This window comes from Microbacterium sp. bgisy203, assembly GCF_057706945.1.
On sequence record NZ_JBYIPF010000003.1, the window covers coordinates 1 to 54292 of the forward strand.

The 54292-nt window shown below is 69.3% G+C and carries 58 protein-coding genes and 7 pseudogenes (1 of these 65 cut by a window edge); 35 read left to right on the plus strand and 30 right to left on the minus strand.

Annotation, left to right across the window (positions count from 1 at the left end; genetic code table 11):
- Nucleotides 1-46: 46 nt before the first annotated feature.
- Both AC3ENQ_RS05770 and AC3ENQ_RS05775 read left to right on the plus strand, forming a co-directional pair.
- Nucleotides 47-655 carry an RNA polymerase sigma factor gene (locus tag AC3ENQ_RS05770; protein ID WP_431802620.1) on the plus strand — a complete coding sequence of 203 codons (609 nt, stop codon included), beginning with the start codon at nucleotides 47-49 and terminating at the stop codon, nucleotides 653-655.
- Nucleotides 621-1712 (plus strand): CU044_5270 family protein, encoded by a 1092-nt coding sequence (locus AC3ENQ_RS05775; protein ID WP_431802622.1) that lies wholly within the window; start codon nucleotides 621-623, stop codon nucleotides 1710-1712. The genes AC3ENQ_RS05770 and AC3ENQ_RS05775 overlap by 35 nt, the downstream gene beginning before the upstream one ends.
- 173 nt (nucleotides 1713-1885) lie before the next feature.
- On the opposite strand, the gene AC3ENQ_RS05780 is transcribed toward AC3ENQ_RS05775, so the two are convergent.
- On the minus strand, nucleotides 1886-2878 hold the full coding sequence (locus AC3ENQ_RS05780; RefSeq protein WP_431802624.1) for a Fic family protein: 993 nt from the start codon (nucleotides 2876-2878) through the stop codon (nucleotides 1886-1888).
- Nucleotides 2879-3391: 513 nt separating this feature from the next.
- Nucleotides 3392-3529, minus strand: a complete 138-nt coding sequence (locus tag AC3ENQ_RS05785; protein WP_431802626.1) for a hypothetical protein — start codon at nucleotides 3527-3529, stop codon at nucleotides 3392-3394.
- A gap of 83 nt (nucleotides 3530-3612) precedes the next feature.
- Between AC3ENQ_RS05785 and AC3ENQ_RS05790 the strand changes: the two genes are divergently transcribed.
- On the plus strand, nucleotides 3613-3825 hold the full coding sequence (locus AC3ENQ_RS05790) for a hypothetical protein (protein ID WP_431802627.1): 213 nt from the start codon (nucleotides 3613-3615) through the stop codon (nucleotides 3823-3825).
- Between the two features lie 200 nt (nucleotides 3826-4025).
- On the opposite strand, the gene AC3ENQ_RS05795 is transcribed toward AC3ENQ_RS05790, so the two are convergent.
- From AC3ENQ_RS05795 to AC3ENQ_RS05810, 4 genes are all read right to left on the minus strand, one after another.
- Nucleotides 4026-5255: a Dyp-type peroxidase gene (locus AC3ENQ_RS05795; protein WP_431802629.1), complete on the minus strand. Its 1230-nt coding sequence runs from the start codon at nucleotides 5253-5255 to the stop codon at nucleotides 4026-4028.
- A complete protein-coding gene (locus tag AC3ENQ_RS05800) occupies nucleotides 5255-5794 on the minus strand; it encodes a copper chaperone PCu(A)C (RefSeq protein WP_247961560.1) in 540 nt (179 codons plus the stop codon). The genes AC3ENQ_RS05795 and AC3ENQ_RS05800 overlap by 1 nt, the downstream gene beginning before the upstream one ends.
- Before the next feature lie 41 nt (nucleotides 5795-5835).
- Entirely contained in the window at nucleotides 5836-6441 is a 606-nt protein-coding gene (locus AC3ENQ_RS05805; RefSeq protein ID WP_431802631.1) for a copper resistance CopC family protein, read from the minus strand.
- 167 nt (nucleotides 6442-6608) lie between these two features.
- On the minus strand, nucleotides 6609-7310 hold the full coding sequence (locus AC3ENQ_RS05810; RefSeq protein ID WP_431802633.1) for a hypothetical protein: 702 nt from the start codon (nucleotides 7308-7310) through the stop codon (nucleotides 6609-6611).
- Between the two features lie 105 nt (nucleotides 7311-7415).
- On the opposite strand from AC3ENQ_RS05810, the gene AC3ENQ_RS05815 reads away from it, so the two are divergent.
- The 12 genes from AC3ENQ_RS05815 to AC3ENQ_RS05870 all read left to right on the plus strand — a co-directional run bounded on the left by AC3ENQ_RS05815 (nucleotide 7416) and on the right by AC3ENQ_RS05870 (nucleotide 14540).
- A complete protein-coding gene (locus AC3ENQ_RS05815; RefSeq protein WP_431802635.1) occupies nucleotides 7416-8699 on the plus strand; it encodes an MFS transporter in 1284 nt (427 codons plus the stop codon).
- Nucleotides 8696-8920: a YgaP-like transmembrane domain gene (locus tag AC3ENQ_RS05820; RefSeq protein WP_247961556.1), complete on the plus strand. Its 225-nt coding sequence runs from the start codon at nucleotides 8696-8698 to the stop codon at nucleotides 8918-8920. Before AC3ENQ_RS05815 ends, AC3ENQ_RS05820 begins: the two co-directional genes overlap by 4 nt.
- Before the next feature lie 26 nt (nucleotides 8921-8946).
- Nucleotides 8947-9309: a rhodanese-like domain-containing protein gene (locus AC3ENQ_RS05825; protein WP_247961555.1), complete on the plus strand. Its 363-nt coding sequence runs from the start codon at nucleotides 8947-8949 to the stop codon at nucleotides 9307-9309.
- A gap of 61 nt (nucleotides 9310-9370) precedes the next feature.
- A complete protein-coding gene (locus AC3ENQ_RS05830; RefSeq protein ID WP_247961554.1) occupies nucleotides 9371-9757 on the plus strand; it encodes a thioredoxin family protein in 387 nt (128 codons plus the stop codon).
- Nucleotides 9754-11445 carry an FAD-dependent oxidoreductase gene (locus tag AC3ENQ_RS05835; RefSeq protein WP_431802638.1) on the plus strand — a complete coding sequence of 564 codons (1692 nt, stop codon included), beginning with the start codon at nucleotides 9754-9756 and terminating at the stop codon, nucleotides 11443-11445. Before AC3ENQ_RS05830 ends, AC3ENQ_RS05835 begins: the two co-directional genes overlap by 4 nt.
- Nucleotides 11438-11710, plus strand: a complete 273-nt coding sequence (locus AC3ENQ_RS05840; protein WP_247961552.1) for a YgaP family membrane protein — start codon at nucleotides 11438-11440, stop codon at nucleotides 11708-11710. The genes AC3ENQ_RS05835 and AC3ENQ_RS05840 overlap by 8 nt, the downstream gene beginning before the upstream one ends.
- Nucleotides 11711-11734: 24 nt before the next feature.
- Nucleotides 11735-12010 carry a metal-sensitive transcriptional regulator gene (locus AC3ENQ_RS05845; protein ID WP_247961551.1) on the plus strand — a complete coding sequence of 92 codons (276 nt, stop codon included), beginning with the start codon at nucleotides 11735-11737 and terminating at the stop codon, nucleotides 12008-12010.
- A 39-nt stretch (nucleotides 12011-12049) separates the two neighbouring features.
- Nucleotides 12050-12172, plus strand: a complete 123-nt coding sequence (locus AC3ENQ_RS05850; RefSeq protein ID WP_488185848.1) for a hypothetical protein — start codon at nucleotides 12050-12052, stop codon at nucleotides 12170-12172.
- Between the two features lie 2 nt (nucleotides 12173-12174).
- Complete coding sequence (locus tag AC3ENQ_RS05855; RefSeq protein WP_247961550.1) at nucleotides 12175-12360, plus strand: hypothetical protein; 186 nt, start codon at nucleotides 12175-12177, stop codon at nucleotides 12358-12360.
- Nucleotides 12361-12779: 419 nt separating this feature from the next.
- Nucleotides 12780-13160 (plus strand): hypothetical protein, encoded by a 381-nt coding sequence (locus AC3ENQ_RS05860; RefSeq protein ID WP_431802641.1) that lies wholly within the window; start codon nucleotides 12780-12782, stop codon nucleotides 13158-13160.
- Between the two features lie 245 nt (nucleotides 13161-13405).
- Nucleotides 13406-13930: a helix-turn-helix domain-containing protein gene (locus AC3ENQ_RS05865; protein WP_431802643.1), complete on the plus strand. Its 525-nt coding sequence runs from the start codon at nucleotides 13406-13408 to the stop codon at nucleotides 13928-13930.
- Between the two features lie 25 nt (nucleotides 13931-13955).
- Nucleotides 13956-14540: a PIN domain-containing protein gene (locus tag AC3ENQ_RS05870; RefSeq protein WP_431802644.1), complete on the plus strand. Its 585-nt coding sequence runs from the start codon at nucleotides 13956-13958 to the stop codon at nucleotides 14538-14540.
- Nucleotides 14541-14714: 174 nt separating this feature from the next.
- Here the strand turns inward: AC3ENQ_RS05870 and AC3ENQ_RS05875 are convergent, their stop codons facing one another.
- From AC3ENQ_RS05875 to AC3ENQ_RS05900, 6 genes are all read right to left on the minus strand, one after another.
- Nucleotides 14715-15815 (minus strand): tyrosine-type recombinase/integrase, encoded by a 1101-nt coding sequence (locus AC3ENQ_RS05875; protein ID WP_431802646.1) that lies wholly within the window; start codon nucleotides 15813-15815, stop codon nucleotides 14715-14717.
- A 61-nt stretch (nucleotides 15816-15876) separates the two neighbouring features.
- Entirely contained in the window at nucleotides 15877-16071 is a 195-nt protein-coding gene (locus AC3ENQ_RS05880; protein WP_431802648.1) for a helix-turn-helix transcriptional regulator, read from the minus strand.
- A gap of 152 nt (nucleotides 16072-16223) precedes the next feature.
- Nucleotides 16224-17045 carry an FtsK/SpoIIIE domain-containing protein gene (locus AC3ENQ_RS05885; protein ID WP_431802650.1) on the minus strand — a complete coding sequence of 274 codons (822 nt, stop codon included), beginning with the start codon at nucleotides 17043-17045 and terminating at the stop codon, nucleotides 16224-16226.
- A 103-nt stretch (nucleotides 17046-17148) separates the two neighbouring features.
- Nucleotides 17149-17805, minus strand: coding sequence for a hypothetical protein (locus tag AC3ENQ_RS05890; protein ID WP_431802652.1), 657 nt, complete (start codon nucleotides 17803-17805; stop codon nucleotides 17149-17151).
- Nucleotides 17802-18368, minus strand: a complete 567-nt coding sequence (locus tag AC3ENQ_RS05895; RefSeq protein WP_431802654.1) for a hypothetical protein — start codon at nucleotides 18366-18368, stop codon at nucleotides 17802-17804. The genes AC3ENQ_RS05890 and AC3ENQ_RS05895 overlap by 4 nt, the downstream gene beginning before the upstream one ends.
- Nucleotide 18369: 1 nt before the next feature.
- Nucleotides 18370-18768, minus strand: a complete 399-nt coding sequence (locus AC3ENQ_RS05900; protein WP_431802655.1) for a hypothetical protein — start codon at nucleotides 18766-18768, stop codon at nucleotides 18370-18372.
- Between the two features lie 108 nt (nucleotides 18769-18876).
- Here AC3ENQ_RS05900 and AC3ENQ_RS05905 point away from each other — a divergent pair, with 108 nt between their 5' ends.
- The 3 genes from AC3ENQ_RS05905 to AC3ENQ_RS05915 all read left to right on the plus strand — a co-directional run bounded on the left by AC3ENQ_RS05905 (nucleotide 18877) and on the right by AC3ENQ_RS05915 (nucleotide 20992).
- Nucleotides 18877-19281 carry a hypothetical protein gene (locus AC3ENQ_RS05905; protein ID WP_431802657.1) on the plus strand — a complete coding sequence of 135 codons (405 nt, stop codon included), beginning with the start codon at nucleotides 18877-18879 and terminating at the stop codon, nucleotides 19279-19281.
- A gap of 182 nt (nucleotides 19282-19463) precedes the next feature.
- Entirely contained in the window at nucleotides 19464-20384 is a 921-nt protein-coding gene (locus AC3ENQ_RS05910; RefSeq protein WP_431802659.1) for a hypothetical protein, read from the plus strand.
- Between the two features lie 209 nt (nucleotides 20385-20593).
- Nucleotides 20594-20992: a hypothetical protein gene (locus AC3ENQ_RS05915; RefSeq protein WP_431802660.1), complete on the plus strand. Its 399-nt coding sequence runs from the start codon at nucleotides 20594-20596 to the stop codon at nucleotides 20990-20992.
- A 10-nt stretch (nucleotides 20993-21002) separates the two neighbouring features.
- Here AC3ENQ_RS05915 and AC3ENQ_RS05920 read toward each other — a convergent pair whose 3' ends face one another.
- A complete protein-coding gene (locus AC3ENQ_RS05920) occupies nucleotides 21003-22322 on the minus strand; it encodes a protein rep (protein ID WP_431802662.1) in 1320 nt (439 codons plus the stop codon).
- 243 nt (nucleotides 22323-22565) lie between these two features.
- Nucleotides 22566-23207, minus strand: a complete 642-nt coding sequence (locus AC3ENQ_RS05925) for a TetR/AcrR family transcriptional regulator (RefSeq protein ID WP_431802664.1) — start codon at nucleotides 23205-23207, stop codon at nucleotides 22566-22568.
- A gap of 128 nt (nucleotides 23208-23335) precedes the next feature.
- Here AC3ENQ_RS05925 and AC3ENQ_RS05930 point away from each other — a divergent pair.
- A pseudogene (locus tag AC3ENQ_RS05930) lies at nucleotides 23336-23626 on the plus strand (beta-galactosidase); the annotation flags it as partial.
- 60 nt (nucleotides 23627-23686) lie between these two features.
- Here the strand turns inward: AC3ENQ_RS05930 and AC3ENQ_RS05935 are convergent.
- Nucleotides 23687-23857, minus strand: a pseudogene (locus AC3ENQ_RS05935) (hypothetical protein); the annotation flags it as partial.
- On the opposite strand from AC3ENQ_RS05935, the gene AC3ENQ_RS05940 reads away from it, so the two are divergent.
- On the plus strand, nucleotides 23850-24848 hold the full coding sequence (locus tag AC3ENQ_RS05940; RefSeq protein WP_431802666.1) for a LacI family DNA-binding transcriptional regulator: 999 nt from the start codon (nucleotides 23850-23852) through the stop codon (nucleotides 24846-24848). The pseudogene AC3ENQ_RS05935 and the gene AC3ENQ_RS05940 sit on opposite strands and share 8 nt — an antisense overlap.
- Here the strand turns inward: AC3ENQ_RS05940 and AC3ENQ_RS05945 are convergent.
- Entirely contained in the window at nucleotides 24797-26527 is a 1731-nt protein-coding gene (locus tag AC3ENQ_RS05945; protein WP_431802668.1) for a beta-galactosidase, read from the minus strand. The two genes, AC3ENQ_RS05940 and AC3ENQ_RS05945, sit on opposite strands and share 52 nt — an antisense overlap.
- Nucleotides 26528-26652: 125 nt before the next feature.
- Here AC3ENQ_RS05945 and AC3ENQ_RS05950 point away from each other — a divergent pair.
- The 6 genes and pseudogenes from AC3ENQ_RS05950 to AC3ENQ_RS05975 form a co-directional block, all read left to right on the plus strand.
- Nucleotides 26653-27576, plus strand: a pseudogene (locus AC3ENQ_RS05950) (FGGY-family carbohydrate kinase); the annotation flags it as partial.
- A 71-nt stretch (nucleotides 27577-27647) separates the two neighbouring features.
- Nucleotides 27648-29150: pseudogene (gene araA, locus AC3ENQ_RS05955) on the plus strand (L-arabinose isomerase).
- 137 nt (nucleotides 29151-29287) lie between these two features.
- Nucleotides 29288-29857, plus strand: a pseudogene (locus AC3ENQ_RS05960) (fatty acid desaturase); the annotation flags it as partial.
- Nucleotides 29858-30046: 189 nt separating this feature from the next.
- Nucleotides 30047-30589, plus strand: coding sequence for a Dps family protein (locus AC3ENQ_RS05965; protein WP_431802670.1), 543 nt, complete (start codon nucleotides 30047-30049; stop codon nucleotides 30587-30589).
- Nucleotides 30586-31476, plus strand: a complete 891-nt coding sequence (locus AC3ENQ_RS05970) for an SDR family oxidoreductase (protein ID WP_431802672.1) — start codon at nucleotides 30586-30588, stop codon at nucleotides 31474-31476. Before AC3ENQ_RS05965 ends, AC3ENQ_RS05970 begins: the two co-directional genes overlap by 4 nt.
- A gap of 15 nt (nucleotides 31477-31491) precedes the next feature.
- Nucleotides 31492-33336, plus strand: coding sequence for a glycoside hydrolase family 15 protein (locus tag AC3ENQ_RS05975; RefSeq protein WP_431802674.1), 1845 nt, complete (start codon nucleotides 31492-31494; stop codon nucleotides 33334-33336).
- A gap of 194 nt (nucleotides 33337-33530) precedes the next feature.
- On the opposite strand, the gene AC3ENQ_RS05980 is transcribed toward AC3ENQ_RS05975, so the two are convergent.
- Genes AC3ENQ_RS05980 through AC3ENQ_RS05995 form a run of 4 tightly spaced genes read right to left on the minus strand, consistent with a single transcriptional unit; the run spans nucleotide 33531 to nucleotide 38630 of the window.
- The gene (locus AC3ENQ_RS05980) at nucleotides 33531-35093 is read right to left on the minus strand and encodes a GMC family oxidoreductase (protein WP_431802676.1); all 1563 of its coding nucleotides are present in this window, start codon (nucleotides 35091-35093) and stop codon (nucleotides 33531-33533) included.
- Nucleotides 35090-36451 (minus strand): alpha/beta fold hydrolase, encoded by a 1362-nt coding sequence (locus AC3ENQ_RS05985; RefSeq protein ID WP_431802678.1) that lies wholly within the window; start codon nucleotides 36449-36451, stop codon nucleotides 35090-35092. Before AC3ENQ_RS05985 ends, AC3ENQ_RS05980 begins: the two co-directional genes overlap by 4 nt.
- Entirely contained in the window at nucleotides 36448-37347 is a 900-nt protein-coding gene (locus AC3ENQ_RS05990; protein WP_431802680.1) for an SDR family oxidoreductase, read from the minus strand. Before AC3ENQ_RS05990 ends, AC3ENQ_RS05985 begins: the two co-directional genes overlap by 4 nt.
- Nucleotides 37344-38630 carry an NAD(P)/FAD-dependent oxidoreductase gene (locus tag AC3ENQ_RS05995; RefSeq protein ID WP_431802682.1) on the minus strand — a complete coding sequence of 429 codons (1287 nt, stop codon included), beginning with the start codon at nucleotides 38628-38630 and terminating at the stop codon, nucleotides 37344-37346. Before AC3ENQ_RS05995 ends, AC3ENQ_RS05990 begins: the two co-directional genes overlap by 4 nt.
- Nucleotides 38631-38835: 205 nt before the next feature.
- Between AC3ENQ_RS05995 and AC3ENQ_RS06000 the strand changes: the two genes are divergently transcribed.
- Nucleotides 38836-39156: a hypothetical protein gene (locus tag AC3ENQ_RS06000; RefSeq protein WP_431802684.1), complete on the plus strand. Its 321-nt coding sequence runs from the start codon at nucleotides 38836-38838 to the stop codon at nucleotides 39154-39156.
- A gap of 89 nt (nucleotides 39157-39245) precedes the next feature.
- Here the strand turns inward: AC3ENQ_RS06000 and AC3ENQ_RS06005 are convergent, their stop codons facing one another.
- The 6 genes and pseudogenes from AC3ENQ_RS06005 to AC3ENQ_RS06030 all read right to left on the minus strand — a co-directional run bounded on the left by AC3ENQ_RS06005 (nucleotide 39246) and on the right by AC3ENQ_RS06030 (nucleotide 44134).
- Nucleotides 39246-40049: an HpcH/HpaI aldolase family protein gene (locus tag AC3ENQ_RS06005; RefSeq protein WP_431802686.1), complete on the minus strand. Its 804-nt coding sequence runs from the start codon at nucleotides 40047-40049 to the stop codon at nucleotides 39246-39248.
- Nucleotides 40034-40819 (minus strand): 2-keto-4-pentenoate hydratase, encoded by a 786-nt coding sequence (locus AC3ENQ_RS06010; RefSeq protein ID WP_431802687.1) that lies wholly within the window; start codon nucleotides 40817-40819, stop codon nucleotides 40034-40036. Before AC3ENQ_RS06010 ends, AC3ENQ_RS06005 begins: the two co-directional genes overlap by 16 nt.
- Before the next feature lie 68 nt (nucleotides 40820-40887).
- The gene (hpaD, locus tag AC3ENQ_RS06015) at nucleotides 40888-42054 is read right to left on the minus strand and encodes a 3,4-dihydroxyphenylacetate 2,3-dioxygenase (RefSeq protein ID WP_431802689.1); all 1167 of its coding nucleotides are present in this window, start codon (nucleotides 42052-42054) and stop codon (nucleotides 40888-40890) included.
- Nucleotides 42055-42165: 111 nt separating this feature from the next.
- Nucleotides 42166-43509: pseudogene (locus AC3ENQ_RS06020) on the minus strand (aldehyde dehydrogenase family protein); the annotation flags it as partial.
- 20 nt (nucleotides 43510-43529) lie between these two features.
- Nucleotides 43530-43829, minus strand: a pseudogene (locus tag AC3ENQ_RS06025) (thiamine pyrophosphate-binding protein); the annotation flags it as partial.
- A gap of 149 nt (nucleotides 43830-43978) precedes the next feature.
- Entirely contained in the window at nucleotides 43979-44134 is a 156-nt protein-coding gene (locus AC3ENQ_RS06030; RefSeq protein ID WP_431802691.1) for a hypothetical protein, read from the minus strand.
- A gap of 142 nt (nucleotides 44135-44276) precedes the next feature.
- Between AC3ENQ_RS06030 and AC3ENQ_RS06035 the strand changes: the two genes are divergently transcribed.
- Nucleotides 44277-44552 (plus strand): hypothetical protein, encoded by a 276-nt coding sequence (locus AC3ENQ_RS06035; protein ID WP_431802692.1) that lies wholly within the window; start codon nucleotides 44277-44279, stop codon nucleotides 44550-44552.
- Nucleotides 44553-44556: 4 nt separating this feature from the next.
- Nucleotides 44557-44883, plus strand: coding sequence for a DUF7882 family protein (locus AC3ENQ_RS06040; protein WP_431802694.1), 327 nt, complete (start codon nucleotides 44557-44559; stop codon nucleotides 44881-44883).
- Between the two features lie 6 nt (nucleotides 44884-44889).
- Here AC3ENQ_RS06040 and AC3ENQ_RS06045 read toward each other — a convergent pair whose 3' ends face one another.
- The 3 genes from AC3ENQ_RS06045 to AC3ENQ_RS06055 form a co-directional block, all read right to left on the minus strand.
- Entirely contained in the window at nucleotides 44890-45240 is a 351-nt protein-coding gene (locus tag AC3ENQ_RS06045) for a DUF7882 family protein (protein WP_431802696.1), read from the minus strand.
- 40 nt (nucleotides 45241-45280) lie between these two features.
- Nucleotides 45281-46663 carry an aspartate aminotransferase family protein gene (locus AC3ENQ_RS06050; protein ID WP_431802698.1) on the minus strand — a complete coding sequence of 461 codons (1383 nt, stop codon included), beginning with the start codon at nucleotides 46661-46663 and terminating at the stop codon, nucleotides 45281-45283.
- A gap of 71 nt (nucleotides 46664-46734) precedes the next feature.
- The gene (locus tag AC3ENQ_RS06055; protein WP_431802700.1) at nucleotides 46735-47343 is read right to left on the minus strand and encodes a flavin reductase family protein; all 609 of its coding nucleotides are present in this window, start codon (nucleotides 47341-47343) and stop codon (nucleotides 46735-46737) included.
- A gap of 142 nt (nucleotides 47344-47485) precedes the next feature.
- Between AC3ENQ_RS06055 and AC3ENQ_RS06060 the strand changes: the two genes are divergently transcribed.
- From AC3ENQ_RS06060 to AC3ENQ_RS06085, 6 genes are all read left to right on the plus strand, one after another.
- Nucleotides 47486-48349, plus strand: a complete 864-nt coding sequence (locus AC3ENQ_RS06060) for a sulfurtransferase (RefSeq protein WP_431802702.1) — start codon at nucleotides 47486-47488, stop codon at nucleotides 48347-48349.
- 145 nt (nucleotides 48350-48494) lie between these two features.
- On the plus strand, nucleotides 48495-49862 hold the full coding sequence (locus AC3ENQ_RS06065) for an LLM class flavin-dependent oxidoreductase (protein ID WP_431802704.1): 1368 nt from the start codon (nucleotides 48495-48497) through the stop codon (nucleotides 49860-49862).
- 15 nt (nucleotides 49863-49877) lie between these two features.
- The gene (locus AC3ENQ_RS06070) at nucleotides 49878-50843 is read left to right on the plus strand and encodes an ABC transporter permease (RefSeq protein ID WP_431802706.1); all 966 of its coding nucleotides are present in this window, start codon (nucleotides 49878-49880) and stop codon (nucleotides 50841-50843) included.
- Nucleotides 50844-50849: 6 nt separating this feature from the next.
- Nucleotides 50850-51761, plus strand: coding sequence for an ABC transporter permease (locus tag AC3ENQ_RS06075; RefSeq protein ID WP_431802708.1), 912 nt, complete (start codon nucleotides 50850-50852; stop codon nucleotides 51759-51761).
- Nucleotides 51758-52618, plus strand: a complete 861-nt coding sequence (locus AC3ENQ_RS06080; protein WP_431802710.1) for an ABC transporter ATP-binding protein — start codon at nucleotides 51758-51760, stop codon at nucleotides 52616-52618. The genes AC3ENQ_RS06075 and AC3ENQ_RS06080 overlap by 4 nt, the downstream gene beginning before the upstream one ends.
- 88 nt (nucleotides 52619-52706) lie before the next feature.
- Nucleotides 52707-53453, plus strand: a complete 747-nt coding sequence (locus tag AC3ENQ_RS06085) for an ABC transporter ATP-binding protein (protein WP_431802713.1) — start codon at nucleotides 52707-52709, stop codon at nucleotides 53451-53453.
- Nucleotides 53454-53651: 198 nt separating this feature from the next.
- Here AC3ENQ_RS06085 and AC3ENQ_RS06090 read toward each other — a convergent pair whose 3' ends face one another.
- A protein-coding gene (locus AC3ENQ_RS06090) for an ABC transporter substrate-binding protein (RefSeq protein WP_431802715.1) crosses the window boundary here: on the minus strand, nucleotides 53652-54292 show its 3' portion. Its footprint extends 907 nt past the window's final position; the window shows 641 of its 1548 coding nt (coding positions 908-1548); its start codon lies off the right edge, out of view; the stop codon is at nucleotides 53652-53654.

Below are 54292 nucleotides of genomic sequence, written 5' to 3' on the forward strand. Positions count from 1 at the left end.
GCCGGCGGATCTCCGCCCAATCTTCCACTGAAATCACCCTCCAAGAGTGTCGGAGGGGTCAAGACTCAAACGTCGCCTCGGGGTCAGTCTTCACCCGTCGTCGACAGGTGCGTTCGCGTTGCTCTTCGATCGACATGCGCCGGCGATCTACCGCTACGCGGCGCAGCGGCTGGGAGAGGGCAGCGCCGAGGACGTGATGTCGGAGACGTTCCTCGTCGCCTTCGAGAAGAGAGCAGCGTACGACCTCGCGATCGTCGATGCTCGCCCCTGGCTGTTCGGGATCGCCACCCGCTTGATGCATAAGCATGTGCGGCTGGAAGCGCGGGCATGGAAGGGCATGGTCGCGGATCTCGCGGCGCAGCTCTCGCCCGACATGATCGAGCAGGCGGGCGCGCGGTTGGACGCGGCACGGCTCACGCGGCGCTTGGCTTCGGCGCTGCGTGGCCTGCCCGCGTCCGACCGCGACACCCTGCTGCTGTACGCCTGGGGCGACCTCGACTACGCGGGCATCGCACGCGCTCTCGACGTGCCGATCGGCACCGTCCGCTCACGCCTGAATCGTGCCCGCCGCATCCTGCGGACCGCGGCCGGCACCAACGATCCCGAACTGGAGAAGGAACATGGACGAGTTGACGCTGCTGCGCAACACGCGTAGCGAGACCGAACCGCCGGAGTCGACGTTGCACCGGGGCAGGGCGGCGCTCCTAGACGCAGCCTCCGGCTCCGCCCAGCCGCACATCAGCACGTCGCGCCGACCGAAACGCGCCCGACGCTTTGCGATCGGCGGACTCAGTACGGTCGGCGCCGCGGCACTGGTGGCGGGGCTCGTGCTGACGGACGTGGTCGGCCTCGCTGGCTGGCGTGGTGGGGCGGATGCCGCTGCCGCCGCCGTGCTCGACGAGGCGAGCGCCGCCGCGATCACCTCAGTCGATCCCGCGGTGCAGCCCGGCCAATATCTGAGGGTCAACACCAGGGGCGTACACCTCTCAAGCGGAGGTATCGGTGATGTTGTGGCGTCGTACCAGTACGCGTCCGATGACACTCTCTACCGCCCCGCAGATCCCTCCGATGACTGGGTGTGGGTCCGCGGTCCGCAATCCATCGCGGCGACATTCGGTCCGGAGTCCGAGCAGGTGGCGAACGCGTGGTGGGAAGCCGTGTCCTCCTCGTCAGGTTCATTCGAGGCTGGGGATCTTCTCCGGGCACCTGGGGGCGCGTTCTACGGGGGTGACGCCGGGGCGGGGTTTGCCGATCTGGACCAGCTTCCGCGTGACCCGTATCGACTGCTCAACTACATCTACCGTGTCACCCTCGGCTCCGGTCCCTCGCCCGACACCGAGGCTCTCGTGTACATGGCCGACCGTCTCCGTGCCGGGAACGTGCCCGCCGACCTGCGCGCCGCGATGTACAAGGCTGCGGCCATGATCCCGGGCGTCACGTTCATCAGCGATCAAGCCACCCTTGACGGCCGCACGGGGGTCGCGATCGGCCGCGTCGAGGACGCGTGGGGCACCCGGGTGGACATCATCATCGACCCCGATACCGGCACGTTCATCGGCGATCGCGAGGTCCTCCTCCGCGACCGGGACGGCGTACCGGCGGGCACGGCGGTGCGCTGGACGAGCGTCACCTCCTCGGTCGTCGACGAGGCGCCCGAGGGCGGATCGGTGTGCGGGAAGATGACCGTCAACCCGGAGACCGGGCAATGCTGACCGGGACAACTGTCGGAGTCGAACCGACGAGTCTCATCCTCCCTCCGACGGAGTCGCTTGTGATTCCGCTCGACCTGCACCGACCTCATGCGATGAGCGACCAGCGCTGATTGCACCACATCGATTCCCCTCGCGACCCGTGAGGGGGATCGATGTGGTGAAGCGCGTGCCGACTATTGCTTCTTCTCGCCACGTGAGTACTTTGATGCCTTGTACTCCTCGAGAGCAGACTTGCTCGACCGGTACCGGCCGTCGCTCCCGATGATGGCTTCGAGGCGCCCGCGCGATGCGGCTTGCTTTAAGGCGACGAGGCTGAAATCGTCGTCGACGAGTGCCTCGAGAGGCACGTACTTGGCAGGGCCGGCGATGTTCGGGATGAGCCGATGGAGATTGTCGACGACGGAGCGGCTGATCACCTCTGCCAGAGGCCCGTCATCCCCTTGATCCGAGCGTTCGAGTGCGCGGAGGTACTTCCGTCGCTGTTCCTTGAGGATGATCGCGGGCGGCCACCCGAGCCGGATGAGTAGAAGGTTGAGCAGGAGTCTTCCGCTGCGTCCGTTGCCATCGATGAACGGGTGGACGCACTCGAACTCGCGATGCAGCCGGGCCAGCTCCTCCGGAACCGCGGCGATGGTGAGTGATCCATCGCTGATCTGTTCTTGCAAGTGATTTGCTCGATCGACCCACGCGGTGATCTCGGACGGGATGAGCGGGAAGGTCGGGGGCTTCATGCCGCCCGCAAATTCCTGGATCTCATGCTGCCGCCAATTGCCTGGCCCTTCGGTGTCATGCGCATCCGGGTGTGGCGCCACCTCCCACACCTTCGCCATGGCGAGAGCATGGACGCGCCGAACCTCGGTGACGGTGACCAGACCGTCGTGCGACCACTCATCCGGGGCGACGGCCTGCTGGTATACCCACCGGGCGGCTTCGGCGTATCCGAGGACCTCCATGTAATCCTTCAGCTCCTTCGCCCCCACAGCGCGCCCCTGTTCGAGCAGGGTCTCGACTTCGCGGAGGACGAGAGTGTTTCCCTCGATCGCTGTCGAGTGGTGAGCTTCAAGATGCCACAGCTGATCCCACAGCGACTTGGCTTCGTAGGGCTTCGGCAGCCCGCCGTAGTTCGCCAGCTCATCGATTGCGGTCGCGAAACGCTTGTAGATCACTTCACGGCTCGGTCGTCCGCGTCCCGGCCGCCCACTCGTAGAATTTGTCATCACCGCTCCGCCCTAAATCAACATCGACAACTTAGCATGTTGTCATCGCTGACCACTGATTAGTCAACAACGACAAACTCAAGTCCGTCAGGCGTCTGAACGCACAGGACCGGGTCTTCGTGAGGAGATAGCTTCCGCCCAGAATCCTCGACCGTTTTGAGACGCGGCGCGGAGCGGTCGAAGCCCTCGAAATGATCGTCGAGCCTGAATCGGCGTAGGCTGAAATCGCGTGCTGAAAGCGGCGCGCGGCCGCGGGATCGCTCCTCAATCGCTGCCACGTTTCTGCCACGAATCGAACCGAATCGACCTGATCGAAACGGACGCCGCCGGGGTCAGAACCCGCGGAATCACGCGGTTTCAGTTGACTTCGATTGCCATCGGCGCGATTCCAAATCCCTCCGTCTCCGCCATTTTCCCCAGGTCAGGAGCCATTTTCGCGGCTCGACTGTTGGGTGCTGGCGGTCAGAGTCCGAGGCTCGGACCCTTCGAGGTGACCCCCAGGTGACCCCCGCTGCGGCCGAACTCCTCGGCGGCCGCGAGGCGGCGCACGTGGTCGCGGCGCTGGCCTTCGCCGAGGACGTGCGCGTAGACCGCGAGCACGGTGCGCGCATCGTCGCCCAGGTACTCCGATCACCGGCGGCAGGATCGTCCTGCCCTCCGGCCGCAAGGTGTCCGAGCGCGACTTGCTCAAGCCCCTTGGTGACCCGAAGAAGACGCCCGACTTCTACGAGCTAGTCGCCCTCCAGCACGGCAGGCTCGCCGCCAAGGGCGACCCGAACCCGTCAGCGACGATGGCCGACATCAGCGGTGTCGCGCTCTCCACCGCGCAGGGCTGGGTCACCCGCGCCCGCGCCCGCGGGCTGCTCCCACCGGGACGCCAGGGCCGCGCCGGATAGCCGGACTCGTCCGCTCTCCCAGAGCGCGGAAAGAGTCGGAGGCTGCAATCCGCTCGCTGTGCTCGGGCCTTGCGGTCTCCGACTCGGCCCCGCGCAGAGCATGGACCGGCTCGGGCCAGGAGCCAGGTGCGAGGGACGACTGAGCCAGCGAAATCCCTAGCGAGGAAGTAGCGTCCGAGCGGCAGTTTTCAGCGGAGCAATCATCTCAAGAGTCCTTCGCCAATGTATCCGCCGCTCTCGCAGCCAGGTGGGATGGCGAAGGTGGCGGAGCCGATGGGGATGGTCCATTGGTTGAGGAGGTCGAGTTCGTCCAGGCGGCGCTGGATGGGAACGAACTGAGCGGTCACATCGGCTTGGTAGGACGCGAAGATCAACCCTGACTCAGAGATGCCGTCGCCGCTGGGTGGGAGATCGTAGTTGTAGCTGCGTCGGTAGATGCGCTCGGTGCCGTCGCCACGGGCGCGCCGCATGTGGGCGAAGTCGGGGATGACGGGAAACCCTGCGGTGCCGGTGGCGGCGAAGTCGGGTTCATCAGTCTCGTTCGCCCCTGTGAGCGGTGCTCCGTTCGACAGGGTTCGGCCGATCGATGCCTCGCGCCCCACGCGGTCGAGCTCGTCCCAGGTGTCGAGGGTCATCCGGATGCGACGGATGACGAGGCCGGTGCCGCCGGCTAGCCAGCCGTCGGTGGCCCAGACGACGGAGTCGAAGTCCTCGGTTCCGGGGACGGGATTGACGGTGCCGTCGACCTGTCCGAACAGGTTCCGCATGGTCGTGCCGGATCGTTCGGTACCGCGGGCGCGGCGGAAGCCGTCCTGCCGCCAGCGCACGGTCGCGAAGCGGCGAGCATCCTTGAGCAGCATCCGGGCGGTGTGTGCGACGGTGACCGGGTCGTCGGAGGCGATCTCGATGAGCAGATCCCCGCCGCTCCAGGCGTCCTCGAGCTGGTCGATCGAGAACACGGGCAGCGGGGCGAGCCAGCCTGGGGCGGTTCCTCCCGCGCGGGCGACGAGACCGGGGCCGAAGCCGAAGGTGACGGTCAGGCGTGCGGGCGCGATCGCGAGCTCCGGTTCGGAGTCGGCGAGAGCGGCGACCCCCTGGGCGAGGCGCGCGGCGTCGTCGGTGAGGATGCGCATCATCCGGCGCAGCCCGTCTCGGCTCGTGCTCGGTGCGAGGTCGAGCCCGATGAACGCGGTGTGGGCCTGCGGAACGGTCGCGACGCCGGCCTGATGGGGTCCGTGGAATGGGACAGCGTCGCTCCTGGTGATCGCGTCGGCGTCGGCTGCCGATGTCGAAGAGGCGCGATCGCGGGAGGCGAGGGCGAAGTCTGCGCCGATCGCGGCGGCGGCGCCGAGGCCGGCGGCAGCCCCTCCGAGGAGGAGCTGTCGCCGGTTCACGCCGCGCCCGGAACCGGCGTCCTGGGCTTGGGGCATCAGTCGTCCCCGCCCATGTTCATGTCGTCACCTGTGTAGGTCTCGTTGGCGCCGGAGTAGTCCTTCGCCGGGGCGGTGAAGGTGTAGTCGGAGCCGTCCGAGAACGTCAGGGTGAACTCGATCTCGTCGCCTGCGACGATTGGGGCGGTCAGGCCCATGAGCATGAGGTGGTTGCCGCCCGGCTCGAGCGTGAGCGCGCCGCCGGCCGGGATGGTGAAGCCGCCGTCCTTCTCCTGCATGACCATCGAGCCGCTGCCGTTGTCTACGGTCTCGTGCAACTGCATCGAGGTCGAGGCGGTGCTGGTGGCCGAGACCAGGGTCACGTCGGCGTCGCCGTTGTTGGCGAGCTCGCCGAAGGCGGCGGACATGCCCTCGTCGGTGGCCTTGACCCAGGCGTCGGTGATCGTGACGCTCTGCCCGGCGGTTGTCGGGCCAGCGGCCTGGTCGGGCGTCGTTGTCGCGCATCCAGCGAGAGCGAGCGCAGCGGCGGCGGCCAGCGCGAAGACGACCGCCGGACGGCGGACGGTGAGTGTGTTCATCAGAATGGTTCCTTATGTCGTTCAGAAAGGGTTGGGTGTGTTCACGGAGAGCCGGGCTCGTCCGTGCCGTGTTGGGTGACGCGTCGGCGGAGGAAGCGACTGGCGATCCAGTAGCCACCGCCTGCGATGACGGCGCCGGCAAGACCGATGAGAACGATCCGTATCGCCCCCGGCACTCCCGGCTCTCGGGTGTCTGCGCTGTCCTGCCCGTTCGCTGCTCCTGGCGCCGTGGCGGCCGGTGACGGCCGTTCGCCGGCATCTCCGACGGCGAACGGGATGATCCCGCTGATGGGATGCCCGTCGCGAGAGACGACCTGCCATCGGATCTCATACCAGCCGTCGGGCATGCCGCCCTGCAGTGCGATCCGCGCCCTGGTGTCGTCGTAGGCGAGGTCGCCCTCGGTCCACGACTGCTCGGCGGCGTCGGTCACGATGATGATGCCGCCGAGCTCCATGAGTTCTCCGGAGAACTGCAGCACGACCTCCTCCGGTGGAGCCTGAAGCACTTCGCCGTCGGCCGGGGTCGATGCGACGAGCTGGTCATGAGCCTGGGCAGGCTCCGCGATCCAGAGCAGGCCACTGGTCATTGTGGCGACCGCGAGCGCGGCCGCGACGATGCGTATCCACCCGGAAACGGGTCGTAACATGGTGCGTCCAATGCTGATCGGCACGGCAGCGCCGCACCAGGGTGAGAGCCAGATCGTTACCGTCGGCGACGGTCGACCGCGAAAGAGCCGGCTGGTTGAGGTTCACGCCCCGAAGGGTCGGAACGGACGCCAGCCGCACGCTCCCGGGGCGTGTGCGACCCGGTGCGTCAGGAGAACGCGAGCAGAGTGGAGCGCGGTGGCCCTCTGCGGGAGATCGACGCCCCGAGCAGCAGATGCGCGAAGGGGCGCTGGTTCAGGAAATCGCCCACCAGCCGCGGCAGGGCGACCCGGATGGCAGCCGGACGAGGCAGTCGCGGGAACAGCGTGCGCACAAGCATTGCCGTGAGCTGCCACAGGCCGACGAGGGCGGCTTCGCCGCATCGGATCAGCAGGATGGTGACCACCGCTGCGATACCGTGCCCGACCCACATCCCGCCGTCGGGGTGATCCATGTGGGGAGCCATCTCGGTCCCGGTGTGCAGCAGTGTGATCGTCTGCGCATGATGCCCGGCGTGGCCGGCGGGGGCGTCTTCGATCAGGAACGCTCCGGGGCCGGTAGTGCCGAGCACGAACAGCCAGTGGAACAGGAGTTGGCTGGACAGTACCGAGAGCACCAGCCCCGGCAGAGACAGGACGCGCCCGGACAGCGGGAGGCATACGAACACCGAGAGCGCCAACGGCACCAGGATGCCCAGCATCTCCGGCACGGACCCTCCGGCGAGCACATGCGATATCAGCGCGATCAAGGTGGAGAACACCGCGACGAGCAGCGCCTTCCCGGCGCGCGCCTGCCGAGACAGACGCGCCCCGCGCAGCCGCGCCGGGACGGGCTCGCCGTCTCGGGCTGCTTCTGCAGTGCGAGGTCTCATCAATCTCATCCTAAGGATCGGCCGAGCCCCTCCGAGGAGCCCGCGGCGGGCGCATGGAGCACCTCCGACTATGCCCCATTATACGGTGGGGGGTATATTCGGAGCATGTCGACCCCCACGATCACGCCCGCGCGTCGCCGGGTGCAGCGGCGCACGCTGCTGTTGCTCTCCCTCGCCCAGGTGTTCAGCGGTGTCGGCACCGGCGCGGTGGTGTCGACCGGCTCCTTGCTTGCCGTCGAGCTGTCGGGGTCGGAGGCGTGGGCTGGTTCGGTGACCACGACGATGACGCTCGGCGCGGCAGTCGCCTCGGCGCTGCTGATGCGCCTGGCCCTGGCCAGGGGTCGTCGGATCGCCCTGTCGACCGGACTGCTGATCGGCGCTGCGGGAGCTGTCGGCGTCGTGCTCGCCGCCGTCAGCGGGGCCTTCTGGCTGCTGGTCGCCTCGGGGGTGCTGATCGGATTCGGGAACGCGGTGAACCTGCAGGCACGATTCGCCGCGACCGATCTGAGCGCGACCGAGCACCGAGGGCGCGACCTGTCGCTCGTGGTCTGGATGAGCACGATCGGCGCGGTCGCCGGCCCGAACCTCATCGGCGCCGGCGGGACACTCGCAGCCGGACTCGGCATTCCTGCGTTGTCCGGGCTGTTCGTGATCTCCACGGCCGGAATGCTGGTGGGCATGGCCGTCATCTGGATCGGCCTCCGACCCGACCCCTACCTCGTCCTCATCGGTCGGCAACCGCTGGCCGGAGCCGACGGAGCGGTCACGGCTGCGCCTGTGCCGGGAGGTCCGCGGCCGGGGTTGCGGCAGGGCATCCGGGCGTTGTGGTCCCACCCCGGATCGCGAGCCGGGCTGATCGGCATCGTCGCCGCGCATGCCGTGATGGTCGCGGTGATGTCGATGACGCCCGTGCACCTGACCGGGCACGGCGCCTCGATCACCATCGTCGGGCTCACCGTGAGCCTGCACATCGCGGGCATGTATGCGCTCGCCCCGGTGATGGGCGTGCTCACCGACCGGCTCGGCGGGCGCATCGTCGCCGCGGGCGGGATGGTGACGCTGCTGGTCTCGGCGCTGCTGGCCGGGTTCAGCGGCGACGCCCACATGGTGACCGTGATCGGGCTGATCCTGCTCGGCCTGGGCTGGTCGGCCGCGACCGTGGCTGGGTCGGCGATGATCGTCGCCGCCACCCCCGTCGCCGAGCGGGTTGCCGCCCAGGGCGCCTCGGACACGCTGATGAGCCTCGCCGGTGCTGCGGGCGGGTTGCTCGCCGGGGTCGCGCTCGCCGCGATCGGCTATCTCGGCCTCGGCGCTGCCAGCGCCGTGGTCATTCTCATCACCCTCGCGGTCCTGGCCTGGACCGCACGAACGAATCGGAGAACCCCATGACCATCCTCGCCTTCCTCAGCTCCACTCCCGGACGGTGGACCCGCGCCATCGTCGGTGCCGTCCTGATCGCGCTGGGCGCGATCCTCGGCGGCTGGTGGTGGCTGCTCGCCGCGCCCGGGCTCTTGTTCGTCCTCGTCGGCGCACTCGACGTGTGCCTGATCGCGCCGCTCGCGGGAAAGCCCCTGCGCGGCAAGGACTTCCGCGCCGCCCTTGGCCGCTGACCGGCCCGAACGAACGGACACGCATCATGCGCACGCTCCTCACCCTGCTCTCGCTCGCCTTCGCCGCAACCCTCACCCTGGCCGGCTGCTCCAGCCCTGCCCCCGTGACCGTGGGTGAGGATGCCGTCATCATCGACGTCCGAACTCCGGCTGAGTACGCCGAAGGGCACCTTGACGGCGCGGTGAACATCGACGTCTCCTCCCCGGCATTCGCCGACACCATCGCCGAGCTCCCCGCAGACGACGAGTATGTCGTCTACTGCCGGTCGGGCAACCGCTCCGCGCAGGCCGCCTCGATCATGCGCGACCACGGATTCGAGCATGTCATCGACGCTGGCGCCCTCAGCGATGCATCAACGGCCACCGGGATCGACATCGTCACCGAGTGAGCGTCAGCCCGCGCGACCACGCATGTTCGCATCCCGATACCCCTGGGGGTATACTCGAGCTATGGCTACCCGAGAGATCACCCTCGACAACCTCGAACCCACCATCGCCGGGAACGACATCGTGCTCCTGGACTTCTGGGCTGCGTGGTGCGGCCCGTGCCGCGCGTTCGCGCCCGTGTTCGAGACCGCCTCGACTACCCACCCGGACGTGGTGTTCGGGAAGGTCGACACCGAGGCGCAGCAGCAACTCGCCGCGGGGTTCCGGATCACCTCGATCCCGACCCTGATGGCGTTCCGCGAGAACATCCTGGTGTTCGCCCAGCCCGGCGCCCTCGCGGCCCCGCAACTGGAACAGGTGATCGCCGCCGTGCGCGACCTGGACATGGACGAGGTCCGCGCCCAGGTCGCCGCACAGGCTCAGCAGAGCCAGCAGGAGACGGCGCGATGAGGATCGTCATCGTCGGAGGCGTCGCCGGCGGCATGAGTTGCGCCGCCCGCGCACGGCGGTTGGATGAGTCGGCGGAGATCATCGTGCTCGAACGCGGCGAGCACGTCTCCTACGCGAACTGCGGACTGCCCTACTTCGTCGGCGGGGAGATCGCCGACCCCGCGAAGCTGCTCGTGCAGACCCCGCAGTCGCTTCACGCCGCGCTGAACCTGGACGTGCGCACAGGCCACGACGTCACCGGACTTGACCCCGAGCAGCGGGTCGTGACCGTGGACACCCCGGACGGGAGGACGCGGATCGGGTATGACGCGCTCGTGCTCTCGCCGGGTGCGCAGGCCGCACGACCCCCGATCCCGGGTCTGGACTCTCCGCGAGTGCGCACCCTGCGCACCGTCGATGACGCCCTTGCTCTGCGCGAGCAGGTCGAGGCCGGAGCGCGGCGCGCGGTCGTGCTCGGCGCCGGGTTCATCGGCATCGAGGCGGCCGAAGCCCTCGCCCGCCAGGGGCTGGACGTGACCGTGGTCGAGCTCGCCGAGCACGTCCTGCCCCCGCTGGAGGCCGAGCTCGCCGCGCTCGTGACGGGCGAGCTGCACGAACTCGGCATCGGCACCCGCACCGGGATCGCTGCGACCGGCATCCAGCAGGGCGCCGAGCACGACCTGGTCGCCCTCGGCGACGGCACGCTGCTGCCCGCGGACCTGATCGTCCTGTCCGTCGGGGTCCGACCCGACACCGCCGTGTTCGAGGCCGCGGGAGTGAAGTGCGAACGAGGCGCGATCGTCGTCGACGAGCACGGCCGCACCTCGATCCCCGGCGTCTGGGCTGTCGGCGATGCAACGGTCAGCGCCGACGCCGTCACCGGCATCCGCCGCCCGGTTGCACTGGCGGGACCGGCCAACCGCGCCGGACGACTCGTGGCCGACGACATCCTCCGACCCGGCACCGCCAGGCCGATCCCGCACCCGGTCGGCACCGCGATCGTCCGAATCGGGTCCGTCACCGCCGCGCTGACCGGCGCGAACCGTGCCGCGCTGGACGCGGCCGGGGTCGGTTACCGGACGATCCACCTGCATCCGAACCAGCACGCCGGCTACTTCCCCGGCGCGGCCCAGCTCCACCTGATCCTCCACTTCCGCGAGGCCGACGGGCTGCTGCTCGGCGCGCAGGCGGTCGGCGCAGAGGGGGTCGACAAGCGCATCGACGTGCTCGCCTCCGCGATCCGCGCCGGCATGAGCGTGGACGACCTGATCGACCTCGACCTGGCCTACTCGCCGCCCTACGGCCAGGCCAAAGACCCGGTGAACCTCGCCGGCATGGTCGGAGAGAACCTCCGCACTGGCACTCTGGCACTCTGGTACGCGCAGGACGTGGACCAGGTGCTCGCGCACTCGCTGGTCCTCGACACGCGCAGCAGGGCGGAGTTCGCCACCGGGCATCTGCCCGGCGCGCTGAACATCCCTCACACCGAGCTGCGCGAACGGCTCGACGAGGTCGGCACCGCGTCCGCGGGGCGTCCCGTCCGGGTGATGTGCGCCTCCGGAGTCCGCTCCGCGATCGCGCACCGCGTCCTCGCGCAGGCCGGGTTCGATTCCGCCTCCCTGTCGGGCGGCATCCTGACGCTCCGGGCGGTGCTCGGCGACCGCGCCGGCGAACTGCTGCGCTTCGAAGGGGCGATGCAGGATGCCTGAGCGTCGCACTGTCCGGGCCTGCGCGACGTCGCCCGCCGATCGGATCGTCCGGGGCATCGCCGCGCTGTTCGTCGGCGCGTTCGCGCTGAGCATGACCGGCCAGCCCTGGTGTGCGATCCCGGCCGGGGTCTGCTCGATCCTGCTCGCGGTCGGCGCGATCACCGGCTGGTGCCCCACCGACCTGCTCCGCACCCGTCAGGCTGAGACAGTCGAACAGAACACCCTCGGCTACACCGACGCCCGCCAGCACATCGACATCACCTGACCGTCTCCGACCGAGAGGAACCCCATGCGCACCACCGACCCCGACGTCCAGCGCCGCATCCTGCACCGCCTGCGCCGCGCCCGCGGCCAGCTCGACGCCGTCATCAACGCCGTCGAGCAGGAGAAGCCCTGCCGCGATATCGTCACCCAGCTCGCCGCCGTCTCCAGCGCCCTCGACCGGGCCGGCTTCGCGATCGTGTCCACCGCCATGAAGGACTGCCTCACCGACCCCGACACCGCCCTCGCCGAAGACGGCATCACCACCGAAGAGCTCGAGAAGCTCTTCATGATGCTCGCCTGACCACGGACCCCACAGACAAGACAACGGAGGAGAACGCCCATGTGCCAGCAAGTCACCTGCTCACGCTGCGGCCGACCGACCTGGACCGGCTGCGGTCAGCACATCGAGACCGCACTCGCCGGAGTGCCCGAAGCCGACCGCTGCCACTGCCAGGAGGCGTGACCATGTGCTCAGCGACGACCTGCAAGACCTGCGGAAAGACCACCTGGACCGGATGCGGCCAGCACATCAACCAGGTCCGACGAGGCGTCCCTGCGCACCAGTGGTGCAACGGACGGCATACCCCCGAGGAGATCGCCGCCGCGAAAGCGCAGCGCGGAAACATCTTCACCCGGCTCTTCGGCCGCTGACCCCAGCCGCTTCGAGTTCAGTCGCGAGACGGTGTGCCAGACGACACCGCGCCACCCTCTGATCCGCCGACCGCCTCGGGCGCCGATCCCGCTCATCAACCTGCTCGGTTGCGGCTGGACCGGGCGAAGGTTCAGTGCCGCTGCCCGTGAGACCGCGAGGGCATATCCCTCGGTCTCCAGGGGCGGGGCCATGCGAAGGCCTCCGTTCCTCCACAGCGGTGGATTCGGGCGCGTTCTCCCCATGGCGTGGGATGCGGTGATCGTGGCTGCGCCTGCGTCGGGATGCTGGCCGCATGGGAATCCGCTAATACGCTCATGCCTTCGATGCCGACCGCGCTCAGCAGGCGGTCGATGACCCGCACAGCATCCTCTCCAGCGACCCGCTCGCTGACGCATGGGGCCTGGAGCCGCACGCGAGCGTGAGTGTCGCGACGTTCGAGCAGGTCTCACCGAAGCGCGACATGCTCTATCTCGACAAGGCATGGTCCGTTTTGCAGTCCCTCACGCGCTCGGGGCCCGGAAGTCCCGCCGCCGGCTCGTGCTGCCGGATGTTCGAGAGGAACGTGACGATGCACGACATGGGCTGGGACCCGTGGGTGAGGACGATCCTGCCGGAGGAGGTGCCGGCGATTCGGGACGACCTCTGTGCGATCGACGAGGACCAGGTGCGAACGTGGGCGCGCACTTGGCGCAGCCGGCACGACGAGCTCCGCTACGTTCTCGACTACCTCACGCGGGCACAGGAATTCGTCGAGGCGCTCGCGACAGAAGGTCGCGGGATGGTCTACCTCATCGGGTGACTCAGCCCGAGCTATCCGCCGCCGCCGCGTCAACGGATGTCGGTGTGTTCCTTCAGAATGGACGCGTGCCATACGCCTTGAGCAGGAGCGCCTCCCGTGGAGTTACGCGCTCGAACGGCTCGGGGTGTCCTGACGAGGCATCTGATCGTTGCCCCAGCGCGCTCCTATTGGCCTGTCAGCGACGCGTGCTACCGTAATCGCAACAAACGCAACCTCCTGCGTTTACGTGTATTGAGGTGATTTCCGTGTCTCGCGCTGCCGTCGTTGAAGAGACGTACCTTCCCAGCAGGGAAGTCGAGCTTGCCCCTGTGCTGGACTTCCTCACCGCCCATGAGGCCGCCGGCCGGGCTCTTCCCGAGCCAAGGTACTTCCTTGCGGGCGCGCGTCCAGGCGACCAGGTCGAGCTTCCGGAAGAGGTCTACCTCGCTCTCCGCAAGATCGTGGACGCGATGCAGAGCGGGCTTGCCGTGTCAGTTGTACCCCAGGCAACACGGCTCACCACCCAGCAGGCAGCGGATCTCCTGAACGTGAGCCGCCCGACCATTGTGAAGCTCCTCGACGAGGGTGAGATCCCATTCGAGAAGGCGGGAACGCACCGACGCATTCTCCTCGCGGATCTGCTCGAGTACCGAGAGCGCCGGCGGGAGCGTCAGTACGACATGCTCGCCGCCACGCGCGACGCCGTCGACGAAGGCAACATCGAGCAGACGCTCGAGGACCTCAGAGCGGCGAGGAAGGCGGTCGCCGCAAGGCGGGCAGCCCGACTCTGACCTCGCAGACTGACAGGATGGGGTCGTGTTCACGGCGACCCTCGACACCAGCGTGCTGTGGCCGAGCCTGCAACGCGACTTCCTCCTTTCGCTCGCGGTCGAGGGCGCGTATCGACCGACCTGGAGCTCGGCGATCCTCGACGAACTCGAGTTCCACGAGGAAGTCAAGCTCGTGAAGCGGGGGATACCCGTAGCGGAGGCTGCCAGCCGCGCAGCAACCCTCATCGCCGCGATGCGGCGAGAGTTCGCCGACGCGGAGGTCGAAGGCTGGGAACCGCTCGAAGGTACCTTCGGGCTTCCCGATCCGAACGACGAGCACGTGGTCGCTACGGCCGTCATCGCGGGAGCCGGAGCGATCGTCACCGAGAACCTGAAGGACTTCCCTGCAGCCAAGATTCCGCCGGGCATCCAGGTGCTCAGCGCCAGGGAGTTCGCGAAGAACACTGTCGCGCTCAACCCCAGGCATGCGCTCGCCGCGGTGCGGGAGATCGCGAGTCGTTCCGGCCGCTACGGTGCAGCGCTCACCGTCGAGGAGATCCTGGACACGTTGCGCGACCGATACGGCATGATCGAAGCCGTCGAGATGATGGTCGAAGCTGCGTCCGCGTAGCCTCCAGTTCGCATGACTGAAGAGCGGGGTGCAGCCACCTGATTTCGCGCCGAACACCCGCCACGTTTCTGCCACGAATCGAACCGCGCTGACCTGATCGAGGAGAACGTCTGTGACCTCAGAACACGCGGAATCATGCGGTTTCAGCTGGGTCCAGTTGCCATCGGCGCGATTTCAAATCCCTCCGTCTCCGCCAGTTTTTCCCTGGGCAGAACCCGTTTTTAGGGTTCCTCCGACCTTCCCTCCTTCCCCTGACTCGGTTTCCGGCGCGGTATCAGGGGAGTGAGAGGGGAGTGAAGCGTTCAGGCGGCGCAGAGCCTCGATGTCCTGAGCTTCCCCGAGAACGTGTGCGTACACGCGCAGAACGGTGCGCGGGTCATCCCCGAGCCAGGCCGCAACCTGGTTGATCGGGATGCCCTGGCGCAGCCATGTCGATGCGGCGTAGTGCCGCAGGTCGTGGATCGTGTGATCGGGGGACGTCGTTGTCCACGCGACCGCACGGCGAAAGTAGGTGCCCCGCAGTTGCAGCCCGGTCGCGCTCGACGCGAGGTAGTCCGTTGACCCTTTGCCCGCTGCCCACACCTTCGCAATTTCGTGAGCACGAGCCACGAGCGGCACAGTACGGCGACCCCTGGCAGTCTTGGGCGACTTCTCGGCATAGCCGTCGCTGGCTGCCCGGAGCACACGCACAGCGGGGAACGGTACGTCTTGCAGATCACCGACGCGCAGTGCCCGCAACTCAGACCAGCGCAAGCCGGTGAGGCTCAGCCACTCGGTGATGAGCGCACCATGTGGCGAACGACTCCGCTGCGCATCGAGAACCACAGCGAGGATCGAGGCCGTCAGCGGCGCCCCTTCATGAGCCTGCACGGCACCAGACGGCATCCGCACACCACGAACCGGATTCGTCGGCGTTAGCCTCTCTCGCACCGCCCACGACCACAACGCCGAGAGCGTCGTGCGAACCCGCGCAACCGTCGAATGAGCGCGTGAGCCGAGCAGTTCGGTAAGCAGTGCCAACACGTCGGCCTCGGACACCGAGCCGATGGGCCGCGCGAGGAACTTGCCAGGCAATGCCGCCAGGTTGTCCCGATCCGTGCGGAGCGTGTGCGGAGCCACCTGGCCGGATCGAGCGTCGAGGAAGGCAGTGACGACCTCGGAGACAGGTGTGCGTTGTTGCTGAGGCGAGACGAAGCCGCCACCGTACAGTGCTTCTTTCTGCTGACGCTCGAACGCCTCGGCGGCACGCCGGGTCGTGAACGTCTTATCGGCCACGACCCGGCCACCCGCATGAAGCCGAACCCGCCAGCGAACACCGGAGGCTGTCTCTCGACGCTCAATGCTCAACGCTCAGCCCCGCGAGCCGGTGCACATCCGCAACCGCGTAGACCCGACGGGCACCGACCACGAGCGGCGTAATCGGGAACGTACCCGCACGCACCTTACGGCTGATTGTGGAGGGGTGCACCCGCATGAGCTCCGCGAGCTCGGCCTCGGTGTACCAGAGCGGCGTGTCAATCGTCTTACTCACCGTCGTTTCCCTTCTCGTCGTACAGACGCCTACGCTCGGCGTAGAGAGCGCCCAACTGCGTGTCATGCTCAGCCGTCCACTGCCCAGCCATCGCAAGGCCAATAGCCCGCTTCTCGAACCCGGAAATCTCGTCATCCAGTCGCCGCAACCGCTCACGCCGCTCCATCGCTGACCACCTCCCGCGAAGCATCGCCCGCACGGGCAGCCAACACCGCAGCGCGATAGTCCGCGTACTCGAGGTAGTCGGCGCGGAAGTAGCGCAGCGGTTCGCCCGCTTCGTGGATGACGCCCTGACCCGGACGCAGGCCCATGATCCGGTCAACATCCTCCGGGGTCGCCAGCTCCATGAGCAGTTCGACGCTTGCCCGGTTATCGACCCGCATCGACACGCGACGGGCGTACTGCGCACGCTCAGGGAGGTTCGCGACCTCGGCCCGCTGGATGATGGTAAAGACCCGCATACCGGCTTTCGCGGATTCCCTGAGCAGCCGCCCCATCGCCAGACGCATGCGCGGCGCGAACTTCTCGCCAGGCTTGCGCCCCTGATCTTCGCCGTCGAGCCACGACAGGATCGCAGGTAGTTCCTCGAACACGATCACGAACAGAGGGAACGCGCGACGGAGAACGTGCATCGGTACCGAATCCAACCCGCGTTCGAGCAGGAGGCGGATGCGCTTGTCCATCATCCGCACCAGCTGCTCAACCACCTCGCAGGCCGACTCCGGGTCAGCCGTCCCCAGGTGGATCAGCGCGTCATCGTCGCCCCGCCGATGCGGAGCCAGGAGCAGCCCAGATGGGTCGACACCAACGACCCGCACCGCTCGGTCACGAGCCGCAGCAGCCAAGACCGCGTATGCGAGAACTGACTTTCCCGAGCGCGTCGCCCCCTGGATCACCGAGTGCATCGCAGCGAAGTGATCCCACACGACGTTGCGCCCGTTCTCGTCGACGCCGAACGTTCCCCGGCGGCTCACAATGCCGCCGCCATTGCCTCGGGAACGCTCGCGTTCGGGTCGATCCACTCGCACCCGTCGATGGCCGCCCACGGGATGTCGTCGCCCTCGAAGTCATCGAGCATCAGACGGCCTCCGTCTCGTCGTCATCCGTCCAATCGTCCGGATTCACCGCCGCAGCAGGCGCAGCGGAAGGCGTAGCGACGCGGCGCATGCCGTCCAAAGGCGAGCGCGTCATGATGCCGACACGCACGACGGCAGGGCCGATCTTCTCCACCACGACATCCGTGCCTGTCGCCGCGCCGATTCGTTCGGCGTTCGCGTCCGAAGGCACGCGGCCACGAGGGAGCACCAGATCAACAGCCGGCCCTGTAGCGAGCAGTGAACGCCCCACGACCGCCGGCAGGTAGGTAATCGTGTCGCCCCTCCGACTCAACTTCTCGACCGAGAGGCCCACGTCCTCCGCCCAGGCCTTCACGCGCTCGACCGAACGCAGTGCGCGTTTCTCGTCCGCCGACAGCGAGGCGCGCTCTTCCTTGCTCAACTTCGGGCCACGAACGCGACCGAACCGAGCGAGCAGCCAGCCACGGAACGCCGGAACGAGCATCGCCACCACTGCGACGGCGAGCAGCAGCACGAGCAGGACGGCCACCAGGCCGCGAACGAACGACACGAGGCCGTACAGCGGATGCGACGGCGCAACACCCGTCACGGACAGTGCAAGCAGTACGGCGACCATCAGGCAAGCCATTGCCAGCGGCACGATTCGATGCAGCTTCATCGCGACAACCTCGGAATCTCGAACGTCACGCGCTGCACGTTGAAGGTCGAGGATGACGTGCGCGTCGAGACCACGAATGTGTGCGAGCCGTGATCCAGTCCGTCCACACGAACATGGGCACCGTCGAACGCTCGATCAGCCCCAGTCCCTGAGAACTGCACGGCCACCCACGAGCACGCACCATCGCTCAACCCGCCAGGTGCGACAGCATCAAGCCTGCACAGCGTCTTCCCCATGCCTCCGTCGGTGACATCAGAAATCGTGAACGATTCGCCCAGCGGCGGGAGATAGATCACTGCCGACCCATCATCGGTCTTGCCCGCACGAGGCCTCACCGCTTGCGATACCGTCACCGTCTTCTTGTCCTGTTCGGCGTAGACGTACACCGGATCCGTGCTGCCTGGAACGTACTGATAGGTGTACTCCGTAGCGTCATCAGTGATCGCCGCCGACGCAGGAGTCTCCACGACGACCCACGCCACGGCGATCAGCAACACCAGCGCGAAGCCCGCAAACCCCGCGACAGCGCCAGTAGCGCGGCGCTCGATTCCTCGCGTGTTCATGTCACGCCTCCGTCTTCTTCGGCGAGGGAGCTGTCACCGGTACGAGGCTTTCGACCGTGATCGACAGCAGCACGCGACCGTTGCTTTCGTACGGCTGCACCCATACCAGGCCGTCGGCGCGCACCTGCTCGCCCGCTTCGATCACGTCATCTGGCACCGCATTGATGACGTGCAGCGAATGTCCCTTCTGGGGGCGGAGCCGCCCCTCCTTGTCGAGCAACTGCGGGATGCAGCCTGAGGCGAGGGTCGGGCGTCCGTCGGGCGACAGCGCGTTGCTCTGTGCGCTGCCGCGATCCCCCTTCATGCGGAACCGCATCGGCTCACCGAGACCGAGTGCGGTCAACGGCCATGCATCGGAGTTGGTCAGGATCGGAAGGCTTGCCGCCTGGGTAGTGTTCATTCTCGTTCTCCTTGTCTGTGCACGCGGCGCTCGATTTGATTGGTTTGCGCGTCACATGCACGACGATACGTCTTGATTGGTTTGCGCGTCAACTGGTAGCGTCAACCTATGACGCCGAAGACTCTTCCCAGCCCATACCAGGACGATCCAGACGCCTTCCCCGTAGCGCAGATGAAAGACCCGGCGCAGATTGCTGAGTTCTTAGAGCGCGCCGGGCATGCACTACTCCGTGCGGCGAAGGCGGCGCAGCAACCTCAGCCGCCAGCGGATCCCATCGACGCCGACACTCGAACGACGAGCGCGCTGGAGGCGCTGCGGATCGGTGTTGCTCAAACCTTGCTCGCGCGCCGAATCGCTATCGAATGGGCGCTCGAACATACCTCGCTGACGCAACGGGGTGTCGCTGCTCTGCTTGGACTGAACCAGGCGACCACATACCGATACCGCCACAACGTCATCACCAACGAGGACGTTGCTGAGGCGGCGCTTGGCATCGTTCCACGAGTCGACTGAAGTGCAGCTACGGAGCCCTTCCCTGCGCTGAGCTAAGGGCTCCGTAATGTCCTAGAGGTGCCAGTTCTGGCCGACCCTGAGGTGGTTTCCCGCGCTCCTCGACCGGACACGCGGGTGTCGGCGTTCCTAAGGCCGTGCTCGGCTTATGCCAGCATGGTGCCAATACCCCAAGGAGCTTACGCATGGCCGAGATACGCAAGTTTGTCCGGTTCTCCGACACTGTCGTCATCGAACCTGACGAAACGAGGAACCCGGCTCAAGGCACCTTCTGGTTCGACCTAATTGACGGGATGCACGGTTGGTCCCACCAGCAGCGTGAGTTCCCGGTGTCGGGTGTGAAGTACTTCGGTGAACCGCAGCGCCCCGTTTCGCCACCGCTACCGCACATCCAGGTCGGCCGCGTTCGAGACCTATCGGAACAACTCAAGAAGTACAATCTGACAAGCGGGAGCGTCGATCCGCTCACCTTTGAGGATCCCGACGACCGCGTCTCCGAGCCGACGTACATCGTGCCCTTCGGTAACAATGGACGTGTCGCAATAATGAGCCCGGCGGTACGTGCCACCCGACACGAAACGCTTGCCCGCTGGGTGACGGGAGTATGCGAGTTGGCAACTCAGGGTCGCTCGATCGAGCTGATTCCTGTTGTTGACGAAGAGGTCCTCGCAAAAATCGCGAACGCCGAGGGCGCGGTGATGCTTGAGGTCCACGTCGATGCTGGAATGCCGATCCCGGACTCTGGGGGTGGGGACCTGGGTGATGCGTTCCGCGCTGCGAGACATCAGGCAACTGATGAGCTGGACCTCGTCCTGCGCTGGTCGCTGGGACGTCGTAACGGGACGCACTCGATCCGTGACGCGATTCGTGAAGCAGCTCTATGGGTTGCCAACGGTGGGTTCAGCACGAAGGCTGAGGTCAACATCGTGACGGAGAACGAGGAGGGCAGCATCTCGCGGGAGCTTCACTCCATCTTCGATGACCGCATCGCCAAGCGCGTGGAGTTCTTCGTGCCCGAAGGTCAGGTCGCGCCGGACGAGGTAGTGCTTGCCTCCATCGGCGAAGCGATCAACAATTTCCTCCGCGGGAGCGGTGTCGGAGGCTGAGCCTACACTGAACATTCGTTCGAAATGGTGGTGATGTCATGAAGGCTCTACGGAGGTTCGGAAGCTTTTTCGTCAACTACCCGGCGGCTGTCTCGGTGCTGATTTTAGTTGCGGTTGCCGCTCATTTCTGGCTGGCGCAAGAGAGACCGGAGCTCAACGTTGCTCGTGCCCTAGCAGAGAGCGCGGTTCCCGAGCCGAGGGAAACTCTGATGAGTCTCGCCCTCGGCGTTGCCGGGGTAAGTGCCATGGTCGGTGGTTTCGCGGGCGTGGTGGTGGTGTTCGGACTTGGGACCGAGCATGACCGATTCAGATTGCTCCGTCGCAACGGCGGGAGTCGGCTACGTGCAAGCTGGATTTCGGTCGTGCTTAGTTCATTTACGGGCGCCTTCGGGGCAGTCGTGTCCGCGGTCATGGTCGTTGGCTTCGGGGTGGAGCCGGGGATGTGGGTTCTCGAAGCATGCTTGCTGTTCACTGCGCATGGCGCAGTCAGACTCACGGTGCTGCTGGCGGGACTAGCGCGGATCGTTGACGAGGGTGATCGAGATGCCGACCGGCAGAAGCGCACTGTGAAGTCGACCGATCTGATCCCAAAGAAGCCGCAAGCTTAGGCCGCTGGCATCAACCAGTTTCGCCGAATTTCGGTGTACTGCGGCCGGATGGGCTGGGAGCCGTTTGCACGTACCAGGCGAGCCGGTCGAAGTCGCCGGACTCCGCGATTTCGAGCGCTTCCGCCAGACGATCAGAGTTGTTCCGGAACGCGCGATCGTAGGTCCGAGCTTCGATCACGGCGACCGGCTCGAAAGCCTCCGCCTCATCGATCAGTTCGTCGTCTGTCTTCTCTTCCTCGCCGGGGAGCAGACGGTCACGCAGTCCCTTCGTCCACGAGAACGCTCGACGGCCCCGAGTGGCTGTCACGAACTCGACCCACAGCGCTCGTGCTTGCTCTGTCCCTGGACCCTCTGCATCGAGCAGTTCGAACGGTGCGAGACTGTCGCCGCGACCTCGCTTCAGATCGCCGCGCGCAATCTCCGCCCCTACCGACGCTCGACGCTCGCCTGTGTGCTCTTGCACCTTTGACAGGTACTTGGCGAGCACCGCACCGTCACCGTCGACCGCTTGCACCTTGACGCCATGCTCTCGTGACGGGAGTCGTCCGCCCTTCTTCTCGACCGCGCGCACCCACAGCGCGTGAACCTCAGTCTCGAACGATGCGAGTTCCGCCGCCGACAGTGGATGCTCGAACACGACCAGGAAGTGCGAGTGCGGGTGCCAGCCGTTGCCCCCGTAGGTGACCTCCGTCGAGCGGATCGCGCCGACATAGCCGAGACGCACGGCCAGCCGCTTCCATGCTCGCCAGGACTGCACGGCACGCCACGCGCCCAGCAACACGTCAATCGACGGCGCTAGGCCGTCCTCGGACTTGTGGCGCAGCGTCAGCGTCATGAACGCGAGGCCCATGCCCGCATCCTGAGCGTGCAGCGCCGCCCGCTTAATCTCATCCGCCCGCGTCGCGCGAATCACGCCCGCGCACACCGGGCACGCCCACACCGACGCGCAGCGCTCCAGGCCGGAGTAGTGCGCTGGATGCTCGCCGGTTCCGTCGGCATGAACTGTCACCGCAGCGGCAGCGCGCCAGCGGCACCGAGCCGGACGCAGAGGCCGCACCCACTCGCCGGACTCATCCGCCCGAGCATCACGAGATAGCCCCACCTGCTCCCGAGCATGACCGATCAGCCACCCGCTCGACCGCTGCCGACGCCGGAACCGAACCCGCCGCCAATCCGAAGCGGCAACGCTATTCGCGATGTACCAAGACGCGTCGCTTCGCTCCGCGTGCGGAGCACCTTTCGACCCTTCGCGGGCTTCGCCCGCTCCGGGCGCGAAAGGCGCTCCCTCGGGGGCGTGCTGGCGTTGGTCATCGGAGAAGTGGCCTGGCATTCATGCCGGTCGGCCCAGGGGAGTGGCAGGGGAGCGGCACCGCCGAACACGCCTCGAATCGGCGTGCATCCGGTGCGCACGGGCGCAGAAAACAGCGGCCTATGCGGACTCTGTGGCCCTGCTAAGGTGGAGTCCCCTTACGGGGACCGAGGGTTCAAATCCCTCCGTCTCCGCAAAGAAAACCCTGGTCATAGGGATCTTTTCCGACCCGTTCGCTGCGTGCGGGTGTCGGTGGCGGCGCCGCTATGCGGTGCTCTTCGGGATCGACTCCCTGCGGGGCGGGATGAGCGGTGTCGAAGGATCGAGGGTCGCCGTCAGCAGCTCGCCCATCGCGGCGACGGGGTCGCTTCCGTCGGCAAGCCAGCGGATCTGGATGCCTTCCCACGCAGTGACGACGAGGCTCGCCGCCGCGGCGGCATCCATGCGCGGGCGCAGGCGACCGACCGCGACATCGTGCGTGATCAGCTCGGCGTAGGAAGCAGTGACGGTGGCGTAGCGACGCTGCAGCCAGTCGTGCGCCTCGTGGCGGGGATACGTCGCTTCGGCCGAGACGATCGAGAACATCCGGACGAGCTCGCGCCGGTTCAGGTTGCGCCGCACGATCGCGAGAACGGAGGGAGCGAAGCCGTCGCGGCGTGAGCGCTCGTCGAAGTCGACGTCGGCGGCATCCTCCTGCTCGAGCACGGCGGACAGGAGCGACACCTTCGTCGGGAAGTGGTGCATGAGTGTCGTGAGGCTGAGGTCGAGCTGCTTCGCGATCTGGCGCAACGACCCGCCCTGGTAACCGTGCGCGCTGAACACGGCGGTTGCGGTGGAGATGATCTCGCTGCGCCGCTCGGCCGTCTTGGCGTACGGCCCGCGGCGAAGGGGGCGCTCATCGGACATGGAGCGATCGTAGCGGGATGCCGGAGGGAAACCGTGCAACTGCACGTATTTCAGCATAGGCTGACGGCATGGCAATCGATGACACGACCTACCGGTGGGTGAAGCCCGGGGCGGCGGGCCCAGGCGCGATGCGCTACGGCGCCGACTACAACCCGGAGCAGTGGCCGCGCGAGGTGTGGGACGACGACGTGCGGCTCATGACCGAGGCGGGCGTCAACATCGTCTCCCTCGGAATCTTCTCGTGGGCGCTGCTCGAGCCGCGCGCGGGCGAGTACGACTTCTCGTGGCTCGACGACGTCATCGACTTGCTGCATGCGAACGGCATCGACGTCGCGCTCGCAACGGCGACCGCCTCGCCGCCGCCCTGGCTCGCGAAGGCACATCCGGAGATCCCGCCCGTCGCGATCGACGGCACCGTCCAGGAAGATCGAGTAGTTGCGGCGACCGGAGGCCGCGATCTCGGCCAGCATCTCCGGCCAGACGGGGCTGTGCCGCTCGATGTAGGCATCGAGCATCTCCGGCCGCACGTGCAGGGTGAAAGCGACGCGGGTCATGACACTCCTTCGTGAGGGCTCACGATCATGAATCGTTTCAACAATAGCGCTCCTGTATCGTTTCACGCAAGCACCGCGAAGGGATGCCATGTCCATCAGCGTCAAAGACGTCGCCGCCGCGGCCTCCGTCTCGGTCGGAACGGTCTCGAACGTCCTCAATCGGCCCGAGAAGGTCGCCGCCGCCACCGTCGCCCGGGTGCAGGCGGCGATCGACGACCTCGGCTTCGTGCGCAACGACGCCGCCCGCCAGCTGCGCGCCGGGCGCAGCCGCTCGATCGGCCTCATCGTGCTCGACAGCGCCAACCCCTTCTTCGCGGAGGTCGCGCGCGGCGCCGAAGAGCAGGCCGATGCCGAAGGCATGTCGGTGCTGCTCGGCAACAGCGACCAGGTGCCGAGCCGCGAGAGCGCATACCTCGATCTGTTCCGCGAGCAGCGCGTCAACGGCGTGCTGCTGACGCCCGTCGACCTCGACGAGGCACCCGTGCGGAGGCTCGCCGCTGCCGGCATCCCGCTCGTGCTGGTCGACGGGGAGCTTCCGGGCGGCGACGTGCCCTCGGTCGCGGTCGACGACGTGGAGGGCGGGCACCTCGCCGCCGCGCACCTGCTCGCGCTCGGGCGCCGCCGTATCGCGTTCGTCGGCGGCCCGCTGTCGATCCGTCAGGTGGCCGACCGACTGCGCGGTGCGCGTCGCGCGCTCGCCGCCCACCCCGACGCGCGCCTCGAGGTCATCGACACCGACGCGCTCACGGTGCTGCGGGGGCGCGAGGTGGGCGAGGCGATCGCGCGCCGCCCCGTGGGCGAGCGACCCGACGCCGTGTTCTGCGCCAACGACCTGCTCGCCGTCGGCGTCATGCAGGGGACGGCGATCCTCGGCGACATCCGCGTGCCGCACGATCTCGCCCTCATCGGCTACGACGACATCGATTTCGCCCAGGCGACCGTCGTTCCGCTGTCGTCGATCCGTCAGCCTGCGCGCGAGATCGGCGCGACCGCCGTCGCCTTGCTGTTCGAGTCGCTCGAGGGGGCGCCGGCGCGTCACGTCACCTTCCGCCCCGAGCTCGTCGTGCGGGCCTCGACCGCCGGCTGAGCCCGTCGTCCGCCGGATCGTCCGACGGGGCGCCAGCGCCCGCGGACGCGCAGCGTCACCGCGCCGACGACGCCGAGCGTGTCCGCGATTTGCGCGGCGGCCTCAAGGCGCGCCCGGGCGGCGGCGGGCAATCCGATCGTGGTGTCGACGCGGAGCGGCAGGACGTGCAGCGTCACCTCGTCGCCCGGCCGAATACCGGCATCCCGCACCGACACCGTCCAGCGCTCGCCGTCCCAGAACCGGTCGTCGACGACGCGGCCCCCGACGCGCAGCTGCGCGACGTCGCCCGCCCAGTCGATGTCGAGCACCGCGTCGGCGGCGGTGTCGCTCGCCGAGGCGGGGAGGTCGAGCCGGAAGACGGCGGCGAGATCGTCGACGACGTCGGCGTCGGGAGCGCGATGGCGTGCGCGGCCGAACCCGTAGTCGGCGGGGACAGCGCGAACCGCGGCTTCCGCGAGCACCACGGGTGTCAGCGGCGTCGGCCCACCGGGGTCGGCGGCTGCGGGTTCGCGGTCGAGCGAGCGCCAGGCCCCGCCGAACTCGTCGAACACCTCGACGACGCCCGGGCCGCGCGCCCACAGCACGGCGTCGTCCCACGAAAGCTCCGCGGCCGTGCGCAGCAGAGCGCGCCCGGCAGCCGTTTCGCGCACCCACAGCCGGTCGGCGTCCGATGCAGGCAGGACGAGCACCCGGCCGGCGCCGACGGAGACCGGCTCGCCCGGCGTCACCGGCAGTTCGCGGCCGTCCACGCGAAGACGGGGCTCCACCCCGGCATCCGCGAGCAGCACGAGCACGGGCGACGCGCCCGGCAGCTCGGTGAGAAGCGACGCCGTCGCCCCGTCGATCCGGGCGCCGGCGAACGGCCACGCGACGGGCCAGCGCGCGAGCGTGCCCGCCGGGATGTCGGTCGCGGGAAGCTCGATGACCTCGTCGTCGAGCGTGATCCGCACGCGCGCACCCGTCACGTCGGCGACGGGTTCGTGCGGCTGATGGTGCGAGATCACGACGATGCCCCGCTCCCCGTCCGAACGCAGCGCCCAGCGCAGGGTCGTGCGGTCGTCGAGCCCGGTGGGAGAGGCATCCGGCAGCGTCGAGGTCATCTCGGCGAGACGATCGCCGAATGCCGCGAGGAACGAATGCTGCAGGCGCAGCGGCGCCGCCGAGGCGTGCAGGTCGCCCGACTGCCCGATCGGCGCATGGAAGTCGTACCCGATCTCGGGGAGGTCGTTCGGGTAGCCGGTGGCGATGGTCTCCTGCAGCCTGGGTGCGGGGTTCGCGCCGCCGACGTACATGAAGTATCCCTGCCACGCCGAGCCGCTGCCGATCTTGCCGTGCGCGAGCGCCGCGATGTCGTGCGCCGTGAGCACGGGGCGCCGATGGTAGGCCGTCGCCATACCCGATCCGAGCTCGCACGTCGCCGGGGGGAACCCGTGCAGATCGGTGGGGCGACCGGTATCCGACGGGTCGGCGGCGAACCCCTGCGCCTCGCGCACGTCGGCGCCCACGCCCGGATCGTCCCACTCGTGCGAGGGGAAGAAGTGCGCCCGGAACGACGGATCCCAGCCGTCCTCCGGATCGACCCAGAACCCGTCGGCATAGCCGCTGAACACCGGGAAGACCTCGCCGCCCGGCAACTGCGCGCCGCCCCACGCGGTGGCCGTCCACAGCGGAGCGGACATGCCCGACTCCCGCGCGAGGCGCTTGAGCGTGACGAGGTGCTCGGGCCGGTCATACAGCTCGTTCTCCAGCTGGATGCCGACGACGGCACCCCCGGGTCGTGCGCGTCCGTCGAGCGCGTGGGCGAGCCGGGGCCGACGCGGGCGCGCTCACCGCGGCGGGCGCCGCGTTCCTCGACCCGTCGGGACTACTGCGCCCCGGCATCCCGTTCTGCCCGCCGGGAGGCGACGCGGGGACCGGCATGGTCGCGACGAACGCGGTGGCACCACGCTCCGGCAACGTCAGCGCAGGAACGAGCGTGTTCGCGATGGTCGTCCTCGAGCGCCCGCTCGTCCACGCGCATCACGAGATCGACCTCGTGTCGACGCCCGCAGGTGAGCCGGTCGCGATGGTGCACTGCAACAACGGCGCCAGCGAACTCGCGGCGTGGGCGGAGTTGTTCGGGCGTTTTGCCGCGGCATCCGGCAGCCCGCTCGACGACGACGCCGTCTTCGAGGTGCTGCTCCGCGAAGCGCTCGAGGGCGCGCCGGATGCCGGGGGCCTGCTCGCCTACAACCATCTCGCGGGGGAGCCGATCGCGGGGCTCGCGGACGGACGCCCGCTCTTCGTGCGCACCCCCGAATCGAGCTTCACCCTCGCGAATACGATGCGCGCCCAGCTGTACGGGGTCTTCGCGACGCTGGCCCTCGGCATGCGGGTGCTGCACGAAGAGGGCGTCGCGCTCGACCGGATGCATGCGCACGGCGGCTTGTTCCGCACGGCCGGGGTCGCGCAACGGCTCCTCGCCGCCGCACTGGACACACCGGTCGAGATCGGGGCCACGGCGTCGGAGGGTGGGGCGTGGGGCATGGCGGTCCTCGCCGCGTTCCGCCGGGTTGCGGCAGCCGACTCGGCCTCCGACCTGGGTGCCTACCTGGACGGGACCGTGTTCGCGGGTGCCGACGCATCCGTCGCCGTTCCCGACCCCGCCGATGCGGCGGGGTTCGCCGCGTACCTCGATCGCTATCGCGCGGGTCTCGCCGTCGAAGCCGCTGCGGTGGCCGCCCTCTGAGCGGTGCGCGCCGTGTCGACTCGTCGCCTCTCTCCTCGCTCAATGACCGGAATCTCGGGAAAAGGAAGACCATGACCCTCACCGCCACGCTCGACAGCTCCACCGTCTGGTTCGTCACCGGCAGCCAGGGCCTCTACGGCGAGGAGACGTTGCGGCAGGTCGCCGAGCAGTCCCAGCAGGTCGCCGAGGGCCTGGCCGGGTTGCCCGTGAAGGTCGAATGGAAGCCCGTGCTGACCGACTCCGACGCGATTCGCCGGCTCGCGCTCGACGCCAACTCGGATGACTCCGTGATCGGGATCATCGCGTGGATGCACACGTTCAGCCCCGCGAAGATGTGGGTCCAGGGGCTCGACGCGCTGCGCAAGCCGCTGCTGCACCTGCACACGCAGGCGAACGTCGAGCTGCCGTGGGCGGAGATCGACTTCGACTTCATGAACCTGAACCAGGCCGCGCACGGCGACCGCGAGTTCGGGTACATCCAGACCCGCCTCGGCGTTGCCCGAAAGACGGTCGTCGGTCACGTCTCACACCCCGCCGTCACGGCGCAGATCGAGGACTGGCAGCGCGCCGCCGCCGGCTGGTAGGCCCTGCGCACTCTCAAGTTGGCCCGCTTCGGTGACAACATGCGGTACGTCGCGGTCACCGAGGGCGACAAGGTCGAGGCCGAGCTGCGCTTCGGGGTGCAGGTGAACACATGGGGAGTGAACGAGCTCTCGGATGCGGTGGCCGCGGCATCCGACGCCGACATCGACGCGCTGGTGCAGGTCTACCTCGCGGAGTACGACGTCGCCGACGAGCTCCGACCGGGCGCCGAGCGACACCAGTCCCTCCGCGACGGCGCGGCCATCGAGATCGGCCTCCGGTCGTTCCTGGAGGCGGGCGGGTTCGGAGCGTTCACCACGAGCTTCGAGGACCTCGGTGCTCTGAAGCAGCTCCCCGGACTCGCCGTCCAGCGGCTCATGGCGGAGGGGTACGGCTTCGGTGCCGAGGGTGACTGGAAGACCGCGATCCTCGTCCGGATCGCCAACGTCATGGGCGCAGGTCTGCCCGGCGGGGCCTCGCTCATGGAGGACTACACGTACGACCTCACCCCGGGCGACGAGAAGATCCTGGGCGCGCACATGCTCGAAGTCTCCCCGTCGCTGACGACCCGCAAGCCGAGGCTCGAGGTCCACCCGCTCGGCATCGGCGGCAAGGATGACCCCGTGCGCCTCGTGTTCACCGCCGATCCCGGCCCCGCGCTCGTCGTCGCGATGAGCGACATGCGCGACCGTTTCCGTCTCACCGCCAACGTCGTCGGGAACGTCGAGGCGCCCGACCTGCCGCGCCTCCCCGTGGGGCGCGCGATCTGGAAGCCCGCCCCCGACTTCGCGACATCCGCTGCGTGCTGGCTCGCTGCCGGCGCCGCGCACCACACCGTCATGACGAGCGCGGTCGGCATCGACGTGTTCCGCGACTTCGCCGACATGGCGCAGACCGAGCTCCTCGTCATCGACGAGGACACAACCGTCCGCGGCTTCCAGAAGGAGCTTCGCTGGAACCAGGCGTACTACCGTCTCGCCCAGAGCCTGTGAGCATCGCTCAGCAACGTCGATCCGATGCGCATATGCCGGGGACGCCATACTCGCGGGCATAGCCTGGCCCCAGCGATCGGCACCCGCCTTTGGCTCCGCAACGGCCACGCGGTCACGATCGAATCCCGAGTTATACCATCTCCGCCACCGCACTCGAGCCGCGGCTCGGACCCGTCCGTCAGACTTACGCGGGAACCGACCAGTTCCCGCCGCTCGCTCGCGCGTACACCGACGTCGCGCAGGTCGTGCGGGAGACCGGACTCATGCGCCGGGCGTCCGTCTTCTACATCTGCGTCGGTCTTGCCCTCGCGGCCGGATTCGGCGGCGTCGTGACCGGCTTCGTGCTGCTCGGCGACAGCTGGTTCCAGCTCCTGATGGCCGCCGCGCTCGGCATCCTGCTGACGCAGGTGGCCTTCCTCGGACACGAAGCGGCGCACCGCCAGATCCTCTCCTCGGGGCCGGCGAACGACCGACTCGCCCGGGTGCTCGTCAACGGCATCGTGGGGATGAGCGCGTCGTGGTGGGCGGGTAAGCACACGCGGCACCACGCCAACCCGAACCGCGTCGGAAAAGACCCCGACATCGAGATCGACACCATCTCGTTCCTCGACGTGGACGCCGCCTCAGCGCGAGGCATCCGTCGGATGATCACGCGTCGGCAGGGCTGGCTCTTCTTCCCTCTCCTCACCCTTGAGGGGGTGAGCCTGTGGCGCTCGTACGGCATCGTGATCGCCTACCTCAATCGCGTCGGCCTCGCCGCCCGCGATCCGTTCGACTGTCCCCTCGTCGCGACATACCGCCCGGCCTAGCATCCGGTCTGGCATCCGGCCTAGCATCCGGTCCAGGCCCGCGCAATCCCCGTCGCGGCGACGCGAGTCCCCCGTAGCGTCGAAGACATGGCAACCACGACAGCGACGAAGAACAAGCGCAAGGCCGCCCACGGCGCGCGCCTGACCGGCGAGCAGAATGCCGAGAACGGATTCACCGCCTCCGAGACCCTGAGTGAGAACCTCCAGAAGGTGCTCGTCGACCTCATTGAGCTCGCGTCGCAGGGCAAGCAGGCGCACTGGAACGTCGTCGGCACGAACTTCCGCGACACCCACCTGCAGCTCGACGAGATCATCGAGGCGGCGCGCGAGTTCAGCGACACGATCGCCGAGCGCATGCGGGCCCTGCACGCCCTGCCCGACGGACGCAGCGACACGGTCGCCGAGACGACGACGCTCCCCGAGTTCCCCCAGGGCGAGATCGCGACCACCGAGGTCATCGATCTCATCACCGTACGGCTCGAGGACGCGGTATCGACCTGCCGTGAGGTCCACGACGCCGTCGACGACGAAGACCCGACGAGCGCCGACATCCTGCACGAGATCATCGAGAAGCTCGAACAGTACGCGTGGATGATCAGCGCCGAGAACCGGAAGGCACGCACCTCATGACCGACATGTACACCCGTCAGGACCCGACGACCCAGTACCCGCGTCCGCCGTTTCCGCCCCAGCAGCAGGATGCCCCGGGCGACATCCACGAGATGACACCCGCGCCCGATCACGGCGAGACGACCTACATCGGTTTCGGGCGCCTGCCCGGTCGGAAGGCCCTCGTCACGGGCGCCGATTCCGGCATCGGCCGCGCCGTCGCGATCGCCTACGCCCGCGAGGGCGCCGACGTCGCCCTGTCCTACCTGCCTGAAGAGCAGGAGCAGGCCGAAGAGGTCGCGGAGCTCATCCGCGCCGAGGGGAGGACCGCCGTCCTTCTCCCGGGCGACCTGCAGGACGAGCAGACGAGCATCGACGTCGTCGAGAAGGCCGTGAAGGACCTCGGCGGTCTCGACATCCTGGTCCTCAACGCGGGCACCATGCCGACCGTCGACTCGATCGACGACTTCGAGACGAAGACCCTCGACCACGTCGTCAAGGTCAACATCTATCCGCTCTTCTGGATGACGAAGGCGGCGTCGCCGCACCTCGAGCCCGGCGCGGCGATCATCACGACCTCGTCGATCCAGGGGTTCGACCCGTCGCCGTCGCTCGCCGAGTACGCGGTGTCGAAGGCGGGCATCGCCAACTGGACGCGTGCGACGGCTCAGCAGCTCATCGAACGCGGCATCCGCGTCAACGGTGTCGCGCCGGGGCCGATCTGGACGCCGCTCCAGCCCGCCTTCGTGCCGAACGAGAAGATTGAGTCGTTCGGCGAGCAGACGCCCATCGGCCGCGCCGGTCAGCCGGTCGAACTCGCCCCGGCGTACGTGTTTCTCGCGTCGCAGGAGTCGAGCTATGTCGTCGGCGAGACGATCGCCGTCACCGGCGGCATGCCCGTCACCTGATCGTCGGCGCCGCGAATGACGATCACGGACCGCTCCGATCTCGCGACGTATGCGCCGATCGGCGACGGGCGCACGATCGCGCTCGTCGCCGGTGACGGCGGTATCGACTGGATGCCGATGCCGAACCTCGACTCGACGCCCGTCTTCGCGCGGCTCGTCGACGACGAGAACGGCGGGTGCATCGAACTGGGACCCGAGGGGGAGCCCGGGGTCGACTACACCGTGCGCCGCCGCTACCTCGCCGGCACGAACGTGCTGCAGACGACGTTCACGACGGCATCCGGGTCGGCACGGGTGACCGACGCCCTGGTGACGGGCGTCGCCGGACGCCTCCCGTGGGCGCAGCTCGTGCGGCGCATCGAGGGCGTCGACGGAAATGTGCGCTTCCGCTGGAAGGTGCGCCCCGGCACGCGACTGGGCACGGCATCCCCGTGGATCGTCCGACACGACATCGCCGGAGACGGCGCCGCGCACCTGCTCCGTGTCGGGCGGACGACGCTTGCGGTCCTCGGCGACGGGATCGGACGCGCCCGGTCGGAGGACGGCGGCGCGCCGTTCCCCGCCGTCCGCGGCACCTTCACGACGAAGCCGGGCGACCGTCATCTGCTCGCGATCGTCGCCACCGACGACGAGCCGCTGCACCTTCCCGACCCGGCGACGCTGGATGACAGCCTCGAGCGCTCGATCGGGGGCTGGCGTGCCTGGTCGCGCGAGTTCTCCTACGACGGACCGTGGCGGGATGCCGTGCAGCGCAGCGCCCTGGCGATGAAGCTTCTCGTGTACGCGCCGACCGGGGCGATCGCCGCGGCTGCGACGACCTCGCTACCCGAGAACCCGGCGGGCGGGAAGAACTGGGACTATCGCTTCGCGTGGGTGCGCGACCTCGCGTACACGGCGTACGCGCTCGTCCGATTCGGGCTTCGCGAAGAGACGCATGCGGCCCTGTCGTGGCTGCTGAAGACGATCCGCAGCCACGGGTCCGTCCCGCACGTGATGTATACGCTGCGCGGGGATCTCGTTGAGGGGGCTCGCGAGTTCGACGTTCCGGGGTGGCAGGGCATCGGCCCGGTCGTGGAGGGAAATCCCGCGAACGACCAGTTGCAGCTCGGCGTCTACGGCGACCTGTTCGCGATCTGCCGCACCTACGTCGACGCCGGGAACATCCTCGACGTCGAGACCGGTCGCCTCCTCGCGCGCGTCGCCGACCGCACGTGCGACCTGTGGCGCGAACGCGACTCGGGCATGTGGGAGCTTCCCGAGCTCGCTCACTACACCTCGTCGAAGATGGGGTGCTGGCAGGCGCTCCGCGACGCGGTGCACCTCTCCGAGGCGCACGCGATCCCCGGCCCCGCCGAGCGGTGGGCGGCCGAGCGCGACCGCATCCGCGCATGGATCGAGGAGAACTGCTGGTCCGAAGACCTCGGTGCGTACACGATGGCGCCCGGTTCCACGGCGCTCGACACCTCGGTGCTCCTCCACGCCGAGAGCGGCTTCGACCGCGGTGAGCGGATGTCGCGCACGATCGACGCGCTGACCGCGGAGCTGGGCTCGACGGTGCAGGGCCGTGAGGCGCTGCTGTACCGCTACAGCGGGATGCCGCGTGAGGAGCACACCTTCGTCGCCTCCGCGTTCTGGCGCGCGGGCGCTCTCGCGTGCGTCGGGCGGCACGACGAGGCGATCGCGGCGATGGATGAGCTCGTCGCCCTCGCGAACGACGTCGGCATCTACAGCGAGATGATCTCCGAGCGCGACGGGTCGTTCTGGGGCAACCTTCCCCAGGCGCTCAGCCACCTCGCGGTCGTGACGGCGGCGCTCACTATCCGCGACGTCGTGCCGGAGAAGAAGCTGCCGAAGCGCTGATCGGGCGCGGGTGCGGGTGCGGGCGCACACGGGACGATGAATCCGCCGTGGCGGCTCAGTCGTATGGAGCGTGGGGCTCGAGTGCGCCCGTGTGAAGGATGAGGTGTGAAACCGGGCGGTCGCCATACGACTCAGCCGCCACGTCGGGCACGCGCCGACGGTCAGCGCGACGCGAGAGCGCGCACGGGAGAGGCTCAGGGGGCCTTCGCGAGCAGCTTTTCCGCCGTGCGGAGCGACAGCGCGACCTGCGTCAGCGCGGGGTTCGCGGCCAGTGCGCTCGGGAAGGTCGAGTTGTCGACGATCCAGAGGTTCGCGATCTCGTGGCTGCGGCCGTCGGCATCCACCACCCCGTCGTCCGGGTCGACGCTCATGCGGCACGTGCCGAGGGTATGTGCGGTGCGCTGCAACACGCGCGTCTCACTCGCGCCGGCCGCCTCGAGAATCCGGACCATGACGTCCGTCGCATGCGCGATCAGGGCTTTCTCGTTCGTGCCGAGGGAGAAGGTCACCTCCGCCCGGGGGAGGCCGTACTCGTCCGGCTCGCCCGTGAGCGTCAGGGCGTTCTCGGCGCTCGGCAGGCACTCGCCGTTGATGCCGACGCCCGTGGTGAAGCTCGTCGCGTCGAGCGCCGCCATGAGCTCTCGCCCCCACAGCCCGCCTCCTCGGACGAGACTCGTCGCGAAGGTGAGCGGCATGACGCCGAGACTCTGGATGAGGTAGCCGCCGGCGAAGTCCGCATCTGCCGGGGCCGAGAAGTCCTCGGTGATGAGCGCCGAGGGATACCCCCGGTACGCGCGCTGGAGCGTGTCGAAGGTTCCCCACACCTGCGTCGCGGGGTGGGCGAGGAAGTTCCGGCCCACCTGTCCGCTGGCATTGGCGAGGTCGTTCGCGAGCAGGAGTCGCGGCGTCTCCACCCCGCCCCCGGCGAGCACGAGCGTGCGGCAGCGCTGCCGCACGTCGATGTCGCCCTGCCGGTAGACGACGGCGCGCACGAGTCCCGCGGCATCCGTCTCGATCGTGTGCACCATCGCGTCCGCACGGATCTCCGCCCCCGCGGCGATCGCCGCGGGCAGGTACGTCGTCCCCATGGTCGCCTTCGACCCCGTGCGGCACCCCTGGTGGCACGCGCCGCACGCAATGCAGGCCTGACGCGGGATGCCGTGCTGCTCGCGGTCGCGTGTGAGGACGGCGGCGGGGGCGTCCGTGGCCCGGATGCCGAGCTCCCGGCATCCCGCCGCCATACGCTCCGCGGCCGCGTTCCGTCCGGGGGGTGCGTACTCGTAGGCGCGCGACGGATCCCACGGGTAGTCGGCGGGCCCGCTCACGCCGAGATCGCGCTCCGCGCGCAGAAGATGGGGGAGGAGCTCGTCGAACCCGAACGGCCAATCGCGCCCCATGCCGGTCTCGGTGCGCAGACGCATCTGCCCCGCAGCGGGCCGCGGCGTGAAGGCGCCCCAGTGCAGCGTCGAGCCGCCGACGCCCCGCCCGGAGTTGTTCGGTCCGAACGCGACGGGGTCGGCTCCGCCGGAGAGGCGCTCGCTCATCCAGTTGATCTCGACCGCCTCGGTCTCGTCGGGCGTGTGCGCGGCGGGATCGAAGAACGGGCCCGCCTCGAGCGCGACCGCGCGCAGTCCCGCCGCGGCCAGCTCGGCGAGGACAGGGGCGCCGCCCGCGCCGGTGCCCACGACGACGACATCGACCTCCTCCGACGGGTCGAACCGGCGCATCGCGGCGACGTCGAGAGCGAGCGCGCTCATCCGGCGACGCCGAGGTCGGACGGCTCCCACCGGTCGCGCCGGCCCGCCGCGAGCACCGCGAATCCGCGCGGGTCCGCACCGCCCCGGGTGGCGAACGAGTCATTGCGTGCACGGGCGAGCGATGCGGGGTGGGCGAGCCACTGGCGCGTGAGTTCCACCCGCACGTCATCGAACCAGGCCTGCAGCTGCGCGGCGGTGAGCGCGGATGCCGCCGGCTCGAGCTCTCCCGCGACAAGCGCCGCGACGGCGTCGTCATCGAGATCGACACCCGCCAGCGCGTCGAGGGCGAGGCCGGTCGCGACGGCATCGGGCGGGAGGATCGCGGGGCGCCACCCATCGCCCACACCGGCGGCGAGCTGCCGGTCGAACCGGGCCGCGAGGTCGATGCGTCCGCCCGGCTGCGGCTGCGGGACGACGAGCGCGGCGAGCGCGCGGAGAGTGTCGAGCTGCGCCGGTGTCATGGCCCGAGGACGGTAACCCGGGTCGTCCGCGATCGCTCTCGCGGCAAGGGCGGCACGCACGCGCGGCTCGACCTGCGGCGACGCGATCAGATCCGCCCATTCGGAGGGGACGGCGGGAGCGTGCTCGGCGATCTTGGTGCAGACGGCCACGACCGCGGACGCCACCGCGCGGGGCCGCTCCTGCGGCAGGAGGTGCCCGGTCTCACGCAGCCGCACGAACCGCGCCCGCGGGTAGACGCCGCGGTGCAGGCGCGGCTGCGCATCGGCGCCGAGGTCGTCGTCGTCCTCGCCCCCGAGGATGAGAGCCGGCACGTCCAGCTCGCCCACGAACGCCGCGAGATCCTCGCGGCTGCCCTGTGCGAGCCAGTGCACCCAGGCATCCGGCGCCGCGCGACGCAGATCGTCGATCGTGCGCTCATCGCACTCGTGCGAGAGCGGAAGCGCCGTGTTCGCCTCGACGAAGGTGCGCGCCGCCGTCTCGTCGAGGGCGCCGTCCGACGCCCACCCGATCATCTCGGCTCGGCGCTGCTCGCTCATCGGCTCGGGGGTCGGGGGTGAGCCGGCGAGCAGCACCACCCCTGCGAAGCCGAAGACCAGGTCGTCGCCGGCGAGCGCCCGGCGCGCGACCACCGAGGCGACCTTGCCGCCCATGCTGTGCCCGAGAAGAACCCAGCGGGCTGCGCCGTCGCTGCGGATCCGCGCGAGGACATGGTCGGCCATGCCGCGAGCGCCGCGCTGGCGCGCATCCCCCGCTTCGCCGAAACCCGGAAGATCGATCGTCACCAGCCGGATGCCGGGGGTGAGGTGCGCCGCGACCGCGCGGAACGACGCCCCGCTTCCGCCGAGGGCGTGAAGGGCGTAGACGGTCGTCTGGGCGTCGTCGGGGCCGGCCGTCACGGCGTCACCATCCCGCCGTTGACGTTGAGCGTCTCGCCCGAGACGTAGCCCGACTCGGCCGAGGCGAGGAACACGAACGCGGGCGCGATCTCGGCGGGCTGGCCGGCCCGCTGGTACTCGTTCTCATCGTCGAAGTGGGTCATCTGCTCGTCGGAGACCCCGTCCGAGACCTGCAGCGCCGTCCACGTCGGCCCCGGCGCGACCACGTTGACCCGGATGCCGCGGGGTGCGAGCTGCTGTGCGAGCCCCTTCGACAGGTTGTTGATCGCCGCCTTCGTCGCGGCGTAGTCGAGCCGGTCGGGCGCGGGCTTGTACGCCTCGAGCGAGGCCGTGTTGATGATCGTCGACCCCGCGTCGAGATGCGGGAGCGTCGCCTTGATGAGCCAGAACGGGGCGAACACGTTGGTGCGGAACGTCGTCTCGAACTGCTCGTCGGAGAGGTCCTCGACAGCAGCGACAGCCGTCTGCTTGCCGGCGTTGTTGACGAGGATGTCGAGGCCGCCGAGTGCCTCGACGGCCTCGGCGACGACCTCGCGGCAGCGCGCCGGGTCGGTGATGTCGGCGACGATCGCGACGCCGCGCCGCCCGGCATCCGCGATGAGGGCGAGGATGTGCGCGGCATCCGCCTCTTCGCCCGCGCGGTGCACGATCGCGACATCCGCGCCCTCGCGCGCGAAGGCGATCGCCGTCGCCCCGCCGATGCCCGAATCGCCGCCCGTGATCAGCGCGCGCCGGTTCTCGAGGCGACCGGTGCCGCGGTAGGTCTGCTCGCCGAGGTCGGGGACGGGGTTCATCCGTCCCTGCACCGCCGGCTCGTCCTGATGCTGCAGCGGAGGCTCGACCCGGTCGTAGCGGGTGACCGGGTTCTCGAACGTGTACTGGTCGCGTCCGCTCATGAGATGCGTCCCTTCAGAGCTGTGTGGTCGACGGGTCCGTCTTCGGCGAGGACGGCGCGCGCGGCATCCGTCGACTCCGTCGACTCCGTCGAGTCGGAGATGTTCCACAGGAGCACGCCGACGACGCGGTCATCGTCGAGGTAGTAGACGACGCCCTTCTCGTACTCCGTCGTCCAGTCCTCGACGGTGTCGAGACTCGCATCGAGCGTGCCGACCGCCTCGTAGCGCGTGCCGAAGACGGCGGAGTAGTAGTACGGCGTGTGGGTGTAGTCCTCGTCGGCGCCGGCGAGATTCCGCCCCGCCTGCCGGCCCATCTGCTCGGCGTTGTCGACGTGCTCGACGCGGCGACGCCCGAGGATGCGGTCGGGGTAGTCGGCCACGTCGCCCGCCGCGAACACGTCGTCGGACGAGGTGCGCAGGCGCGCGTCGACGACGATGCCGTCGTCGACGGTCAGCTCCGCGGCCTCGGCGAGGTCGGTCGTCACCTCGATGCCGAGGCCCGACACCACGGCATCCGCCGTGATGGTCTCGCCGCCTTCGAGGTCGAGGCGCACGCCCGCGTCGCCGGCGACGCCGCCGACCACCTCGCGGCCGCCGACCAGCTCGACGCCTGCGCCCAGGAACATCTCGGCGAAGTGGTCGGCGAGGCCGGGCGGGAAGATGTCGCCGCCGAGCGTGTCGGTGCTGTGGATGAGGACCGTGTCGACGCCGTTCTGCACGAGGGCCGCTGCGAGTTCGCTGCCGATGTAGCCTCCGCCGACGACGGCGATGCGGTCGACGTGGTCGGCGAGGGCGCGCAGGTGCCAATAGTCCTCGGCGGTGCGGAACGTGAGCACCCGGTCGCTCGGCGCGGCGCCCTCGATCGGGAGCGGCACGGGGCGGCCCCCGGTCGCGATGAGGAGTGTGCCGTAGGCGAGCGTGCCGTCCGCGCTCTCGGGGTTGACCGTGCTCTCGGTGTCGACCGTGCTCTGGATGTCGACGGTGTGCGCCGCCGGGTCGATCGCTGTGGCGCGCGTCCGCAGGAGGACCGTCGCACCCGTGTCCGCGGGTGTGCCCAGGGGCACGTCGTCGCCCGTGAAATCGGGATCGGTCCAGAGCTTCTTGCTGAGTGCGGGGCGCGTGTACGGTGCGTCGATGTCGTCGCTGATGATCGCGATCGTCGCATCGGGGTCGAGCTCGCGGATGCCGCGGGCCGCCGCATCGGCGACCATGCCGCCGCCGACGATCACGTGGTCGTACCGGCGCGGCGATGCGGACTTCGGCTCAGGAGTCGTGGAAGTCATGCATCGAGTCGATCAGGCGTTCGGAGTGCACGCCATCCGCTTGCGCCAAGGCCCCGTCCGCGCTAGCGACCTCGGCGCCTACGGCGACGCGCTGCGGGATGGCGGGCGTATCGCGCGAACAGGTGCGCGTCAACCACCCCCCCCCGATCGCGCGGGCGGTGAGACCCTCGAAGAGACGGACCGGGATCAGGACGGAGGCGCGGCTGTGAGCACGACGACGGGACTCGGGGCCTCGGGGCGGCGACGCGTTGCGGCCTGCGACAGCGCACCCGAGTCCGCCGCCCGCGCCGCCTCACTCGGTTTCCCCGATGCGCCCGTGTGCCCCGATGCGCCCGTGTGCCCCGATGCGCTCGTGTGCCTCCCCGTCGCGGTCGACCGCTTCGAGGTGTCGCGCCCGGGCGTCGTCGTCGGCTTCATCGACCGCGTCGGGCACGTCTTCGTGGTCCTCACCGGCCAGTGGTACGCGGTCGCGGTCGAGTCGCGCCAGGTCCTCACCTTGGACGAGGCGGTCGCGGCCTTCCGCTGATGCCGCGAGACCGCGCGAATGCACGGTTCCCGCTCCGGGATCGTGACATTCGCGCGGTCTCGCGGTCGGGGTGACGGCGCGGAGCCGGGTCAGTAGCCGGCGCGCTGCGTGTCGTCGGCGTGCGGGATCCAGCGCGCCGCGAGGGCCTCCGACCCGCGCGCGAGAAGGGCGACGTCGGCGCCGACGGCGATGAACGCGGCGCCCGCGTCGAGGTAGGTCTGTGCCACGGCGGGGTCGAACGCGTTCACGCCGACGGGCTTGCCCGCACCCTGCACGGCGGCGAAGGCGCGGTGGACGGCGTCGACCACGTCGGGGTGCGTCTGCTGACCGAGCAGGCCCAGGGATGCCGCGAGGTCGCTCGGTCCGACGAAGACGCCGTCGATGCCGTCGACCGCGGCGATCTCGGCGGCGGCGTCGACGGCATCCGCCGTCTCGATCTGCACGAACAGCGACACATACGCGTCGGTGTTTGCGAGGTAGTCGTCCACGCGATTCCAGCGCGCCGAGCGGGCGAGCGCCGAGCCGACGCCGCGCCGGCCGCGCGGCGGATACCGCACCGCCTCGACGACCGCGCGCGCCTCGTCGGCGGACGAGACCATCGGCACGAGGAGGTTCTGGGCGCCGAGGTCGAGCACCTGCTTGATCGTCACGACATCACCCGACGGCACGCGCACCACCGGCGTCGTCCCCGACCCGTCGATCGCCTGCAGCTGCGCGAGGACCGTGTCGAGGGTGTTCGGACCGTGCTCACCGTCGATGAGCAGCCAGTCGAGCCCCGCGCCGGCCATGATCTCCGCGACCAGCGGCGAGCCCGACGACACCCAGCCGCCCACGAGCGGGCGAGGCGCCGCAGCGAGTCGGTCGCGGAAGGTCGCGCTCAGTCGAAACGACATGTGATGACTCCCATCGGACCGTAGTCGCAACGGATCTCGTCACCCGCCGCGACCCACATCGGCCGGGTGAACGACCCGGCGAGGATGATCTCGCCCGCCTCGAGTCTGTCACCGTGGGCCGCCACCTTGTTCGCGAGCCACGCGACGCCGGTGGCGGGATGCCCGAGCACGCCCATCGCGACGCCGGTCTCCTCGATCTCGCCGTTGCGGCTGAGGACTCCCGGCACCCAGCGCAGGTCGATCTCGTCGGGGCGGCGGTGCACGTCGCCGAGGACCATCGCGCCGTAGGCGGCGTTGTCGCTGATCGTGTCGACGATCGTGCGGCCCTCGAGCTCGATGTGCGAGTTCAGCACCTCGAGCGCGGGCACGGCATAGTCGATCGCAGCGAGGGCGTCGTCGAGGGTGCAGCCCGGGCCCGCGAGCGGGGCCTTCAGCACGAACGCGAGCTCGACCTCGATGCGGACGTTCGAGAACTCCGCCGCCCGGATCGTCGCACCCGTCGGATAGACGGTGTCGTCGAACATCACGCCGTAGTCGGGCTCGGTGATGCCCGTCGCCTGCTGCATCGCCTTCGAGGTGAGACCGATCTTCCGACCGACGAGCGTGCGCCCCGACGCCGTCATCCGGTCGCGCCAGACGCCCTGGATCGCGTAGGCATCCTCCACCGTCGCGTCGGGGTAGCGGGCCGTGATCCGCGGGATGACGGTGTGCGCGCGGTCGGCGACGGCGAGCTCGTCGGCGATCTCGGCGATCTGGGTGGGCGTGAGCATGGGGCCTCCGGTCGGTGAGGGGTGCGCGACCCTCCGGTCGTTGAGCGAGCGCAGCGAGTCGAAACGGGTCAGAGCTGGTGGCCGAGCTTGTACTCGCCGCGCTTCCACTCGGGCATCGACGCCTCGCCCTCGTCGCGGCGCGTGTACGAGAAGCCGTCGGCGCCGATCGTCACCGCCATCTCGGAGTCGTCGGTCCGGGCGACGACCGGCTGCGGGTTGCCGTCGAGGTCGAGGACGAGCGAGCCCTCGGTGTACCAGGACGGGACGACGGGATTCCCCCACCAGTCGCGGCGCTGGTTGTCGTGCACGTCCCACGTGACGACCGGGTTGTCGGGGTCGCCCGTGTAGTAGTCCTGCGTGTAGATCTCGACGCGGTGGCCGTCGGGGTCGCGCAGGTACAGGTAGAACGCGTTCGAGACGCCGTGGCGGCCGGGGCCGCGCTCGATGGCATCCGACCGGCGGAGCGCGCCGAGCTTGTCGCAGATCGCGAGGATGTTGTGCTTCTCGTGCGTCGCGAAGGCGACGTGGTGCATGCGCGGGCCGTCACCGCCGGTCGCGGCGGTGTCGTGGACGGTGGGCTTCCGCCGCATCCACGCGGCGTACACGGTGCCCGCCTCGTCCTGGATGTCCTCGGTCACACGGAACCCGAGGTCCTGGTAATGGCGGACCGCGCGCGGCACGTCGGGGGTGATCTGGTTGAAGTGATCGAGGCGGACGAGCTCGCCGGGAGTGTGGAGGTCGTAGCGCCAGCTGAGCCGCTCGACGTGGGTCGTCTCGAAGAAGAACTCGTACGGGAACCCGAGCGGGTCCTCGACGCGCACGGAGTCCCCGATGCCCTTCACGAATCCCTCGGCGCGGCGCTCGACGCGGCATCCGAGCTCCGTGTAAAAGGCGACGGCCCGGTCGAGGTCTTCGGCCGACCGCACGCGGTAGCTGAAGGCGGCGACGGCGGCGATGGGTCCGCGGCGGAGCACGAGGTTGTGGTGGATGAACTCCTCCGTCGAGCGCAGGTAGATGGCCTCGTCGTCCTCGGCGGTGACGTAGAGGCCCAGCACGTCGACGTAGAACCAGCGGGATGCCGCGAGGTCGGTGACGACGAGCTCCATGTAGGCGCAGCGCAGGATGTCGGGCGGGAGCGCCGTCGGCGTCGCGATCGGGTTGTCGGAGTGGATCGGGGCCTCCTGGCTCACGAAGTAGCCCGAGGAGGTGGGGGTGAGGGTGTCACGGTGGGTCATGTCGCGTCCTTGCGTCGGGTGGGTCGTTGCGGATCGTCGTGTTCCGCGAGACCGCGCGAATGTCACGTTTCGGGGCCCAAAAGCGTACATACGCGCGGTCTCGCGGCGGGTTCAGGCCTTGCCGAAGGTGGGGTTGTGGGGTTCGGAGGCGAGCGTGATGTGCACGGCCTGCTGATCGGTGTAGACGTCGATCGAGCGGTAGCCGCCCTCGTGCCCGAGGCCCGACGCCTTCACGCCGCCGAACGGGGTGCGCAGGTCACGCACGTTGTTGGAGTTGAGCCAGACCATGCCGGCCTCGAGCGACTGCGCGAAGGTGTGTGCGCGCTTCAGGTCGTTCGTCCAGACATACGCGGCGAGCCCGTACTTCGTGTCGTTCGAGAGGGCGAGCGCGTCCTCTTCCGTGTCGAACGGGGTGATCGCGACGACCGGGCCGAAGATCTCCTCCTGGAAGATCCGGGCGTCAGGGGAGACGTCGGCGAAGGCCGTCGGGGCGACGAAGTTGCCGAATTCGAATCCCTCGGGCTGCCCGCCGCCGGCGACGAGGCGGCCCTCGGTCTTGCCGATCTCGACGTAGCTCATCACCTTCGCGAAGTGCTCGGGGTGCACGAGCGCGCCGACCTCGGTGGCCGGGTCGTGCGGGTAGCCGACCTTCACGCGCTTCGCCTGCGCGGCGTAGCGCTCGACGAACTCGTCGTAGATCGAGCGCTGCACGAGGATGCGCGAACCCGCGGTGCAGCGCTCGCCGTTGAGCGAGAAGACCCCGAAGATCGTCGCGTCGATCCCTCGTCGCCCCGCACCCGCGCGACGTCGTCCGCGAGCGCCTCCGCCACCAGGCGCGCGTCGCCGCGGATGAACCCGCCCACGTGCGGGTGCGTCGCCGCCGGCGCGATGTCGACCTGCACGACGCGGGTGCCGGGCGAGAACAGCGCGCCGAAACGCATGGTGAACTGGTTCAGTCCCGCACCGAAGACGACCGCGACGTCGGCCTCGCCGATGAGCTCCATCGCGCCCTCGGCGCCGAATCCGCCCGTGACACCGAGGTCGTACTCGCCACGCGGGAAGATCCCGCGCCCGAGGGCGGTGGTCGCGGTGAGAGCCCCCGTCGCGTCGGCGAGCCGGCCGAGCACGTCGCCGGCGCCGGCGAGGAACGCCCCGCGTCCGGCCAACAGCACGGGACGCTCGGCCCCCGCGAGGGCGCGGGCGAGGTCCGCGATCGCGGCCTGCGTGAACGGTGAGGTCGGGGCGAGAGGCGCGGGCAGCCGCGGCGCGGGCGCTTCGGGCACGGGTCCCGCGTCGACCTTCGCGACGTCGTACGGGATCGCGAGCACGGTCGGGACACGGTAGGCGAGGGCATGCTCGACGGCGATGACCGTCGTGGCCGCGGCATCCGCCCGCCCGACCGTATAGGTGCGCGCGCCGACGGCGGCGGCGAGGGCGATCTGGTCGACGTCCCAGGGGCGTGGCCCGGAGGTCGGTTCGTCGCCGACGACGAGGATGAGCGGCACGTGCGCCTGCACCGCCTCGGCGAGGGCCGTCAGGGTGTTGGTGAACCCCGCGCCGTAGGTCGCCGTCGCCGCCGCGAGACCGCCGCCGGCGCGGAAGTGCGCGTCGGCCGCGACGACGCCGCCGGCCTCGTGGCGCATAGCGGTGTAGTGGACGTTCTCACCGCGCACGAGCGCGTCGAGGAAGTGGACATTGCCGTTGCCCATGACCCCGAAGACGTGGTCGATGTGGCGGGCGAGGGTCTGGGCGACGTGCGCGGAGACGGTGGGCATGGAAGCTCCTGAGACGAAGAGCGGTGAAGGATGCCGTATATGTCTCGCGTGCCCCTTTTTCGAGCACCGGGCGCGTCGTCGCGTCCGGACAGTCACGAGTATAGGGGCGCCGGGCGACTGCGGTGCCCGGCGCCCTCCGCGCACGCGCGTCAGGCGTTGCGCTTGACGACGTTCATCAACCAGGCGATCACGGCGACGATCAGGATGACGATGCCGATCCAGAGGAGGAACTGCGCCGCCTGGACGAAGACGCCGAGAAGGATGAGGACGATGCCGACGATGATGAGGATGAGTGCGAGGGTCATGGGTCGAGTCTCCCGCGCCGGGTCGTCCCATGCGTAAGGCTTGACAGCCCGCCCCGCGTCTGTCAACCCCCTGCGTGGCGCCCAGCCGATCCGGTTCAGTAGAGGCACACGGAACCAGTACGCATCCAGAGGGACACGCACCATGAAGGACATCCTGATCGAGGGCCACCGCATCCTGACGACGGACGAGATCGCCGATGCCGTGCTGTCCTATGCCCGGGCCTTGCGTGAGCGCGGCGGCACCGACATCGTCGAGTTCCCGAGCTTCCACGAAGGAAACGCCGCGCTGTGCTCGCTGCTGCTGGGCGGATCGGGGATCATGGCGGTCGTGGACGCGCCGCTGGAGCTGGCTGCCCCCGTCGGCGGAGCCGACCTCGCCCTCGATGAGATCACCCGCCGCGTCGACGCATTACGGTAGAGGCGTGGGCAGGTTCAATTACGACGGCAGCGTGAAGGTCGACTTCGACGACCGCGTGCTGGCGCACCTCCAGGTCGTCATCACCCAGAAGCTCCGCCGCGGCGAACCCTTCCCGTTCACGTGGCGCAACGACGCGAGCCTCGGCGACGGCCGCACCACCGTGTGGCTCCACCCGAACGCCTCACTCGTGTACAAGTACCACGGCAGCCGTCAGCCGGCCCTCAACCGGGCGTGGCTGGAGGCTCTGACGCATGCCGCCAACTCAACGGCGGGTCTGTACATCGTGCCTGAGCCGGAGGGTTCCGTCGCCGGCGAGGTCATGACCGGCTGAGCCGGGTCAGTCCGAGACCTCCACGGTCTGCGGCGCGTCGTCCGCCGTGCCGTTCGTATCAATCTGCTCGGCCACCAGCTGGATGCCGCCGGACGAGTTCGCCGATTGGGCGAGGTCCTCGATCCACGCGCGGCTGAGCTCGGCCGGCTCGGGGTCGTCGAAGACGAAGCGCATCGGGATGGACGGGTGCAACCAGATCGTGCTGCGGCCGCGGGGCTCGCCGTCAGGGTGGCGCCACGACACCGTGAAGCTCTCACCGCGGCGGAGCTTCGTCGAGATCACGACCTTCAGATGCGCGAGCGCCCGGTCGTCGATGTGGATCGGCGTCGCCGACCCCCCGTAATAGATGGTTCCCACGGGAACGATTGTAAGTCGGATGCCGCTCTTCGTCGGCTATTCACAGCCGTGACCATGCCTCCGTCAGCACGCCGCGCAGGATCTGCTCGATCTCGTCGAACTCCGCCGGGCCGATCGTCAGCGGCGGCGCGAGCTGGATGACCGGGTCGCCGCGGTCGTCGGCGCGGCAGTAGAGCCCTGCCTCATACAGTGCCTGCGAGAGGAAGCCGCGCAGCAGCCGCTCGGACTCGTCCTCGTTGAAGGTCTCCCTCGTCGCCGTGTCTTTCACCAGTTCGATGCCGAAGAAGTACCCGTCGCCGCGGACGTCGCCGACGATCGGCAGATCCAGAAGCCTCTCGAGCGTCGAGCGGAAGACGGGGGAGTTCTCCCGCACGTTCTCGAGCAGCCCCTCCTCCTCGAACAGGTCGAGGTTCTCGAGGGCGACCGCCGCCGAGACGGGGTGACCGCCGAACGTGTAGCCGTGGGCGAAAGATGCCTGCCCGTGCGCGAACGGCTCGTAGATGCGGTCCGAGACGATCGTGCCGCCGAGCGGCGCGTACCCGCTCGTGACGGCCTTGGCGAACGTGATCATGTCGGGCTGGTAGCCGTAGGCATCCGCGCCGAAGTACGTGCCGAGCCGCCCGAACGCGCAGATGACCTCGTCGGAGACGAGGAGGACGTCGTGCCGGTCGCAGATCTCGCGGACCCGCTGGAAGTACCCGGGCGGGGGAGGGAAGCATCCGCCCGAGTTCTGCACCGGCTCGAGGAAGACGGCGGCGACGGTCTCGGGGCCTTCGAAGACGATCATCTCCTCGATGCGGTCGGCGGCCCAGACGCCGAACTCCTCCTCCGTGCCGCCGGCGAAGCCCGCCTCGGCGGCGCGATAGTAGTTGGTGTTCGGCACGCGGAAGCCGCCTGGGGTGACCGGCTCGAACATCGCCTTCATGCCCGGAAGGCCCGTGATCGCGAGCGCGCCCTGCGGGGTGCCGTGGTAGGCGATCGCGCGGGAGATCACCTTGTGCTTGAGGGGCTTGCCGACGAGCTTGAAGTACTGCTTCGCGAGCTTGAACGCCGTCTCGACGGCCTCGCCGCCGCCGGTCGAGAAGAAGACGTGGTTGAGGTCGCCCGGAGCGAGCGACCCGATCCGGTCGGCGAGCTCGATCGCGGCGGGGTGCGCGTAGGACCACAGCGGGAAGAAGGCGAGGGTCTCGGCCTGGTTCGCGGCGGCCTGGGCGAGGCGCTGACGCCCATGCCCCGCGTTGACGACGAACAGCCCCGCGAGACCGTCGAAGTACTTCTTGCCCTGCGCGTCCCAGATGTGGTGTCCGTCGCCCTTGACGATGATCGGGACCCCGGGCCCCTCGGTCATGACGGACTGGCGGGCGAAGTGCATCCACAGGTGGTCGCGCGCCATCTGCTGCAGTTCCGGTTCGGTGCGGGTCACGGCATCCTCCGATCGACGTGACCCCACGCTACTGCGGGGCGGTGACGTCGTGGGGTGTGACGGGCGGAACTTCAGCCGTCGATGCGGGAGTGGTCTCCGAGTCGGTGCCAGGAGCGGTTGTGGTAGACGAGGGCGTCGCCGTGCTCTCCGGCGGCGACGTCGCGGGAGACGTCGGCCTGCAGAGCGTGCGCGGCGATGACGGTGGAGGTGCCGGCATCCATGCGTCCGATCACGGCGCAGCGCGCCCACGCGCGCACGCCGTCGTACACGGGCTCGCCGGTGACCAGGCGTGACCAGCGGTGCGTCTGCGCGAACCGGTCGACACCGCTTGTCGCACCGAGCCGCGCGAGGTCGATGTCGTGCGCGTCGAGGAGGTGCACGACGACCGTCTCGGCGCGCGAGAGAACGTCGGATGCCGACGACAGCGACGACACCGAGAAGATGAGGAGCGGCGGTTCGGCGCTGACGCTCGAGACGCTCGTCGCGGTGAGCGCGACCGGGCCGTCGCCGGCATCCGCCGTGACGACGGCGACGCCGCCGGGGTGTCCGCGGAAGAGCGTCTTGAATTCGTCGGGGGACAGCGACGACGAGAATTCGTGCGTGGGGGCGTCCGCGGAGGAGAACGGCGCAGCGGACGGGAACGGCGCGGCGGAGGGATCGGGGGCGTGGGGCGTGCTCATGACAGTCGAGTCAACCGCGCGGGGTGCCGTCTTATGCCCGACTGTGTGCATGTGTGACCCTGCGTGACGGAATGTGACGACGCTGTGTCGCCGTGTTGCGGCGCTTCTGTCGCGTGCGCCGCGCGCTCGGAACCATGGGGTCATGTCCTCTCCGCTGGTGAGCGCGCCCGAACTGGCCGCCGAGATCGCGCACGGTGCGCGCCCTCGGCTGCTCGACGTGCGCTGGCGACTCGACCGACCCGAGGGCCGTCCGGACTACCTCGAGGGACACCTTCCGGGGGCCGTGTACGTCGACCTCGAGCGGGAGCTCGCCGCCCCCGGGCACCCGGAGGCGGGCCGCCATCCGCTGCCGACGGATGCCGATCTCCACGAGGCCGTGCGCCGGTGGGGTGTCAACGTCGGCGATCGTGTCGTCGTCTACGACGACAACGAGGGCGTTCCCGCCGCTCGGGCGTGGTGGCTTCTGCGGCGCAACGGCATCGACGTGCGTCTGCTCGACGGCGGGTTGCGCGCGTGGTTCCGGCACGGGCTGCGGCTGGAGCGCGGCGACACCGCGGTGCGTCGGGGCACGTGGAGCGGAGAGTCCGACTACCGCGACGCGGTCGCCGACATCGACGACGCGGCTCTCGCCCCCCACCACGGCGTGCTCGTCGACGTGCGCGCGCCGCAGCACTATCGCGGGGCGGTCGCCGGGCTCGACCCCGCCGCCGGCCACATCCCCGGCGCCGTGAACATCCCGACCGTCACGCACATCGGGCCGGACGGGCTGCTGCGCGGCCCGTCCGAGATCCGCGCGACCCTCGCGGTGCACGGCATCGTGCCCGGCACGCGCGTGGTGCTCTCGTGCGCGTCCGGCATCCCCTCGATGCACTCCGCGCTCGCCTTCGAGACCGCCGGGGTCACCGCGCGCGTCTTCGTGGGGTCGTGGAGCCTCTGGTCGCGGAGCGCAGGGCGCCCGATCGCGATCGGCGCGAGCCCGTTCGACGTGGTGGTCGCCGGGTACTGAGCGCGCACGGGCGGCACCGCGGCGTCACACGGCGAAACGTTGGTACACGCGGCGAAACGGTCCGCGCGCCAGAGGCATCCCGCCGGGCAGTATTCCCGGAGCGCCGCTCGCAACCCGCGAAGCGCCCGACGTCACAGGAGGACCCATGACTCGCCACATCGTGTTCGGAGCGATTCTCACCGGCACCGGAGGCCCCGGCGAGCACAACCGCTGGCTCGATCCCGAGATTCCGGGAGACGCGAGCGTGGACATCGATTGGTACATCGCGCAGGCACAGCTCGCCGAGAGCGCCGCGCTCGACCTCGTCTTCATCGTCGACAGCCAGTTCATCACCCCCGACTCGCCCCCGCACTACCTCAGCCGGCTCGAGCCTCTCACCCTCCTGTCCGCCCTCGCGGCACGCACGAAGCGGATCGGCCTCGTCGGCACGGCGACCACGTCCTACAACGCGCCCTACAACCTCGCGCGCCGCTTCTCCTCGCTCGATCACATCAGCCGCGGGCGCGCGGGATGGAACGTCGTCACGAGCGGCGACGGGGGGACGGCGGGGAACTACGGGCTCGACGAGCACTACGACTACGCCACCCGGTACTCGCGCGCCGCCGAGCACATCGAGGTCGCGCGCAAGCTCTGGGATTCGTACGAGGACGACGCCTTCCCGCGCGACCGCGAGAGCGGCCGCTTCCTCGACCCGGCGCGACTGCACCGGACCGATCACCGCGGCGAGCACTTCTCGATCGTGGGCCCGCTCAACATCGAGCGCTCGCCGCAGGGTCATCCCGTCGTGTTCCAGGCCGGCGATTCGGCGCCCGGGCGCGACCTCGGCGCGCGCCACGCCGACGGAATCTTTACGCATGCGTCGACGATCGCCGCGAACCAGGAGTTCGCCCGCGACATCCGCACGCGCGCGGCGGCGTTCGGGCGCGATCCGGAGAGCATCCTCATCCTCCCCGGCGCGCGGATCGTCGTCGGCGACACCGACGAGCAGGCGCGCGAGATCGAACTCGCTCAGCACCGCCTCTCGAACACGTTCGAGCAGGCCCTCGCCGAGCTTGGCCGCCCGTTCGGCTGGCACGACTTCCGGCAATACGACCTCGACGCGCCCTTCCCCGCCGAGACGCTCGCCTTCGCCGAGCGCAGCTTCAAGACCCAGGCGGCGCAGATCGTCGATCGTGCCGTCTCCGAGGCGCTGACCCTGCGACAGGTCGTGGAGCAGCTGTCGCAACCGCGACGTTCGCCGTTCGTCGGCTCGGCCGAGACCGTGGCGAACGTCCTCGAGGAGTGGTTCCGCGCGGGCGCCGCCGACGGCTTCAACATCTATGTGTCGGCGCCGAGCCAGTTCCGCCGCTTCCTCGACGAGGTGCTGCCGATCCTCCGCAGCCGCGGGCTGGCGCGCGACGGCTATGAGGGCACCACGCTCCGAGAGCACCTCGGACTCGTCCGTCCGGAGAACGTCCACACCGCACGACGGGGCACGGAGCCGCTCGGCGTTCCCGCGCTGCTGGATGCCTGAGCAGGCTCGCCGCCCATGACCGTCCGGAGCATCGCGGCATCCGTCATCCGCCCCGTCGCCGTCTTCGTCCCCGTCTTCCTCCTCGCCACCTTCCTCACGTATCTCCTGCGCGACCTGTCGGGGGTGAGCCCGGCGCACCTGCAGCTCGGCGAGAACGCGACGCCCGAGCTGGTCGCGCAGATCGAGAAGGACTGGGGTCTCGACAGGCCGTTCTTCGCGCAGTACGCCGACTGGATGGGCGGGGTGCTGCGCGGCGACCTGGGCAACAGCTGGTGGAACGGCACCGAGATCTCCCGCATCCTGTTCGACAAAGCGCTCGTGAGCCTGTCGGTCGCGGGGCTCGCCCTCGTCATCGGAATCGTCGTCGGAGCGATCCTCGGACTGATCGCGGCCCTCCGCCGTGGCGGCGTCGTCGACCGCGGCATCACGGTCGTCACGACGGCGTTGTCGGTCATGCCCCCTTTCGTCGTCGGAGTCGCGCTGGTCGCGGTGTTCGCCGTCGGGCTGCGCTGGTTCCCGTCTGCCGGGTACGTCTCTCCGGCCGAGGGGGGTGTCGGTCTCTGGCTCTGGTACATCACGCTCCCCGCTGTCGCGCTGAGCTTCGACACCGTCGCCGACGTCGCCCGACAACTGCGCACGGGACTCACCTCCGCGCTCGACGAGAACTACATCGTGGGGGCGCGCGTGCGGGGGCTGAGCCCGCAGCGCGTCTTCTTCGGACACGCGCTCCGCGGCGGCGCCGGACCGGCCGTCGCCGTGCTCGGCATGAAATTCCCGGCTCTGCTCGGCGGGGCGATCGTCACCGAGGCGATCTTCGGGCTCTCCGGCTACGGGCAGTTCGCCGCAGACTCCGCGCTTCGCGGCGACGTGCCGGCCGTGCAGGGAGCGCTCGTCGTCTCGATCGTGCTCGTCGTGGTGTTCAATCTGCTCGTCAACATCGTGCTGGCCCGGCTCTCGCCCGCCGCCGGCCGGGGAGTGTGAGCCGCCGTGCCCGACCTCCTGAGGATCCGCACCGGCCTCGTTGCCGCCATCCTCCTCGCCGTCATCGTCGCACTGGCCGTGTTCGGGCCGCTCCTCGCCTCGTTCGACCCGCTGCAGGGGAGCGACGACATCCTCGCCGGGCCCTCCGCGGCGCACCTGCTCGGCACCGACTACCTCGGGCGTGACGTGCTGTCACGCCTCCTTCACGGGGCCCCGCTCAGCGTCTTCGGCACGGCGCTCCTCGGGGTGATCGCTCTCGTCGTCGGCGCGGTCCCCGGCATCCTCTCGGTCTTCCTGGGGCGCTCCTTCGAGTGGGTGTCGCTGCGCGTCGTCGACACACTCATCTCCCTGCCGTTCCTCGTCTTCGCCGTCGCGGTCACGGCGCTTCTCGGCAACGGACTTCTGCAGGCGCTCGTCGCTGTCGGGGTGCTCATCTCGCCCCTCTTCTTCCGCGTCGCCCGCGCCGCGACGCTCCAGGTCTTCGGCTCGCAGTACGTGGAGTCGGCCGTGCTGTCGGGCGCGACCACGGGGTTCATCGTCCGCCATCACGTCGTGAAGAAGGTGCTCCCCGTCATCGGCGTCGCCCTCGCGGGGGCGCTCGGGGCCGGTCTCGTCGTCGTCGCGAGCCTCAGCTTCCTCGGCATCGGCGTGCAGCCGCCGACGCCGACGTGGGGCGGCGACCTCGCCGCCGACCTCCGCTATCTGCCACTGAAGCCGTTCGCGCCCGTCTTCCCCGCGGTGCTCATCATGGCGACGGTGCTGAGCCTCAACCTGCTCGCCGACGCCCTGCGCGATGTCTCGGGCCAGAGCGGGCGTGCGCTGCTGGCGCGCGCGAGCCGCTCGGCCGGGGCTCGGCCGCCGCGCGCCGCGCGCGATCACGACAGACGCGATCCCGAGAAGCAGGAGGTCCTCCTATGACCACGACCGAACAGACCGGTGTCGTCTCGATCGACGGACTCACCATCGTCTCCTCGCTGACGGGTGAGACCCTCGTCGACGACGTCACGCTCGCACTTCGCCGCGGGGGCGTGACCGGGATCGTCGGGGAGTCGGGGAGCGGCAAGACGCTCACGTGCCGATCGATGCTCGGCGTTCTCCCTGACGGTGTCGAGATCGCGGCGGGGCGGATCGTCGTCGACGGACAGGACGTGACGGGCTTCCGGGAGCGGGAGTGGTCGCGCCTGCGCGGCGGGGTGATCTCCGCCGTGTTCCAGGATCCGGGGTCGTACCTGCATCCCTCCCTCACCATCGGTGCGCAGCTGCGCGAGGTGCTGCGCGTGAAGCGCGGGCTGCGACGGCGGGCGGCTCGGGTCGAGAGTGCGCGCCTGCTCGACGCGGTGCGCCTCGGCGACACGGGCCGCGTCGCACGCTCCTACCCGCACGAACTGTCCGGCGGCATGCTGCAGCGCGTGCTCATCGCGATCGCGATCGCCCTCGAACCGCGTGTGCTGATCGCGGATGAGGCCACCACCGCGCTCGATGTGACGGTGCAGGCCGAGATCCTGGACCTGCTCACCGACCTGCGCGAGAGGATCGGACTGACCCTCCTCGTCGTCTCGCACGATCTGTCGGTCATCGCCCAGCTGTGCGACGAGGTCGTCGTGCTGCGCGACGGTCGGGTGGTCGAGGCAGGACGCACCGCGCAGGTGATCGGTGCGCCGAGGCATCCGTACACCCGCCTGCTCATCGAGGAGCATGAGAAGTACGGTATCGAGCGTTTCGTCGCGCTCCCGGCGTCGGAGCCCGATGCTGCGGCGGTGACCCGTGTCGGCTGAGTCGGGCGCGTCTGTACCGGCGCTGCGTCTGCGTGGCGTCGAAGCCGTGCGGGGACGCGGACGACACCGCAGACGGGTCCTCCACGACGTGTCACTCGACGTCGCCGCCGGCGAGATCGTCGGGCTCGTGGGCGAGTCCGGATCCGGGAAGACGACCCTCGCGCGCACGGTGCTCGGACTCGTCCCCATCCGTGCGGGCGAGATCTTCGTCGACGGTGCGGCGGTGCACGGGCTCGCCGGGGCCCGGCGGCGGGCGTTCCGACGGTCGGGCGCTGTCCAGTACGTCTTCCAGGACCCGCTCCGAAGCTTCGACCCCGACCGCACGATCGGAGACTCGATCGCCGAACCGCTCACCGTGCGCGGCGGGCGTGAGCGTGCCGGGGCGGCGGATGCCGTGAGCGCGCGCCTCGTCGACGTCGAGCTCGACCCCGCGCTCGCGGGCCGCCTTCCGGGTGAGCTCTCCGGCGGGCAGCGGCAGCGTGCCGCCATTGCGCGCGCCCTCATCACCGACCCCGCCGTCATCGTCCTCGACGAGCCTGTCAGTGCGCTCGACGCCGCCAACCGGGTGAAGATCCTCGAGCTTCTCACGAGGCTCCGTGGACAGGGCGTGGCGCTCCTCTACATCTCGCACGATCTGGGATCGGTCGCGGGCGTCACCGATCGCACCGCCGTCCTCTACGACGGCACGATCGTGGAGACCGCCACGAGCGAGAGCGTCGTACGCCGCCCCGAGCACGCCTACACGCGGCTGCTCGTGGGTTCGGCGCCGACCCTCGCCGGGGCGGGCATGCCCCGCGCTGAACGCGAGCGCTTGCGCCGCGAACTCGCCGGCTGACCCGGTCAGCGCCCCCCGGTCGGCTGAACCCGCCCGGCACGCCGTTCGGTTCGCAGGACATTTGCTGCTCGCGGCACGATTCGAGGCGCGAAAAGCCCCCGCATGGACAGAATCTCCTGCGAACCGAACACGAAGCGGCGAGCCGAACACGCAACGGCGGCGACTCCCGAGGGAGCCGCCGCCGCCGCATGTTTGGGGTCAGTCGTCGGACGTGATCCGCACGCCCTTCCAGCCGAGTCGGCCCTCGATGTGCTCGTCGCTGTCGGAGATCGACGGGTCCTTCGCCCAGATATACGTGCCCGTCGCCAGCGCGACCGTCGAGCCGTTGCGGTAGCCCGCGGCGGCGGCCTGCGTGAGCGCCTCGCCGTACGCCTCGGTGTCGTCCGTCGGTGTGGCGCGGACCTTGGCGAGCGCCTCGGCGAACTCCGGCGACGTATACGGCGAGCTCAGATTCAGCACGCCGCCGTCGGAGAAGTGCTCGGTGAGCGCTTGCACGTACGAGTCTCGGCCGACGTACCCGTAGAGCGCGAGAGCGTACTCCTTGCCGAAGTATCCCTTCGCCCAGTTCGGATCGATCTCGATGTCCACCGTGATGCCGACGGCGCCGAGCTGTGACTGGATGATCTCCGCATTCGGATCGGAAGCAGTAAAGGGATAGAGCGTGAGAGACAGGTCACCGGGCTCGTATCCGGCATCCTTCAGCAGCTGCTTCGCCTTCGCAGGGTCGTAGGCGTATTCGTCCTCGAGCGACGGGTCGTAGCCGAGGTGACCTTCGGGGAAGACCTGGTTCACGGCGTCCGCGTACCCGAGGTACCCCTTCTTCACGATCTCGTCGCGGT

Bases quoted from the DNA above. Each gene is read 5' to 3' on its own strand.
- AC3ENQ_RS06055 (WP_431802700.1), bottom strand. From the start codon at position 47,343: ATGAGCACGCCCCACGCCCCCGATCCCTCCGCCGCGCCGTTCCCGTCC.
- AC3ENQ_RS06030 (WP_431802691.1), bottom strand. From the start codon at position 44,134: ATGACCCTCGCACTCATCCTCATCATCGTCGGCATCGTCCTCATCCTT.
- AC3ENQ_RS05995 (WP_431802682.1), bottom strand. From the start codon at position 38,630: ATGACTTCCACGACTCCTGAGCCGAAGTCCGCATCGCCGCGCCGGTAC.
- AC3ENQ_RS05805 (WP_431802631.1), bottom strand. From the start codon at position 6,441: ATGTTACGACCCGTTTCCGGGTGGATACGCATCGTCGCGGCCGCGCTC.
- AC3ENQ_RS05940 (WP_431802666.1), top strand. From the start codon at position 23,850: ATGTCCATCAGCGTCAAAGACGTCGCCGCCGCGGCCTCCGTCTCGGTC.
- AC3ENQ_RS05855 (WP_247961550.1), top strand. From the start codon at position 12,175: ATGTGCTCAGCGACGACCTGCAAGACCTGCGGAAAGACCACCTGGACC.
- AC3ENQ_RS05890 (WP_431802652.1), bottom strand. From the start codon at position 17,805: ATGAAGCTGCATCGAATCGTGCCGCTGGCAATGGCTTGCCTGATGGTC.
- AC3ENQ_RS05970 (WP_431802672.1), top strand. From the start codon at position 30,586: ATGACCGACATGTACACCCGTCAGGACCCGACGACCCAGTACCCGCGT.
- AC3ENQ_RS05820 (WP_247961556.1), top strand. From the start codon at position 8,696: ATGACCATCCTCGCCTTCCTCAGCTCCACTCCCGGACGGTGGACCCGC.
- AC3ENQ_RS05810 (WP_431802633.1), bottom strand. From the start codon at position 7,310: ATGAGACCTCGCACTGCAGAAGCAGCCCGAGACGGCGAGCCCGTCCCG.
- AC3ENQ_RS05925 (WP_431802664.1), bottom strand. From the start codon at position 23,207: ATGTCCGATGAGCGCCCCCTTCGCCGCGGGCCGTACGCCAAGACGGCC.
- AC3ENQ_RS06035 (WP_431802692.1), top strand. From the start codon at position 44,277: ATGAAGGACATCCTGATCGAGGGCCACCGCATCCTGACGACGGACGAG.
- AC3ENQ_RS06005 (WP_431802686.1), bottom strand. From the start codon at position 40,049: ATGTCGTTTCGACTGAGCGCGACCTTCCGCGACCGACTCGCTGCGGCG.
- AC3ENQ_RS05915 (WP_431802660.1), top strand. From the start codon at position 20,594: ATGAGTCTCGCCCTCGGCGTTGCCGGGGTAAGTGCCATGGTCGGTGGT.
- AC3ENQ_RS05975 (WP_431802674.1), top strand. From the start codon at position 31,492: ATGACGATCACGGACCGCTCCGATCTCGCGACGTATGCGCCGATCGGC.
- AC3ENQ_RS06065 (WP_431802704.1), top strand. From the start codon at position 48,495: ATGACTCGCCACATCGTGTTCGGAGCGATTCTCACCGGCACCGGAGGC.
- AC3ENQ_RS05815 (WP_431802635.1), top strand. From the start codon at position 7,416: ATGTCGACCCCCACGATCACGCCCGCGCGTCGCCGGGTGCAGCGGCGC.
- AC3ENQ_RS05900 (WP_431802655.1), bottom strand. From the start codon at position 18,768: ATGAACACTACCCAGGCGGCAAGCCTTCCGATCCTGACCAACTCCGAT.
- AC3ENQ_RS05980 (WP_431802676.1), bottom strand. From the start codon at position 35,093: ATGAGCGCGCTCGCTCTCGACGTCGCCGCGATGCGCCGGTTCGACCCG.
- AC3ENQ_RS06070 (WP_431802706.1), top strand. From the start codon at position 49,878: ATGACCGTCCGGAGCATCGCGGCATCCGTCATCCGCCCCGTCGCCGTC.
- AC3ENQ_RS05990 (WP_431802680.1), bottom strand. From the start codon at position 37,347: ATGAGCGGACGCGACCAGTACACGTTCGAGAACCCGGTCACCCGCTAC.
- AC3ENQ_RS05795 (WP_431802629.1), bottom strand. From the start codon at position 5,255: ATGCCCCAAGCCCAGGACGCCGGTTCCGGGCGCGGCGTGAACCGGCGA.
- AC3ENQ_RS05850 (WP_488185848.1), top strand. From the start codon at position 12,050: ATGTGCCAGCAAGTCACCTGCTCACGCTGCGGCCGACCGACCTGGACC.
- AC3ENQ_RS05910 (WP_431802659.1), top strand. From the start codon at position 19,464: ATGGCCGAGATACGCAAGTTTGTCCGGTTCTCCGACACTGTCGTCATC.
- AC3ENQ_RS05965 (WP_431802670.1), top strand. From the start codon at position 30,047: ATGGCAACCACGACAGCGACGAAGAACAAGCGCAAGGCCGCCCACGGC.
- AC3ENQ_RS05800 (WP_247961560.1), bottom strand. From the start codon at position 5,794: ATGAACACACTCACCGTCCGCCGTCCGGCGGTCGTCTTCGCGCTGGCC.
- AC3ENQ_RS05905 (WP_431802657.1), top strand. From the start codon at position 18,877: ATGACGCCGAAGACTCTTCCCAGCCCATACCAGGACGATCCAGACGCC.
- AC3ENQ_RS05840 (WP_247961552.1), top strand. From the start codon at position 11,438: ATGCCTGAGCGTCGCACTGTCCGGGCCTGCGCGACGTCGCCCGCCGAT.
- AC3ENQ_RS05920 (WP_431802662.1), bottom strand. From the start codon at position 22,322: ATGCCAGGCCACTTCTCCGATGACCAACGCCAGCACGCCCCCGAGGGA.
- AC3ENQ_RS06060 (WP_431802702.1), top strand. From the start codon at position 47,486: ATGTCCTCTCCGCTGGTGAGCGCGCCCGAACTGGCCGCCGAGATCGCG.
- AC3ENQ_RS05825 (WP_247961555.1), top strand. From the start codon at position 8,947: ATGCGCACGCTCCTCACCCTGCTCTCGCTCGCCTTCGCCGCAACCCTC.
- AC3ENQ_RS05775 (WP_431802622.1), top strand. From the start codon at position 621: ATGGACGAGTTGACGCTGCTGCGCAACACGCGTAGCGAGACCGAACCG.
- AC3ENQ_RS05895 (WP_431802654.1), bottom strand. From the start codon at position 18,368: ATGAACACGCGAGGAATCGAGCGCCGCGCTACTGGCGCTGTCGCGGGG.
- AC3ENQ_RS06010 (WP_431802687.1), bottom strand. From the start codon at position 40,819: ATGCTCACGCCCACCCAGATCGCCGAGATCGCCGACGAGCTCGCCGTC.
- AC3ENQ_RS05945 (WP_431802668.1), bottom strand. From the start codon at position 26,527: ATGTCCGCTCCGCTGTGGACGGCCACCGCGTGGGGCGGCGCGCAGTTG.
- hpaD (WP_431802689.1), bottom strand. From the start codon at position 42,054: ATGACCCACCGTGACACCCTCACCCCCACCTCCTCGGGCTACTTCGTG.
- AC3ENQ_RS06080 (WP_431802710.1), top strand. From the start codon at position 51,758: ATGACCACGACCGAACAGACCGGTGTCGTCTCGATCGACGGACTCACC.
- AC3ENQ_RS05830 (WP_247961554.1), top strand. From the start codon at position 9,371: ATGGCTACCCGAGAGATCACCCTCGACAACCTCGAACCCACCATCGCC.
- AC3ENQ_RS05835 (WP_431802638.1), top strand. From the start codon at position 9,754: ATGAGGATCGTCATCGTCGGAGGCGTCGCCGGCGGCATGAGTTGCGCC.
- AC3ENQ_RS05845 (WP_247961551.1), top strand. From the start codon at position 11,735: ATGCGCACCACCGACCCCGACGTCCAGCGCCGCATCCTGCACCGCCTG.